Origin of the sequence: Desulfonatronum lacustre DSM 10312, assembly GCF_000519265.1 — a bacterium.
Taxonomy (GTDB): Bacteria; Desulfobacterota; Desulfovibrionia; order Desulfovibrionales; family Desulfonatronaceae; genus Desulfonatronum; species Desulfonatronum lacustre.
The window spans coordinates 2,595,085-2,652,755 of record NZ_KI912608.1; the positions used below are offsets into that span (position 1 = coordinate 2,595,085).

Genomic DNA, 57,671 nt, shown 5'->3' on the forward strand with positions numbered 1-57,671 from the left:
CGTTGTCCAGATAGAGGCGGCTGAGGGCCAGAAACTTCAGGTACTCGACGGAAGAGGCTTCTGGGACGTCGATCTGGGTGTTGCGGGGCTGAAAGGTCCAGGGAATGAACGCGGTGAACCCGCCGGTTTGGTCTTGCAGGTCGCGCAGCTTATCCAAGTGTTCCAGCCGGTCTTCGATCCTTTCCCCGTGTCCGAACATCATGGTCGCCGTGGTCTTCAGGCCTTGACGGTGGGCGCATTCCATGACCTCCAGCCACTTGGCGGCGGAGCATTTATGGGGCGAGATCCGGGTGCGGACGTGGTCCACCAGAATTTCCGCCCCTCCGCCGGGAATGGAATCCAGGCCCGCCGCGGCAAGGCGGGTCACCACCTCGGCCACGCTCAGGCCGGAAGCCTCGGACAAAAATACGATCTCCGGGGGGGAGAAGCCGTGTACGGCCACTTCCGGAAATTCCCGCTTCAGAAACGTGAGCATGATCCGGTAGAAATCCAGACTCAATTCCGGGTTCATTCCGCCCTGAAGCAGGATTTGTCGCCCGCCGAGGGCCATGGTTTCCCGGACCTTCTCGCCCAATTCGTCCAACGCCAGAACATATCCTTCGGCATGGCCCGGCGGTCGGAAGAAGGCGCAAAAACGGCACCCGGACACGCAGATGTTGGTGTAGTTGATGTTTCTGTCCACGATATACGTGACCACGGCCTGGGGATGCATGGCCACCCTTTCGGCATGGGCCAGGGCCCCGATTTCGATGACGTTCAAATCGTTCCAGAGCCCCAGGGCATCCGCCGCGCTGATGCGTTGTTCCGCCATTTCAATTCCCGCCCTTGTGTCGCTGATTCGCAACAACCGTAACTGTTTACTTGCCCAAAATCGTGGGGTAGACCTCTTTCGGTTCAACGCCGCCCAGCGGCTTGTCCCCCTAACTGAGTGCAGAAAAAGTCCTTATCCACAGTCCGTTCAAAAACAGCCAAGTGCAAGGAGCAAAAAAAGTTCAAGGTCGAAGCGTATTTATTCATACGTGAGAGTTTGAACTTTTTGCAGCGACGCAGCAATTGGGAGTTTTTCAACGGACTGTCAAGGAGTCCGAACATGCTCAATCTCGCTGAGCTAGCCGCCCGTCTGGCTCAGGTCAAGACCATCGCCGTGCTCGGGGCCAAGGACGTCCCCGGACGTCCCGTGGACCGCGTCGGCCGGTACCTGATCAACAGCGGTTTCACCATTTTCCCCGTTCACCCGGTTCGCAAAGACGTCTGGGGATTGCCCACCTATGCCCGGCTCCGGGATATTCCCGAACCCATCGATCTCGTGGACGTTTTTCGCGCTCCCCAGTTCTGCGCGGATCATGCCCGGGAATGCCTGGAACTGGCTCCTCTGCCCGGAATATTCTGGATGCAGACCGGCATAGCCAACCACGAAGCCCGGGAGTTGCTTCAGGCGGCCGGCGTGCATGTGATTGAGGACCTTTGTCTGATGATTGAACATCAACGCCTTGCCGACCATGGATAACCCAAAGGAAAACACCGCGTTCACCTGTCTGCGCTGCGGCGGCTGCTGCCAGGGCGAAGGTGGCATCGTGCTCACCGAAGCCGACGTGGTTCGTCTTTGCGGCCACTTGGGCATGGAACGCCCGGCCTTTGCCGCCGCCTATGTGGAAACGGTCAGCGGCAAAAATCGGTTGCGGACCGACGTCAAAGGATGGTGCATCTTCTTCGCCGAAGGCTGCACCGTGCATCCGGCCAAACCCACGATCTGCCGGGCCTGGCCTTTTTTTCGGGGCAACATGGTGGACGCGACCAGTTGGGAAATGGCCCAGGACGCCTGTCCGGGCATCAATCCCGAGCCGGGCCATCTCGAATTCATCGCCCAGGGAGAGACATACCTGCGAAGCCTGGAGGTGGAGCCGTCCTCGGATGTCGGCCCGAATGCCCTGCGTAGTGGAAAGGGTGCGCAAAACGCCCCCTGATCGCATGATCTGAAGTCATTCTTTCCGGACCGGTTCAGCCATGTCCTTGAATCGCAGCTTCAAAATCCTGGGCGTCGCGCCCGGCGCCCCCCTGGAAGACGTCAAAAAGGCCTTCCGCAAGCTGGCCTTCGCCTACCATCCGGACCTGCATCCGGACATGCCCGACGCATCCCGCCGCTTTCAGGAACTGAACGAGGCCTACATCAGGGTTTCCCGCCATCTGGAAACCCAATCCGAAGCCGCTGGTCAACCGCCTCCGGGACCGAAAAGCGGACGTCCTCAAGCCGACGGCAAGCGACCCAAAGACGCTCAAGAAACGCCGAGCGGCGCTTCGCCAGGTGCTTCGACGGGCGCCTCGGAAAGCGAATGGTCCTCCAGTTCCCGCTACGCCAAGACGGCCCACTCCCGCTATCGTCGCCAGGCGGCCTACCAGCGGGAGGATCTGCTTAAGGATCTGCTCAAGGACCCCTTCGCCCGCCAGGTCTATGAAGACATCTACAGTCAGGTTCGAGGAACGGGACGCGAACGGACCGCGGCGTCCGCCGAGGAACATGCCAAGAAGGTGCTGCGCGTGGAATGGGGGGATCGCAAGCTGGAGCTGGACTTCTCTCGAAGCCTCAAGGACCGCGTTGGAAGCTGGCTGCGCCGCCAGCTGGACGACGAACAGACGGTCTCCTTTCCCCGCCGCCAACTTTTCCCCGGCAAACACGTTCGCATCCAGATTCAACAAGGCTGGCGCGGCCCCGCCACCACCCTGGACGTGGCCCTGCCGACGGACTTTATCCCCGGCCAACCCGTCCGACTCAAGGGCAAAGGCCGCAAGATCGGCCCCTGGCAAGGCGACCTCTACCTGCGCATCCTGCCGAAGTAAGGGCCGGGTTTCAAACCCGTCCCCTACTTGCCGGCGACCTTGGTGACGAATTTTTTGGGGTCGATGCCGTATTTCTTGATCTTGTAGTTCACGATCCGGTAGCTGATCCGCAGTTCGCGGGCCGCCTGGAGCATATTGCCCCGGGCCTTTTTCAGGGCGTCGACCAGGATTTCCTGCTCGAATTTGGCCACGGCCTCGCCGAAGGACAGGTCCGTGTCCGTGGCCGAACTTTCGGCGGTCTGGAGGGTCGGCGGGAGGTGGTAGGTGCGGATGACCTCCTCGGTGCACAGCAGCACGGCCCGTTCCAGGCAGTTGCGCAACTCCCGTGCGTTGCCGGGCCAGTGGTACTGAGTCAGCAGATCCACGGCCGGGGTGGAGATGCGTTTGATCTGTTTGCCGTATTCTTTGGCAAAGGCATGCAGGAAGTGTTCGGCCATGGGCAGGATGTCCTCCCGGCGTTCCCGCAGGGGCTGGACGTAGATGGGAAAGACGTTGATCCGGTAGAACAGGTCCTCACGGAATTGCCCGGCGGCGATCAGGTCTTCCAGGGGCCGGTTGGTGGCGCAGACCAACCGGGTGTCCACGATGATGGTCTGTTCGCTGCCCAACCGCTGGATTTCCTTTTCCTGGATGGCCCGGAGCACCTTGGCCTGGGCGTCCAGGCTGAGTTCCCCGATTTCGTCCAGGAACAGGGTCCCCTGATGGGCCAGTTCAAAGCGGCCCTTCTTGCTCTGCACCGCCCCGGTGAAGGCCCCCTTTTCGTGGCCGAACAGCTCGCTCTCCACCAGTTCCGCGGGCAGGGCCGCGCAGTTCAGCCGGATCAAGGGCTGACCGGCCCGAGGGCTGGCCGTGTGAATGGCTTCGGCCAGGAGTTCCTTGCCCGTGCCGGATTCGCCGCGCAGCAGGACCGTGGCCCGGCTGGGGGCCACCTGGGAAATCTGCTGCAAGACCAAGCGCATGCTTTTGGAGGCATGGACGATGTTCTTCGGGGAAAAACCGGGGTCGTAGACGGCCAAGCCCTGTTCCATCAGATGCTGTTGTCTGGCCATGTCCTCCTGAAGTCGGGCCACCCGGTGGGCGATAATCCGGGCCACCACCTCCAAGAAACGGCAGTGGGTCCGTAGGACCTCCATCGACGCCGTGGGCAGATCCACGCTGAGCACGCCGAGAATCTCCTTTCCCTTGTCCTCGCGCTCCCCCTGCACCACCGGGACGCAGACAAAGGACAGCGCATCCATCTCCTCCTTTCCCCGGCCAAAGGCCCAGTTCAGAAAATCAGGGTGTTCGCTGATCACCGGAACGATGATCGCCTCCCCCTTGGCCAGCACCTGACCGGTGACGCCCTGGCCTTCCCCGTAGGACACCTGGGACGGCTTCTGGGGCCCGTGGGTCAGGCTTAGCTTCAGACTGCGGGTTTCGGAGTCGTAAATGGCCAAAAAATTGCGCACGTACCCCAGGTTGTGGGACAGAACCTGGAGCACGGCCTTCAGGCTGGTTTCCAGGTGCACGTCCGGCTGCATCTGGTCCAGTATTTCCTTGAGGGTATCCAGGCACAGGGAGAGATTGTCCAGTGTAACGGCTCGGGAAGGCATGGGGTCCTTGTTCGACGAGGGGTCGGTTTCGATGAAAAGAACAAAGGCGCGGCGGCCGCGTGAGACGAACCGCCGCGCCTTCAAGAGGTTTTCAGGTGATCAGGCCACGGCCGCGGCGCCGAGACGCAGGGCCTTGACGTTGGCGTCCACCAGTTTGGGGGCCAGGGAAGCCGCGATGGTCTTCTCCATGCGCTCCAGGCCGAAGGGCAGGCGGTTCAGAGCGCAGAGCGCTCCCAGCAAGGCCAGGTTGCCGGCCGGCAACGCCCCGGCCTCCAGGCCCAGGCGCTGGCAGGGCAGGAAGTGCACGTGCGGAGTGCATTCCCGGACCATGCGCTCCATCTCCTCCAAGGGCGGTGACTGCTCCCGTCCGCAACAGACGCTGACCGGGGGCATCTGCTCACTGCTGCTCAGAATCAGGCCCTCCGGGGCGAGATAGGGCAGGGCGCGCAGGGTCTCCAACGGTTCGAATCCCAGCAATACGTCGGCCTCGCCCGGGCTGATCCGGGGATTGACGTACCCGCCCATGAGTACCGTGGATTCCACGATGCCGCCGCGTTGGGCCATGCCGTGAACTTCCCCGGCAACCACTGGAATGCCTTCATCCAAAGCGGCCTGAGCCAGCAGGCGGGTCGCCGTGACCGTGCCTTGTCCGCCCACGCCGGTGAAAAAAATTCGCAAACGGGACATGGTCAGCTCCTTTTCCGGGGTTTGATGTGTTCGCAAAGCTGTACGCAGAACATGCAGCCGTTGCACTGGTCAGGGTTGATGACCATTTTCCCGTCCTGAGTGAAAAAGGCCGGACAGGCGAGGTGATCCATGCACTCGTTGCACCCGTCGCATCCCTCTTCCACCACGGCCGTGGCCGGGCGCTTTCGGCCCATGACCCGGCGGGCGAAGAGCGGGCAGGGCTCCTCGGCGATGAGCACCCGGACCCCGGACAGGGCCTTGAGCTCCTCCAGGACCTCCTTAGTGGCCTTCATGTTCAGCGGATTCTGGACCCGGACATGCTCCACTCCGCAGGCCTTGACCAGGGCCAGAATGTCCACCCGGGCCGTGTTCGGCCCCTTGGAGGTGTGTTCCACCCCGGGATGGGGCTGCTGGCCGGTCATGGCCGTGGTCTTGTTGTCCAGAATGACCACCAGCAGATCGTGGTGATTGAAGACGGCGTTGGCCAGTCCGGTGATTCCGGAGTGGAAGAAGGTGGAGTCCCCGATATAGGCCACCACGGTGCGCCCGCTGACCTTGGCCAGCCCGGAGCCCGTGGAGATGGAGGCTCCCATGCACACGCAGGTGTCCGCGGCCCGCAGCGGCGGCAGAACGCCCAGGGTGTAGCAACCGATGTCCGAGGAATAGAGGGCCTCGTCGCCGAAGACCTGGCGCACGCTGTAAAACGCGGCCCGGTGCGGACAACCGGGACACATGTTCGGCGGACGCATGGGCAGGCCTTGCGGCGCGGGACAGGGCTTTGCCGTCGCTTGAGGCAATCCCAGGGCCGCGCTCAAACCTTGCTTGACGATCAGCGAGGAATATTCGTCGAAATGGGGCAGATGCTCGCTCTTGCCGTGGATTTCCACGTTGACGCCCAGGCGCTGGGCCAGGGCGCGGATCTCGGTTTCCAGGATCGGCTCGCCCTCTTCCACGATGATCACCTTGGACAACCCCCGCAAAAAGCCCTCGATCATTTTTTCCGGCAGCGGGTAGGAAAAGCCCAGTTCCAGCACCCGAACCTTGTCCAGCAGGTCCAGATCCGTCAGGGCGTCCTTGAGGTAAACCCGGCTGATGCCCGAGCTGATGCAGCCCACATCGCCCTGGCCGGAAATTTTGTTCAGCGGGGATTTTTCCGCCTCCTCCCGCAATTCTTCCAACTTTTGCAGCAGGATTTTATGCCTGGCCCGGGCCACGGCCGGGATGATCACGAAGCGCCGAGGGTCGGAAACAAAAGGCGCTCCCTGCACCGGTGGCTGCATCGCGCCGAAGACCACTTCGCCACGCTGGTGGTTGACCCGGGTGCTGGTGCGCAACATGACCGGCTGCTCAAATTGCCGGGACAAGTCCATGGCCGCCTTGGTCATATCCTTCATTTCCTGCGCGCTGGAAGGCTCCAGGCAAGGCATGCCCGCCAACCGGGCATAGTAGCGGTTGTCTTGTTCGTTCTGGCTGGAATGGCAGCCGGGATCATCCGCGCTGAGCAGCACCAGTCCTCCGGGGGCTCCGAAATAGGCTACGCTCATCAGCGGGTCCGCGGCGACGTTCACGCCCACGTGCTTCATGGTCACCAGCGTCGACGCCCCGCCCAAGGTGGCCCCGATGCCGACTTCCAAAGCCACTTTTTCGTTGGTCGAGTACTCGAAACCGTAGCCGCCCTTGTCGCTAAGCCGAAAAAAAGTGTCCGGAACCTCGGACGACGGTGTGCCCGGATAGCAGGAGACGAAGCTGACCCCGGCCTCCAGCGCTCCGCGGACGATGGCCTCGTTGCCCAACAGCAGATGTTTCTCACCGGCTTGTCCTGAAAGAAGAATGTCCATACGTCGTGGTACCCCTATCAATATCGGTTGGTGTTGGCCGCGCGGCGAACCGCGCGGTCGAAATCAGATCCGAAACCCGTGCGTTACGGCTCCTATGAAGATTCCCCGGCCATGCGCTGCCGAATTTGACCCGCCTTGAAAGCCAGATAGTCCGACTGTTGACCGTCCTCCCGGGCTTGCAACTCTTCAAAGGTCCGCAGGGCCAGTTCCCAGTTTCCATCGGCCTCGGCGGCCTCGGCCAGTTGCAGCAGCACGAGGGGCAGGAACTCCTCGGACGCCCCGGCCCGCAGGGTCGTCAATTCCGTCACGGCCTCGGCGGCCTGGCCCAGGTGCAGCAGGGCCGTTGCCCGACCCACTCGGGCCAAGGCCTTCCAGTTATCCGGTCCGACCTCGACCAACAGCTTCCAATACTCCAGGGCCGTTGCCCAATCCCCGATATCCTGGGCCGCCTTGGCCGCTTCCAGATGGTGGCGCGGAAGCAAGGGCTCGGCCATCTCACCCCGAAGCCGCATCAACGCTTCCAGCCGCTCCGCTCCGTGGTATTCCAGCAGTGCGTGGCTCAAGGCCTGTTCACTGTTGGCCAGTTGGCGTTCCTGATAGGCGTTGAACCCGGCGTATCCGGCAATCAGGACCACGAACACCGCGGCCGCCGCGGCGAGCTTTTGCCAATGCTCCACGAGCTTATCGAAAAAGGCGCGGGACTGCGTGCCGATCTCCGCCTCGAACCGATCTCCAAAACCTTTTCCCTCCGGCGCTTCCTGCTCCGGAAGCGATTCGCGGGAATGCTTTTCTTTTGCCGACATCAACGACTCCCTTTGAAAAAATGAATAGTGTACAGAATTGTGACTGGACGTTCTGCTACACAGAAATGTAAAAAAGGTAAAGCTGAAAAAAGCCCTACAATGACGACAATTTGTATTATCTTGATATTGTAGGTCTTTTTGTCCACCGGAAGGCTTCGTGGAGGCCATGATCTTGTTTCATCAGCTCTTCTTTCTTAAAGAATTACCTTGTCTCCCTCTCTCAAACCGTCTTTCTGAACGTTTTTGTTCACCTCGCGACCTTTCATTTTGCAAAAGATGTTGTTATGAATTAATATGCGACAGGCGATCCCGAAGGGCCGTCCGTAAGGGCCATCCATCGCTCGTCGTTTTTTTCGAACGAAAAACCCCGTGCCATCAGCGAACCGATCCCAAAGCATCGCTTTGCGGCCCGCCCTTTTTAGATTCTCAAGCTTTTTTTTCGGAGCCACGCCATGTCCACCCCCCCCCGCCGTCCGACGGCACGTCTTTTTGTGTCCGGAGCGGCCTTCCTCCTGACGACCATGATCCTTTTCGCCACCGCGTCCACCTCTCGCGCAGGCGACGCCCAGGACTTTCCGGAGCCCGTGACCGCGGCCATGTCCGCGCTGGTCGAGCGCATCCAGGACCGTGGTCCCATCGAAACGCAGGATTTGCTTCCCCTTCTGCGCTTCGCCCGGGACACCGCCTTCACCCGGGACGATTGGGACATTCCCGGCTTGTTGAACGCCACCGGAGGCTACTACGGATACGCCGTTTCCTCTCCCGTGGATCGAATCGTGAAGTACATCTATCACCCCGAGTTGCCGTCCTCGCTGTTTCACCCTTCCGTGGTCCGTGCCGGCAAATGGTCGGAAGATCCGGGAGAGAACATTCCCGAACTCTGGAAAAATCTGGAAGAAGGGCGGATCGTCGTGGTCCGGGGGCAGGAACTCGAGGAGTGCACTCCGGATGTGAACACCGGAGGGTATTACACCTACCAGACGGATCGCATGATCGTGATGGTCAACCTTGAAGGGGAGAAGTACCTGCTGTCCGTCAGCAAGCAGCAGGATCAGTCCAGCGTGGGCCGCAAGGGCGTGGTGATCGGTGAGGACCGGGACTGGAACTATTTTTACACGGATGAAGAGGGGCTGACCACCGGCGGGCTGGGGTGGGTCAATTCGTACATGTTCGACTCCTTTTCAGTGACCGTGTTGTCGGCGGACCCGGCCGATCCGGGCCGCACCCGTCACGCCATGTTCAAATGGCTCCGGGCCGGCTGGTCCGGGATGAACATGGTCCGACCCAATCATGTGCGCAACGGATGTCAACGCTTTGCCCAGAGTCTGATCCGGCTGATGGAGTCGGACAATCTTCCGGAACCCGAGGACCTGGTGGCCATGAGCAAGCGCGTTCGAGCCATGGATGAACAGGAGGTTTTGCGGACCCTGCAACCGTATATCGAAAACCTCCGGAACGTCGGCTCCGAGGATGCCATCCTCTCCCGCCGAGCATTTCAACGCATTCTGAATCAGGACAATCCCCTGGAGCATTACACCCTCTACGCCAAGCAGAGCCTGGTCATGAAGGAATTCCTGAAAAACACGGTCGGGGTCCCGGCCTTGCTGTCCGTGAACCAGGACGACGTCCTGGTTTCGTTTCTACGCTGACTCCGCCCTTGCGGGTTTCAGTCCGCTCGCCCGGCGAGGGACCAATACGCATGCAAAACGGCCGGAGCGTCTTAAGACGCTCCGGCCGTTTGCATGTAGCGGGGAAAGCCCGCCTCTTGAGTCGAGTCGTGGTCTCTTTTTTTAGCTGACGCAGCGTTTGCGTTCCCCGTCCAGCATGCCCATCAGGGCGTCAGCGGGGTGTTTCAGACGGGAGAGCAGGATCATGGCGGCCACCACGTAGGGCTTGTAGCCGGCCTCCTTGTAGGTGTCGATCCGGTACCGCTCAAAGACCGAAGCCTGGACCTCGCCCTGGGCGCAACTGACCCCTGAGATGTCCGCGGGCAGGCAGTGCATGTACAGGGCGCTGGCGTCCTTGGTCAGCTTCATCATGTCTTCGGTGCATTCCCAGTCCACGAAACGCTTGTTGTTCTCCAGGCAGCGTTTTTCCAGATCTTTCAGACCTTCGGTATCGCGCTGGCTGAGCAGTTTGGTGCGCTCTTCCATCACGGCGAAGGGGGCCCAGCTCTTGGGATAGACGATGTCCGCGCCCGTGAAGGCCTCGGCCATGGAGTTGACCACCTGGAAAGAGCCGCCGGACTCGGCGGCCTGCTTGCGGGCCAACTCTTCCACCTCGGGCAGCACGGTGTAGCCTTCCGGATGGCCCAGGACCACGTCCATGCCCAGCCGGGTCATCAGGCCGACCACGCCCTGGGCCACGGACAGCGGCTTGCCGTAGGAGGGCGAATAGGCCCAGGTCATGGCGATCTTCTTGCCCCTGAGCTTGTTCAGGCCGCCGAAGTGATTGATCAGGTGCAGGGCGTCGGCCATGGTCTGAGTGGGATGGTCCAGGTCGCATTGCAGATTGACCACGCTGGGCCGGGTGGGCAGTACGCCCTGGCGAAAACCGTCATCCAGGGAAGCGGCCACTTCCCGCATGTAGGCGTTGCCCTGACCCAGAAAAATGTCGTCCCGGATGCCGATGGCCTCGGCCATGAAGGAGACCATGTTCGCGGTCTCGCGCACCGTCTCGCCGTGGGCGATCTGGGATTTTTCCTCGTCCATGTCCTGCACGGTCAGGCCCAAAAGGTTGGCCGCGGCGGCAAAGCTGAACCGGGTCCGGGTGGAGTTGTCCCGGAAGATGGAGATGGCCAGGCCGGAGTCGTAGAGTCTGGGTGAGACGTCCATGGCCCGCATGGCCCGCAGGATTTCGGCCACGTCGAACACCGCGGCCAGTTCCTCGGCCGTCTTTTCCCAGGTCAAGAGAAAGTCGCTGTGATACATGCCCTCGATCCGGCGGCCAGCCAGCCGCCGAATCGTTTCGCGAATGCCGGTTTTGTCCATGATGGGAGTTCCTTTTTTGATAATTGGAGGAAAGAATTCAGTCAGGATTCAGAAATTATTGATGTCACAGCAGTTGACGATAACCAGGCTTGCTCGGAACCTTCAACCTTGCGTCCGCTCCACGTACACCGCCGGAATCAAAGCGTACATAGCCGCGGCTTGGACCAGTTCGGATTTCCAGGTTTTCTCGTTCGGGGCGTGGGCCTGGTCTTCGTGGCCCGGGCCGAAGCCGACGCACGGGATGCCCAGGCGGCCCATGATGGAGACGCCGTTGGTGGAAAAGGTCCACTTGTCCACCAGCGGTTTTTCCCCGAACAACCGGGTATAGGTTTCCACCAGGGTTTCGCAGACCGGGTGGCTCTCTTCCAGCACCCAGGCCGGGAAATAGCATTCCGTGGGATAGACCAGACCGGTGTAGGACGGCTTGTCGTAGTTGTACATGGTCACTTCCGCCCCGGCGGCGCGCACCGCGGGCAGATTGCGGATCTGTTGCAGAGCCTCTTCCCAGGTTTCGCCCCAGGTCAGGCGACGGTCCACGGATATCCAGCACCCGTCGGCCACGGCGCAGCGCGAGGGCGAGCAGTGGCCGATCTCGGAGACCGTCAGGCTGCCCTTGCCAAGAAAGGGGTCGGTGCGCAGATTGGTGTGCAGGGCCTGGAGTTCATTGAGGACCGGCCCCATCTTGAAAATGGCGTTGTCCCCGCGCTCCGGGGCCGAGCCGTGGCAGCTCACGCCTTTGGTGCCCACCTGGATCTCCATCCGACCCCGCTGGCCGCGATAGACGTTGCAGGACGTGGGCTCGGTGGAGACCACGAACTCCGGACGCAGTTTGCCCTCGTTGACGATGTACAACCAGCACAGGCCGTCGCAGTCCTCTTCCTGGACCGTGCCAGCCATCATCAGGGTCACGTCCTTGGGCAGCAGGTCCAGATCCTTGATGATTTTTCCGGCATAGACCATGGAGGCCATGCCGCCTTCCTGGTCGCTGGCCCCGCGACCGGTGATGGTCTCCTCGTCCTCATGGCCGAGAAAGGGATCATGGCTCCACTGCGAGCGATCCCCCACGCCCACGGTGTCCACGTGCGCGTCCAGAGCGATCAGCCGGGGGCCGTTGCCGATGAACCCCAGGACGTTGCCCATGGGGTCGATCTCCACCCGGTCGAACCCGACCTTCTCCATCTCCTTCTTGATCAGGGCGCACACGGCCTCTTCCTGGCAGGACTCGCTGGGAATGGCGATCATCTCGCGCAAAAACCGGCTGATCTCCGGCTTGTAATATTCCGCGCGTTCCACGATTTTTTTCGGATCAATTGACATTACCGCCTCGCTTTAACTTCTGTTTTGAGTCATCCAAAAAAACAGGGCGCGCCCCGCATGGGGCGCACCCTAATGGCTTGCTTGATATCGACTCTACTTGCCGACCTGCTCAATAGCCTCCAGAAAAGCGTTCATCATGGCCACGCCTTCTTCACCGTGCTTGTCGGCGATGATCTGTTTCACCGCGGGCATGGCCTGGGCCTGGAATTCAGCTTTCTGCTCAGGGGTCAGAGCGTTGACTTCCATTTTCTTGGATAGGGCGGGCAGGCCGCGGTCCGAGGCTTCGATGATCCGGGAGATGCCGCGGCCAGCCACGATGGCGGAGGTGGCGGCGTTCTGGACGATGGTCTGTTCCTGCTCGGAGAGGGAGTTCCAGAAGTTCATGTTCACGGCCCAGACGTAGGGGGCGAAGAGGTGCCCGGTCAGGCTGAGGTACTTCTGCACTTCGTCGAACTTGGCAAAGGCGATGATCGGGACGGGGTTCATCTGGCCGTCGGCCACGCCGGTCTGCAAGGCGGTGTACAGTTCGGCCCAGGCGATGGGCGCGGGCTGTCCGCCCAGGGAGTTGATCAGCGCCTGGTGGGTGTCCAGGGTCATGGTCCGGATCTTCAGGCCCTGCATGTCCGCCGGAGTGGTGATGGGCCGACGGGAGTTGGAGAAGTGGAAAAAGCCGCCGGAGTCCCCGAAGCCCAGGATCTTCAACCCGGTCTTGGCTTCCATGTCTGCGGCGTACTTTTGACCGAAGGGGCCGTCGAAGACTTCGTACGTGGCGGCGATGTCCGGGAACGCAAAGGGCACGTCGATGATGCCCATCATCGGGTAAATGGAGGCAAACCCGCCCACGGAGTGAATACCCATCTCGATCACTCCGGCGCGAACCTGTTGGAGCACTTCGTTGTCCTTGCCCAACTGGCCGTTGGGGAAGGTCTGGACCGTGATCTCGCCGTTGGTCCCGGCCTCCACCAGGCTCTTGAACACCGTGGCCATGGCTCCGGTGGCGTTGTCCAGCGGGTCGTCGTTGTTCAGGTGGTGCAGCTTGATGGTTTTCTGGGCCTCGGCCTGGGGCGCGACGCCCAGGATCAACGCCAGGGCCAGGAAGGGGGCCAGTACGGCCATGAACAAATTTGTCCTCGTTTTCATCTCGTCTCCTCCATTCAGGTTAAAATATGGTTAAAGTTGTCTCACCAGCAACTCTCACTCACCAGCGTATCACCAAACATCAGCCAATATCCGCCATCCGACCTCATCCCCCCGATCCCGCCTCCTGACCTCTGAATTCTGAATTCTGACTTCTGAATTCTGGATACTGACTTCTCCCCTTCCCCCTACATGCCCAGGAGCAGCCGCGGAATGAACATGGTCAGCTTCTCAAAATAGGCCACGCAGAACAAGATCCCCACCTGCAAGAGCAGAAAAGGCCACAGGGCCATGGCGATCCGTTCGATCTTCTCACCGGTGATCGAGGAGAGCACGAACAGACACGCTCCAACGGGCGGGGTCATCAGGGAGATGTTCAGGGCCAGAATGATCATGATCCCGGCATGCACCGGGTGCATGCCGATGGCCTGGGTCAGCGGAACAAGGACCGGGGCCAGGATGATCAAGGCCGCGTTGATGTCCATGAACATCCCGATGACCAGGAGCATGCCCAGGATCATAGCGATGATCACGTACGGCTCCGAGGACACGGTCAGGAAGAAGGCGGCGATGGCCTGGGGGATCTGCATGAAGGTCATCCACCAGCTCAGGATCGAGGCCGAGGCGATGATCAGGAAGACCACGCCGGTGATCCGGGCCGTGCGGATGAGCATTTCCAAGATGTCCTGCAGGGACAGGGTGCGGTAGACGACGATGGCGATGAACAGGGCGTAGAACACGGCGATGGCCGCGGCCTCGGTGGGTGTGACGATCCCGCCCAGGATGCCGCCCAGGATGATGGCCGGCATGAGCAGGGCCAGGATGCTGTCCTTGAAGGCTCGCAGGATGTTCCACAGACTCGGCCCGCCCTCGCCCTTGGGCAGGTTCCAGCGTTTGCCCATGGCCGCGATCAGGGCCATGCACAGCAGGCAGATCAACAGGCCCGGCAGGATCCCGGCGGCGAACAGCCCGGCGATGGACACGCCCATCAGCGAGCCGTAGATGACCATCAGGTTGGACGGCGGGATGGTCGGCCCGATGATCGATCCGGCCACGGTCACGGCGCAGGCGAAAGGCCGCGTATAGCCTTTCTTGACCATGGCCGGAACCAGGGTGTTGCCGAAGGCGGCGGTGTCGGAAACGGCGGCCCCGGTCATCCCGGCGAAGAGCACGGACGCGACCATATTGGAATGGGCCAGCCCGCCGCGCAGATACCCCACTAGGGCGTCGGCAAAATGGGCCAGCCGCTCCGTGATCCCGGAGCGGTTCATGATCTCCCCGGCCAGGATGAAAAAAGGCATGGCCATGAAGGTGAACAGGTCCAATCCCTCGAAGAACCGCTTGGGCGCCATGGTCAGAAACGCCTCCCCGCCGATCTGGAGCAACCCGACCACCCCGGCGATGCCGAGGGTGAAGCCGATGGGCAGGCCCAGCAGGAGCAGACCGAAAAACACCGTGGCCACGAGAATCATGGCTTTTCCTCCGCAGCTATGTTCGGGGCGGACATGGAAAACAGCGGGGGCGGCAGATCAGCCAGTTCCCTGACCGTGGCCACCACGATCTGGACGCAGGTCAAGCCCGCGCTGACCGGGACCGAGGCAAAGGGAAAAAACATGGTCATCCCGAAGATCGTGGCGAACTGGGAGGCCCCGGCCTGGGCCATGCCGATGCCGTAGACGGTCAGGAACAGAAAAAAGCTGAAGCCCACCATGTCCAGCAGGACCCGGAAGGGCTTTTGCATTTTTCGCGGAAAAAAGCGGAACAGGATGTCCAGGCCGATGTGCTCCCGGCGGTAGGCCCCCACGGGCACGGCCAGCAGCGCGGCCCAGATCATCACGTAGCGGGACAGCTCCTCGGTCCAGATGCCGCCGGAGCCGATGAAGTACCGGGTAACCACCCCCCACCAGATGATCGCCACCATCACCGCCACCAACAGCGCGCAAACCCGCTCCGTAACCCAGTTCAACACGGCCCCGAAGCGATCAATGGCGATGGCGGTTTGATGGAACATGTTCAAAAAAAGTGACCTTCATTCAGCGCGAGGAAGGAAAGGAGTTCCCCCGTCCGTGACCATGGCGGTCATGACGGCAGGCAAATTTTCTTTGCCCGATTTGCGGGCTCGTTGCAATGGCGGCACATCGAAGGACGTCGTCACATCCATGCCGTTCCGGCTCCTTCGATGGGCATAGCACAGGCTTTTTGCATCAACGGTCACCGAAACGCCTTCGACATGGCCTTGATGATTGCACGGCACTCAAATATAGGTGCATGGCCGGGTTCACCGGGAAAATGCGCGGGGAGCGGCGAAGACGCCGCGAGGCTGCATTCAGATCACCAACGAGAACAACGCCAAGGAGCGATAAGCATGCAGGATGCGCGAGGACTTTACTATTACCCGGTGCCGGGCAACAAGAAGGAGCGGATGTACGTTCGCGAACGGGCAGGAAACGTGGAGTTTCGGTTGTGGAACCAGGAGCGGCCCCAGGTGTGGGAACAGCACGACTGGCTGCCGTACGAGGTCGTGGAGCAGGCCGCGGCCAAGTACGCGGGCAAGGGAGAGTCCCCGTTGGCCCTGTACGACCTGGACATCGCCCTGGCCCTGGTTCGCGAGGAGCGGTTGAAGAAGGCTCAGGCCGTGAACGCTCCGTCTTCATAGATTACGCGGCTGCCGCCGTCGGCCAGGGTGGCGGTGACCCGTTTTTGCTCGGTGTTCACCAGGTCCCAGTGCTGATTGGATTCGTTGAAGCCCAACTCCCGGCGCAGCGCATGCACGAAGTCCGCCGGGTTTCCGGCAAAGGCGTCCGGATGGCAGGAGCCCAGGGCGATATGGCAATTGCCTTCCGGGCCGCCGATGTTCTCATCGAACAGGGTGTTGGCCATATATTCCGGGATCCGAGAATGCTCCCGGCTGGTCAGGGAAAATTCGCCGACCCGCCAGGCCCCGTCGTCCAGGGCCAGAAAACGCCGCAACCGATCCGCGCCGCTTCGGGCCTTGACGCTGATCACCCTGCCCGCCTGAAACGCCAGGCGTACGCCTTCCACGGGAGTCCCGCCCACGTGGACCACCTGGTCGGAATGAAACACGCCCTCGGTGAACCGACAATCCGGAGATGTGTAGACTTCGTAGCTGGGCATGTTCCGTCCGGTCAGTCCCAGCCAGAGCCGGTGCTCCCCTAAGCGCAGCCGCAGATCCACCCGTGCCGACTGGACATGCAGCTGGCGGATGGAAAGTCCATTCAACCACTCCAGGGTCGTCGCCTGCTGCCGCGCGAATCGCTTCCAGTCCCGCACCGGGTCGTCGCTGCCCAGCATGCAGGCCGTGCGCACCCGGGCCGCGTACTCCTGAAGCGTCAGTCCCGCGGCGTCGGCCAGGGCCTGGGTGGGGTACATGGCCACGGTGCGCCCGATTTGTCCGCCAAGTTCTCGAAAATAGAGTACTTCCCGGAGCGGGTCCCGGGCCGAATCCCGTCGAACCTGAATTTCCGGGGTCACGGCTTCCAGGTGGGTCAGGCTCTCCGGGGCCAGAATCCGGATCAAACCGTTCACCCCGCCCTGGCGCTCCGGTTCTCCGGGGGCAACCATGTTCAGTCGCTTGTTGTTCGCGAAGCGCAGGTAGCTGAGCTCCATGGCCGGGGTGGCCCGCTGATGCTGCACCGGGACCAGGCCACGCTCCAGAATACGGGTGTAGAGCACCTCGACCAGCTCCCTGGCCAAGCCGTCGTATTCGATGAGCACGGTTTCCGAGTTCTTCAGCGGCCTGCCTCGGGAGCGCTCCACGGCCCAGAGCAGCACGTCGGCGTAGCGCTCCAGTTCCTCGTGGCGAAACAGTCGATCCGAAGCGTCCTGTCCGTTCTCTTGTTCGGGGGGCATCGCGTTTTTCTTTTGCATGCCGAAGAGTATAAACGCTTTGGCCACCGCCGCAAGGCCATGCTCCGCCTGTCAGGGATAATCTGTTCTCATCAAAATCCAAATCGCGATCGAAATCGAAATCGGTATTAAAAAATGCTGTGCATCATTCCGTGATTGCTTCATCTTCTTGGGCATGAGGTTCGATCACGATTTCGATTTCGATTTCGATTTCGATACCGATTCAGATTCCAGATGCGGACGAGGATCAAGGTCGAATCTGCCGCACTCCGCCTGTTTGCCCCGCCCCGCCTTCCGGGGTATTGAAAACGTCGCGGACGGCGGCGACTTCCTTTGAATCCGCGATTTTCAACCTATCCAGATCACGGGAGATGCAAGTATGAGCAACCAACAATCCTGGCGCATTCACCCCATCGTCGTGGGCAGCAAGGTTTTTGACCAAGGCATGATGACCTATCAGCACGCCCATGGCCAGCCCTACACCATCCCGATCTACGTCTGGTACCTGGAGCCCGTGGACGATTCGTCCCAGCCCAGGGTTCTGGTGGATACCGGGGAAATGAGTCCGGTCCAGTCCGCGGATCGGGAACAAGCCATCGGCGGGAAAATCCACACTTTTGAGGAAGGGCTGGCCCTGTACGGACTGAAGCCGGAGGACGTGGACGTGGTCATCCACACCCATCTGCACAACGACCACTGTGAAAACGACTTCAAGTGCGCCAACGCCGTTTTCTATGCCCACGCCAAGGAATTGGAGCGCATCCATGACCCGCATCCCTTGGACTTTCGCTACAACGAGGAATTTATCGAGGACATGGAGGATGCCGACAGGTTCCGGGTCGTCACCGAAGACCAGGAAATCCTGCCCGGCATTTCCGTGATCCACACCCCGGCCCACACCGAGGGCGGACTGACCGTACTGGTGGACACGCCATCCGGACGGGCGGCCATCACCGGGTTTTGCGTGATCGACGAAAACCTGAACCCACCCCAATCCGTGAAGGCCATGGAAATGGAGGTCATCCCTCCCGGCACGAACATCAACCCGTGCCTGGCCTATGACCAGATGGTCCGGGTCAAGGGCCTGGCCGACATCCTCCTGCCCCTGCACGAACCCAGGTTCGCCGCGATGTCCACGATTCCGTGACGTGTACCGGCTGCACGAAGGAGCGATTATGCCCACGATCAGCATGTTTTACGGCATCCTGGTATTGATGTACTATCGGGACAATCGACGTCATCATCTTCCGCATGTCCATGTCCGCTACCAAGGGGATGAGGCGGCTATCTCAATTGAAGAGGGCGTGATTATCGAAGGCGCTTTGCCGAACAAGCAGCTCCGAATGGTTCAAGCGTGGGTCGAGATCCACAAGGAAGCGTTGATGGTCAACTGGGAATTGGCCGTGAGCGGTGAGCAACCTTTTCGCATCCCCCCATTGCAGTGAGGTTCGCCATGCTTTTTGACGTCCTCTCCGTCATGCCCCGATCCGGGTATATTCTCGATTTGCAGTTCAGCAACGGCGAACGCCGCCGTTTCGACATGAGACCGCTGCTGACAATGAAGCCCTGGAATCGAATCGCTTCACCGGCTGTTTTCCGGCGTGTCCGCGTCGACTATGGCACTCTCGTCTGGCCAGGTGAAATCGATATCGCTCCGGAAACATTGTACGACGATTCGATTCCGCTGGATGAGAGTCGTGCGGACGAGTAACGTCCGACCTTGATGTGACCTCCTCCTCGCCCATTTCCACGTTCATCCAGGGCATTGAACATGCCCAGCGGCTGCCCGCCAATTGCCTGGTCCACCATGAGGTGCTGGCGGAGCGGGCGGGCCGGTTCGCGCCGTTGCCCGAGGACCTGCCGGAGGGGTTTTCGGACTGCCTGGCTTCCCTGGGCATCACCAGCCTTTACGCCCATCAGGCCGAGGCCGTGGGCCGGATCCGGGCCGGACGGGACGTGGTGGCGGCCACGCCCACGGCCAGCGGCAAGAGCCTGATCTACAACCTGCCGGTGCTGGAGGCTCTGTACCGCGACCCCGAGGCCCGGGCCTTGTACCTGTTTCCGCTCAAGGCCCTGGCCCAGGACCAACACGCCGGGCTACGAGAGATGATCGGCGGTTGGCCTCGGGAACGTCGGCCGACCCTGGCCGTGTACGACGGGGACACGGACAGCCAGGACCGCGCCCGGATCCGCCGGAAGCCGCCTCGGATTCTGATTACCAACCCGGATATGCTCCACCTGGGCCTGCTGGCCCACCATCATCTCTGGCGGGATCTGTTCCGGAACCTGCGTTTCGTGGTCATTGACGAGGTCCACGTCTACCGGGGGGTGATGGGCTCGCACATGGCCTGGGTGTTTCGCCGCCTGGAACGAATCTGCGCCCACTACGGGACCAGGCCGACCTATGTCTGCTGCTCCGCCACCATCCACAACCCCGTGGAGCTGACCCGTGAACTGACCGGACGGAATGCCGAGTTGATCGCCGCCAATTCCGCGCCCCAGGGCCGCAAGCACATGCTCTTCCTGGACGCGGCCCAGGGGCCGTCCCAAACCGCCTTGACGCTCCTGGAGCAGGCCTTGATTCAGGGCCTGCGAACCATCGTCTATACCGGATCGCGGAAAATGACCGAGCTGCTGGGTATCTGGTCGGCCCAGCGACTGAAGGAATTCCGGGACCGGATCGGCGTGTACCGGGCCGGGTTCCTGCCCAGGGAACGCCGCCGGATCGAGGCGGACCTGGCCTCGGGTCGGATTCTGGCGGTGATCTCCACCAGCGCCCTGGAATTGGGCATCGATATCGGGGATCTGGATCTGTGTCTGTTGGTGGGCTACCCCGGCTCGATCATGGCCACCTGGCAGCGGGCCGGGCGGGTGGGGCGCGGGGGGCAGGAATCCGCGGTGGCCCTGCTGGCCTACGAAAACCCCCTGGACAAGTTCTTCATCCGGCATCCGGAGGTTTTCTTCGCCAGTCCGCCGGAAGCCGCGGTGCTCAACCCGGCCAATCCGGCGATCATGGAACAGCATCTGCTCTGCGCCGCCGCGGACCTGCCCCTGGACCCGGACGAACCCCTGATGCGGGCGGAACACGTCCGCAAGCGCGTCGACGCCCTGGTCAACCGGGGGAAACTGCTGCGCACAGCGGACCGGCGCAGGCTGATCTGCCCGGACGAAAATCCGCACCGGGAGGTCGGTTTGCGCGGCAGCGGCCGGAGTCTGCTGATCTTTCACGGCGAGACCGGCGAGCAGATCGGGCTGATGGATTGGCACCGGGTCTGCACCGACGCCCACCCCGGCGCGGTCTACCTGCATCAGGGCAAGACCTGGCTGGTGGAGCGTCTGGACCTGGAAACCGGCGCGGTATTCGTGCTCCCGGCCAAGGTGAACTACTTCACCCGGGTCCGGGGCGAGAAGCGCACCCGCATTCTGGAGACCCAGGCCTCCAGGCCGCTTTGGAACACCACCATCCACCTGGGGCGACTGGAAATCACCCAGCGCTACCCGGCCTTCGAGCGCCGGGCCCTGCGGGGCCACAAACTGCTTGAAGTGGTGGACCTGGACCTGCCGGAGAATATTTTCGAGACCGAGGGCATCTGGCTGGTCATCCCGGAGGCCGTGCGCCGCTCCCTGGAAGACCGCCAGATGCACTTCATGGGCGGAATCCACGCCCTGGAGCACGCCTGCATCGGCATTTTGCCCCTGTTGATTCTCACGGACCGCAACGACCTGGGCGGAATTTCCACGCCCCTGCACGAAGACCTGGAACGGGCCGCGGTGTTCGTCTACGACGGGATTCCCGGCGGCATCGGCCTGACCCGGCAGGCCTACGCCCGAGCAGAAACCATGCTCCAGCGCACCCTGGAGGCCGTGGACGGCTGTTCCTGCGAAATCGGCTGCCCGGCCTGCGTCCATTCCCCGAAATGCGGCTCCGGCAATCGGCCCATCGATAAAGAGGCTGCCCTGGCCGTGCTGGAGGCTTTGGGCGGACGGGCAGGGCAGGGCTGGGGGACCGAGACGTGCGGACTTCGATCCGTACCCCTCGCTCGTACCGGCGAACCCGGTTCGGCCGGAGCCGGGCCGATCACAATTTCTGACGGAGCTCCAGACCCAGGTCCAGGTCTACTAGGTCCTGGCCCAGGTCGTCGGCCAGTCGTCGGCCCAGAACTCTCCCTGGCCGCTGAACCTCCCACGGAATATGGGGCAGGCGCCCACGTCCCCTTTTCCGACCCGGAGCAAGTAACGCGAACCGCTCCGGTCCCTCACTTCGCCGTGCTGGACGTGGAGACCCGCTATTCGGCCCAGGAGGTGGGCGGCTGGTGCCATACGGACCTGATGGGTGTGAGCTGCGCCGTGCTGTATGACTCCAGAGAGGATACCTTTCTGGACTATCTCCAGGAGGACATCCCCAAGCTGGCCGCGAAGCTGCGGGAATTCGACCTGGTGGTGGGCTTCAATATCCTGAATTTCGACTACAAAGTGCTCCGCGGGGTCCTGGATTTCGACTTCTGTTCCCTGCCCACCCTGGACATGCTCAAGGTGGTTCACGACCGCCTGTGCTACCGTCTGTCTTTGGATCATTTGGCCAAGCACACCCTGAACGCCCAAAAATCCGGCAACGGGCTGGATGCCCTGAAGTGGTGGAAAGAGGGCCGCATCGAACAAATCATCACCTACTGCCGCCGAGACGTGGCCATCACCCGGGATCTTTACCTGCATGGCCGGGACAAGGGCTACGTCCTGTTCCAGAACAAGGCCTGCAAACTGGTCCGGCTGCCGGTGAGTTGGTGACGCAAGATTTACTTTCGGGAATGAATTTGGCATATGATTACGGCGATCCCAAAAAAGGCTGGCCCGTTCTCACGCTTAAAAATGAGGCTTGCATGAAATTTCCTCTACGCATTTTCGGCGAAGTTCGCGGTATTGTCCCGGATAAACTGTCTCCCTTGCACGGCCGACTAAATGCGGACGTTTTTTTCCCTCTCGGCAACGACGGCCTGGAAGTGGAATACGAAGGCCCGTATCTGGACATCGAACCGGACCTGGATGAGATTGTCGCGGCCCTGGCGGATGGCGGCCAGGGGCATGTGGACTGCATTGACCACGAAAACTGGATGCTTCGGCGCTACAGCCTCGAGCCGGGCTCCTGGACCTGCAAGGAAGTGAACCCGGACGGCGCACTGGAACGCTATCACCATGAGTAGCATCCCTGAAACGAAACAAACGAGTACTTCATGACCTCAAATGGTGTGAATGATGTGATCGCCGAGCCGCGAACCGTGGCCGTGATCGGCGGCGGGCTGGCCGGATGCGAATGCGCGTGGCGACTGGCCCGCTTGGGCTTTGCCGTGCGCCTGTTCGAGATGAAGCCGGACCGCTTTTCCCCGGCCCACTCCAGCCCGGATCTGGCCGAGCTGGTCTGTTCCAACTCCCTGCGCTCCGATGAGCCGGAATCCGCGGTGGGGTTGCTCAAGCTGGAAATGACCGACTTGGACAGCCTGGTCATGGCCGCGGCCCGGGCCACCCGGGTTCCGGCGGGCAAGGCCCTGGCCGTGGACCGGGAGCTGTTCGCGGAGTGGATCACCCGGCGCATCCGGGACGAGCCGTTGATCACGCTGGTTCGGGAGGAAATCCGGACCCTGGATGATCCGAAGCTGAAGGACGCGGACGCCGTGGTCGTCGCCGCCGGTCCTTTGGCCGCGGAGGAACTGGCGGACGACCTGCGCCGGATTGTGGGGGCGGACCATCTTTATTTCTACGACGCCATCGCCCCCATCGTGGCGGCGGATTCCATCGATATGAACGTCGCTTTTTGGGGGTCGCGCTACAATCCCGAGGAGCACGATTATCTGAACTGCCCCATGGACGAGGAGACGTACCGCCGGTTTCACGCCGAACTGCTGACCGCGCGCAAGGTCGCGGCCCGGGACTTCGAAAAGGCCGTGCACTTCGAGGCCTGCCTGCCCATCGAGACCCTGGCCGAGCGCGGGGAGATGACCATGGCCTTCGGCCCGCTGAAGCCCGTGGGGCTGGTGGACCCGCGCACGGGAACCCAGGCCTTCGCCGTGGTCCAGCTCCGGGCCGAAAACCGGGACAAGACCGCCTTCAATCTGGTCGGGTTTCAGACCAAGCTGGCCTACCCGGAACAGGAGCGGGTCTTTCGCCTGATTCCCGGCCTGGAGCGGGCGGAATTCCTGCGCCTGGGCAGCATGCACCGCAACACATACGTCGAAGCCCCCTCGGCCCTGACCCCGGAACTGGAGCTGCGCTCCCGTCCGGGAATCTTCCTGGCCGGCCAGATCACCGGCGTGGAAGGCTATGTGGAATCCGCGGCCTGCGGCCTCTGGCTGGGCCATGCCCTGGCCGCCAGACTCCAGGGCCGCGTCCTGCCTCCGCCTCCGCCGGAAACCGCGCTGGGCGCGCTCCTGGGGCACTTGCGCACCCCGGCCAAAAACTTCCAGCCCTCCAACGTCAACTTCGGCCTGATGCCCGAACTCAAAGCCCGCGGCAAAAAAGCCCAACGCAAAGCCATCCGGGCCCAGCGGGCACGGGAAGCCTGGAACGCTTGGCGCGGCGCGGGGGGCGGATCAGGCACCGATCGGGTCAAGGCCGCCTTGCCGGAGTGAGCCACGTCGCCCGGCTCCAGAGTACACCCCATTGCAAACCATGCGTCGTCTCCCTGCATTGCTCCTGCTGACGCTGCTGGTCGTGCCGCTTTTTCCAGCAATCGGCATCCCGCAGGCCTCTGCTCCCGAGTACGAATTGACTCCTGAACTACGCGCCCATGGCACAGTGGTTCTGCTCATCGACCCGGAGACAGGGCGGATCGTGGACGCCAACGATTCAGCCGCTGATTTTTACGGGTATCCCTTGCAGCGTTTGCGCGGCAAGCGCATACAGGAGATCAACGCGCTCGTCCCCGAGGAAGTGGAAGCCGAATATCGGCGGGCTCGGGCCGAAGAGCGCGATTACTTCATTTTTCCGCATCGCCTGGCCACGGGCGAAGTCCGGACCGTGGAGGTGTACAGCTCGCCCTTCGCGGCTTCCGGCCGGCGGACCCTGCTGTTGTCCATCATCCATGACGCTACGGACAAATGGCAGGTGGAGCGGGAACTCCTTGATTACAAAAAGCAATTGGAGGAACTGGTCGCCGTCCGTACCCAGGAAGTGCTCGCGGCGCATCAACGCGGCGACCGGATCGTCATCATCGGGCTGATCCTGTTTTTTCTGTTGGCTTTGGTTCTGTGTCGCCGGCACCAGCGTGTCCTGTTTTTTCGCCGCCAACTGGAACACGAACAGGAACGCAAGGCCTTGCTGGAGCGCTTCGAATATTTAACCCGCCACGCCAATGACATCATCCTGTTGATCAACGAAAACGGGGAGATCGTCGAGGCCAACGAGAGGGCGGAAATCGCCTACGGCTACTCACGAGAGGAACTGCTGCGCATGAACATCCAGGCCCTTCGGGTCGCGGAGCAAAGCCCGCCCTACGAGGCGGTCCAGGAACGAGCTTACCGGGAAAACGGTTTTATTTATGAAGCCGTCAACCGGCGACGCGACGGCGAATTGTTTCCCGTGGAATCCAGCGTGCGCCTGATCCGGATCAAGGACAAGCCGTTCTTTCAACACATCACTCGCGACATCACCGAACGAAGACGCGCCGAAGAGGCCCGCCAGATTAGCGAACGGCAGTTCCGCCTGCTGGTGGACAACGCCCCGGAAGCCATTTTCATCCATGCCCACGGGCTGTTCGCCTACGTCAACAAAGCCTGCCTGGAACTGTACGGGGCACGGCACTCTTTCGAACTGCTCGGCAAGTCGGTGCTGACCATCGTCTCCCCGGACTTTCATCCACTGGTCCGGGAACGGATTCGGTTGCTGACCGAGGAACACCGTACCCTGCCGCCGATTGAGCAAAAACACCTGCGCCTGAACGGTTCGGCCATCGACGTGGAAGTCTCCGGCGTTCCATTGCGCTTCGAAGGCTACGACGGCGCTCTTATCTTCGTCAGAGACATCACGGAGCGAAAGCTGCGGGAGCTGCACCAGGAAGAGCTCATGCAAACGGACAAGATGGCCACGTTGGGCGTCCTGGTGGCCAGCGTGGCCCATGAGGTGAACAATCCGAACAACTTCATTCTGGTCAACGCCCTGCATCTGGAAACGGCCTGGAACGACGCGCTGTCCGTCCTGGATCGCCATTCCCAGGACGACCCGGACTTCGAGCTGGCCGGGCTGCCCTATCCGGAGATGCGCGCCCATGTGACGAGCATGCTTTCCGGGATTCGCGACGGAAGCCGACGGATCAAGCGGATCGTGGAGGAACTCGGGCGGTTCTCCCGCAAGGAGTCGCTGGACATCAGCGCAAAGGTGGACCTCAATGCCGTGGTCCAGGCCGCCCTGGGCATCCTCCAGCGGACCATCGCCCAGCATACCGACCGGCTCAGCCTGTTCCTGGCCGCGGATCCGCCCATGATCCGGGGCGACTTTCAGAAACTGGAACAGGTGGTGATCAACCTGCTGCTCAACGCCTGCCAGGCCTTGCCGGACAAACAGCGCGGCTTGTGCCTGGAGACGGTCCATCTTGCGGACCAGCGGTCCGTGGCCTTGCGGATCACGGACCATGGCGAAGGCATTGCGCCGGAACACGCCGAGCGGATCTGGGAACCCTTTTTCAGCACCCGGACCAAGCACGGCGGCACCGGCCTGGGTTTGTCCATCGTCGCCGCGATCATCACCAAACACCACGGCAGGATCAGCGTGGACTCCCTGCCCGGTGCGGGCACCACCGTAACCGTCCTCTTCAACGCGGAGAGCTGAAAGACCATGGCCGCGCCAACCTTGCCCATCTGCCTTATTGACGACGAACAGCAGTTGCTGGAGAGCTTTTTCATCTCGCTGCGTCTGGCCGGATACACCGACATCCACAAGATCCTTGGGGGACGCGCGGCTCTGGAGGCCCTGCCGAACCTGGACTGCGCCTTGATCCTGCTGGATCTGAACATGCCCGACGTGCCCGGCCTGGAAATTCTGGAATGGATGCAAAGCGAACGTCCCGACGTTCAGGTGGTGGTCGTCACCGGCGTGGACGACGCGGAAACCGCGGTCCGCTGCATGCGGGCCGGGGCCTTTGACTACCTGCTCAAGCCGGTGGAGCCGGAACGTCTGGCCACCACGGTTCAGAAGGCGCTCAACCATGCCGTGCTGTTGCGCCAAAACTTGGCCCTGCGTCGGAAATTGTTTTCCGGGGTCCTGGATCATCCCGAGGTCTTCGCGGACATCCTGACCATGGACCCCAAAATGACCGCGGTGTTCCAGTACCTGGAAGTCATCGCCCCGGCCTCGGATCCGGTGCTGATCACCGGCGAGACCGGGACCGGCAAGGACCTCATCGCCCGTGCCGTGCACCAGCTCAGCCGGAGAACGGGCGAATACGTCAGCCTCAACGCGGCCGGACTCGACGACATGATTTTCACGGACACCTTGTTCGGTCACGCCAAAGGGGCCTTCACCGGTGCCGCTGAAGCCCGCCGCGGGCTGCTGGGCCAGGCCAGGGACGGCACCCTGTTCCTGGATGAAATCGGCGATTTGACCCTGGCCTCGCAAATCAAGCTGCTCAAGGTGCTTCAGGACCGGTCCTACTATCCCCTGGGCGCGGACCAGCCGCGTCGCAGTCAGACCCGCTTTGTCGCGGCCACCAACCAGGACCTGAACGCGCGGCAAGCCGACGGCCAATTCCGCCGCGACCTGTTTTTCCGCTTGAACACCTACCACGTCCACCTGCCTCCGCTGCGCGAGCGCGGGGACGACGTCCTGCTGCTGGCCGAGCACTACCTTGAACAAGCCCGCGCGGAATTGAACCGTCCGGTGGAGCCGCTTGCCCCCAGCCTGATCAACCTCCTGCGGGCCTATGAATTCCCGGGAAACATCCGGGAACTGCGGGCCATGCTCTTCGATGCCGTGGCCCGCGGCGGACTGCATGTTCTCCACCAGCGCCTGGAAAAGCTGGTCACCACCGCCTCCGCTCCGCTATCAGGCGAACCGTGCCCGCCTCCTCGCCCAATCGCTACCCTATGGGGAACGACGCCCACATCCCTGCCGACCTTGGAACAGGCCGTGCAGGACCTGATTCAGGAAGCCCTGCGTTGTGCCCACGGCAACCAGTCCCAGGCCGCCCGCCTGCTCGGCATCTCCCGCCAAGCCCTGAGCAAACGCCTGCAACGAATGCGCGATCAAAGCACGGACCCGGAATAGTTTTCGCAAGGACAGCGCAACGAACATTGTCGCACTTGTCAACGTTTGCTGACAAGAATTTATCCACTTTGGATCCTTCCCTTTTTGCGCCCGTGTCAATGAATGTTGCGGCCCCCGCTCACCAAGCCTACTACCCCTCTCCACGAATACTCCTTTGATTTCAACGAAATAGAAAACTCACTCCTTCGGCATGGGTTTTGCCCTAGCCAAAGGTAGCGCGCAAGCCTGCCCGGCATGAGGACAAGCGAACAGCGCGGTCGCGGGGCTGGATCAAGGGGGAGCGATGAGCAGCACGGTTGTGGTCTATTCCAGGGATGAACATTTGTTGGAAGCCATTCAGGGCGATTATCAGTGGGATTGCCGCTTTTTGCGCAGGGACGCCCTGGACGAGCCCGCGGACGTTCGCGGGATCGACCAATTCATCCTGGACATCACGAACATGGACGCCGACAAGGCCCTGGCCTTTCTCGACGCCGTGAATTTTCAACGCGGCGTGGTCATGGTGGCTGAAGATTTTCCAGACGAGCTGATGGACGCGGCCATGACGCGAGGCGTTCGTCATTTCATTACCAAACCGGCTCTGTCCGGGCAGATGATCTGCACGGTCCGGGCGGCTCTCCGGGAAAACGCCGGACGAGCGGCCGGGTGTCGCCGCGACGAGGCAGAGAACGCTCCGAGCCTCGTCGTCGGGGTCTCATCCGCGATGCGCGAATTGCGAGATCAGGCTGCCACCCTGGCCAATTCGGATATTTCGGTGTTCATCACCGGGGAAAGCGGGGTGGGCAAGGAAGCCGCGGCCCGGGAATTCTTCCGGCAAAGCACGCGCCACAAGGCCCGCTTCGTGCCGGTCAACTGCGCCACCCTGGGCTCCCTGGCCGAAAGCGAACTGTTCGGTCATACGCGCGGGGCCTTCACCCATGCCGTACGCAGCACCCAGGGGTTTGTCGGCGCGGCGGACGGAGGAACCCTGCTCCTCGATGAGGTGGGCGAACTGGACGTTCGGGTGCAGAGCAAGTTGCTGCGTTTTCTGGATTCCGGCGAATACAACAAGGTCGGCGAATCCGACCTGCGCAAGGCCGATGCGCGGATCATCTCCTCCACCAACCAGGACCTGTGGGCCATGAGCCGGGAAGGAACGTTCCGCAAGGATCTGCTGTTCCGTCTGGCCGCGGCCGTGATCACCATACCTCCGCTGCGCGAGCGCCCGGAGGACATCCCGGTTTTAGCCGAGCACTTCCTGAGCGAGTTGAGACCGAGCAAGGACCGCCCCCGACGCATTTCCTCCCAGGCCTTGTCCTGCCTGCGGCAATACCATTGGCCCGGAAACGCCCGTCAACTCCGCCAGTTGCTTTATCTGACGTCGGAAAAGTGCGAAAAAAGGCCCATCGAGGCCGCGGACGTGGCCCGGGAACTCCGCGTCTGGGAAGCCGCGGACAACGACGTTCCTCCCGCCACGTACCAGGAGACCAAACAACAGGTTCTCCGCAAGTTCGACATGCAATACTTCTCCTCGATCCTGTCCCTGTCCAAGGGCAGCCTCAATCAATCCCTGAGCCTCACCGGGATGCACAAGAAGAACTTCTATACCAAGCTCCAGGAACTGGGCATGGATCGCAAAAGCGTCGCGGCCTGAGCCGGGGCGCTCTTGCTTCGTATGATCCAATTCCACGGAGGGGCAAGCAGATCCTTCGGAGAATAGTGTGTTCCGATGTCCAAGGCATCCTTCAGCGAAGTTGGACATGATGGAAACCGATGCCCGTCGGATTTGGTCGCGCAGACCGAAGTCACGGGCAAACGGTCCGTCATTGGTCAATGCATAGATTTCCTTGATTCGTTCTCGGGCCTTTCGCCAAGCTTCAATTTCCTCGAATCGCTGAACGCGCTCATTTCGCAAGCTTCTCTAGCAATTTCGTTCCTCTTGCCGTCAGCCGGTATTTCTGATTTTTACTCCGGGGTACATCCGGCAGAGTTTTTTCTAAAAAGTTCAGTGATTCCTCAAGGCGCAGCATCGCCTTTTTAAAATGGCCGGTCCTGCTCGTATACCCCAGGGTATTCAACAATTCCGGAGTGCCTTGGGGTGTGCTTCTGCAGGCATTCAGAATGGCCAATTCTGTTTCTGACAAGTCATGGGCCTCATCATGGGCCTCATCATGGGCCTCATCATGGGCCTTGACTTGCCGGGTTGATTGTTGGGCTCCTGGTACTTTCTTCTCGCTGAATTCTGGCACCTTGATAATCATCCTGAAGACATCTCCCTCCACCAGTTCGGGATCAGCACCACCGTAAGTCCTGCTGTACTTCATCATCTTGCGCATGCCGGAGCCCAGCTCATCAGCCCGGCCAATCTGGCGGAAAAACCGGGCAATTACCGGATTTTTCGGAAAAGGGGTGAAGTTTTCAGGGTCCAGACGGCCAAAGCCGTGGGGGCGGTTGCTGTTTTCGGTGCGGACCTGGCCGTACTCGATGATCAGCTTGGCGGGGAAGGCGTTGGTGTATTCCCGGTGAATCAGGATGTTTGATGCCACCTCCCGGAAGATGGCATCTCTGATGCTGATGCTGGTCGTGCCTTCCAGATAAAAAGGATCAGACAGGTGCTTGTGGATAAAGGCCATGATCCGCTCGTAACTCTCCACCAGATTGACATCCACGAAATCCCGGTCGTCGTAGCGGTCGAGATTGACCTTGCGCAGAATCAGGTCGGTGCGGTGGTGCGGCACGGCCTGCAATAACGGCAGCTGCTTTCCCAGAAGCAAGATACCGGCGCGGGTGACGCCGCTCTTCCCGCTTTCGGGATCGGCCTGGTATAGCTGGGCGCTTTGCAACAGTTCCAGATCGTCCAGGTCCTTCCATGGATGATCTTCCCAACGCAGGGTGGCGATCTTGCGGCATTTGGCTATCAGGTCGCGATCCAGGTCATCAAGACCAAGATGGGGAAACACCTTGTTCTCGCTGTAGGTGACCTGCTTGCGCTGGTAAAGCTGTGCCACCTGGGCGGTGTGATCGGTGATATCCAGATCGCCGTCTTCGTTGCGGTCGTAAATGCGACCATTGCAGCGATGCACCTGCGAGCTTTCCGGCACATAGACGCGGAGCAGTGGTTTGCCGTCAATCGTGACTTCATCGACCGCCAGATAGGTGGGCGGGGATATTTTCTGGGGATTGTTGATGGCCGTGACAAAGTCTTTCCGGATTTGCGCCGCCGTATCCGACTCGATGCCTTGAATAGCCCCGTTATCCTGAACACCGAGAAGCAAGGTGCCGCCATGCCGGTTCAAAAAGGCGCAAACCGTTTCGTAGACATCCCGGTTGAGCTGGTTTCGGCAGGTTTTAAATTCAAGATCGATTCCTTCACCCTTGCGGATCAGTTCTCTTATCTGCTGTTCGGTGACATCCATGCCAGGCTCCTATTCCAGCACAATCCTGACCTTGTTGAAATCTTTACCCCATGGTCAGACTGTCCACATAATCACTGATCGCCCGCTTCAGCTCTTCGGGTGCGTTAAAATTTAGGCCTCCTCCATCATAAAAACTCGAAATGCATGAATTCGAGGTGCCAGTCAAACGATTTCAAGCGATAAAACCCGATTCCGTTGGGTGGGCAGCTTATATGCATTGGTTAATAAACAGCGCTCTTCTGCCATGCCCCCTCGCGGAACGCTTCCGATCCTCCTGGCCAGGAGGTCGCCCCACCACCTGGGAGGTAAACCCGCCATCCGGCTTCGCTCCACCGGGAAAGCGGTGGCCTTCCTGGCCAAAGGCCCTTTCCAGGCCGCCTGCCCGCCTGGGACGGGAGGCATTTTCACCTCCCATCGGTCCCCCACCACGACCATTTTCAGCTGGACAAGTAACAACCAACACACTGCAATCAAACAAGAAACGTTGACAGAGTCGCCGCGGCACACCGTTTGCTTTTCTCTCCGCGATATCCAGCGCTAAGGAGACAGGCATGGCAAAGGTTTTGATCGCGGATGACGATCTCTTTTACCGGGAAATCATCTCTCGGTGCATCCAGTCCATGGGCCATGAATTGTATAGCGTCCGGGACGGTCGGGAGGCCTTGCGGCTTTTGACCAGGGAGCCGTTTGATCTGCTGATTCTGGACGTGTTCATGGACAAGATGAGCGGCCTGGATCTGCTCCTGGGATTGACCAACATTTCCGAGACCTCCGGCGCGTCACGCATTCCAACCATCATCGTGACCAGCGACGATTCGAAAGACACGGAACAGCAGGCTCGGGAGGCCAAAGCGACCTTTTTCCTGCTCAAGCCCTTTCACCCTGACACCCTGGCCACGGTGGTCGAGCAAGCCTTGCGCTCGAGCAACGCGCCGCGAGCTTCCATGCGGTCCACGGCTTCCGTTGCCGTCGGCTGATACGGCAAACGTCCAATCCGGACTATCCACGCCGGCTTGGCGGATCATCAACACAACCACATTCTTTTTGGAGAACGATCATGGCAAAACTGGCAGCCCCCCCGACCATGTCCCGGCAAAGGGAGTACATCCCCACGGAATCCGACCGAACGGCCAATGAACTCGCCGAAAAACGGCGCATCGCCAAGGAGCGGGCCGCCCAGCGCGCGACCGGCCGCACCGTGGCCAAGCGTCAGCAGGCCGCGGAGCGGATTGCTTCGGCCACGGAGGAATTAGCCAGCGGGATCGCCCAGGCCAATGCCGCGGCCGAGCAGATGAACAAGGCCATGGAGCAGATTTCCTCCGGGGCCACCGAGGCCAGCGCCGCGGCGCAGGAATCCCAGGCCGCGGCCGAACAACTGAACAAGGGCGCGCAAGTGGCCAGCAACACGGCCCAGTCGGCCATGGAAAAGACCGATACATTGCAGGAACTGGTCCGCCTGACCTCCTCGGACATCGAATCCATCATCACCAACGTCGGCCTGTCCGCGGAACGGAACATGGAGTCGGCCAGGATGATCTCCGAACTGGAGCGCCAGGCGGATGAAATCGGCCAGGTGGTCAGGACCGTGGCCGGGATTGCGGACCAGACCAACCTTTTGGCCCTGAACGCGGCCATTGAGGCGGCCCGAGCCGGAGAACACGGACGAGGGTTCGCCGTGGTCGCGGACGAAGTCCGCAATCTGGCCGAGGGCGCGGAAAAATCGGCCCGATCCATCCGGGAGCTGATCACCGATATCCAGAAAGAAGTGAAGGTGGTGGCCAAGGATGTGCAAGAAGCCGGGGTGACGGGCAAGGACGAGGTGGAAAAGGGCCGGGCCATCAACCAGCAGTTGCTGCGGATCGACAAAGAAATGCAGACCCTGAGCGGGGGCTGTTCGAGCATCAACGATTTGAGCACCAGCATCGCCGCGGCCATTGTCCAGTTTCTGAAGGGCGTGGAGATCATCGCCGCCGCGGCCGAGGAGTCGGCCAGCGCCGCGGCCGAGGCGTCGTCCTCCACCGCCGAGCAGATGAAGGCCATGAAGGACATCGAGATGGCCACCGAGGAATTGGCCCAGATGGCCGAAGACCTGAAGGTGAACACGGATTCGGAGAAGTCCAGCGAGCAGCTTGCGTCGACGGCCGAGCAGCTTTCCGCGACCATTTCCCAGGCCAACGCCGCTTCCCAACAAATCATGAGCGCCATCCGCCAGATCGCCAAGGGCGCGGAACAACAGGGTTCGGCCACCGAGGAATCCGCCGCGGCCATCAACCAGGTCAACAAGCAGAGCCAGGATATCGCGACCAAGGCCGCCGATGCCCTGGAACAGGTGAACAGCATGGTCCAGCTCCTGGAAGCCAACAAGGAAGCCGTGGACAAACTGATCGTCGGAATCAGCGAAAGCGCCAAGGCCAGCGCCACATCGGCCCAGAACGTGAAGAACCTGGAAACGCGGGTCCGTCAGATCGACAAAATCGTGGACGCCATTACCAGCGTGGCCATGCAGACGAACATGCTGGCCGTGAACGGGGCCATTGAGGCGGCCCGGGCCGGGGAATACGGCAAGGGCTTCGCCGTGGTGGCCTCGGACATCCGGACCCTGGCCAATGATTCGGAACAGAACGCCGAAAAGATCAAGGATCTGGTGCGCGGCATCCAGGATCAGGTTCTGGTGGTGTCCCGGGACATCCTGGACGTGGGCGCCCTGGCCGAACGGGAAATGCTCAATGCCAAGAAATCCAACGCGGACCTGCAGCGCATTGAAAAGGATATCTCGGAGGTTCATTCCGGGATCCAGAACATCCAGCGCAGCGCCGAAGAATCCGCCGTGGCCGTGGAACAGGCCCAGAAGGGCGTGGAACAGATCGCCTCCGCGGCCCAACAGTCTTCCAGCGCGGCCCAACAGGCCTCGGCCAGCGCCACCCAGCAGGCCAAGGGAATGCAGGAACTCAGCCAGGCCATTGAGGACATCTCGGCTCTCGCGGACGAACTGCAGACGGCCTAACCCCTCAGGGGACCAGGGAGAGCCATATGAGTACGGAAAATAGAAACATGGAATCCAGCGACGGGCAATTGGTGACCTTTTCCTTATCAGGTGAAGAGTTGGCCTTTCCCATCAGCCTGGTCCAGGAGATCGTCCGCCCGCCGGTGATGACCAGGGTGCCCAACGCCCCGGCCTACATGGAGGGCATCGCCAACCTGCGGGGCAACATCCTGCCCGTGATCAATCTGCGCGAACGCCTGGGGCTGGCCTTCCGGGAAGCCGACGACGCCACCCGCGTGGTGGTCCTGGACTGCGGCGGCACGTCCACGGGGGTGATCGTGGACGCCGTTTCCGAAGTCCTGCACATCGACGACGAGATCATTGAACAGCCGCCGTCCATCGTGGCCGGGATCGAGGGGCAGTATCTGCGGGGGGTGGCCAAGATCGGACAGGACAAGCGGCTGGTGATGATTCTGAACGCGGAAATGCTCATTCCCCACGCCAAGGGACTCAAAGCGGCCCTGGCCGGCGCGGAACGGACCCGGAGCACGCTCTTCGAAACCAAGGCGCTGGAGGAAGAGGAACTGCTCGTCACCTTCAAGCTGGTCGACGAGGAGTTCGCCATCGACATCATGCAGGTTCAGGAGATCATCCGGATCACGGAGATCACCAGCGTGCCCAAGGCGCCGCACTTCGTGAAGGGCGTGATGTCCCTGCGCAACCGCCTGCTGCCCATCGTGGACCTGCGGGCCCGGTTCGGCATGGCCGCGGAACAGGAAACCGCGGTCGAAACCGGGGATGACGACGACATCGACGCCCGGCGCATCGTGGTCCTGGATCTGCAAGGAGTGCTGACCGGCGTGCAGGTGGACTCGGTTTCCGAGGTCCTGCGCCTGCCCAAGTCCAGCATCGAGCAGCCGCCGTCGATCATCGAAGCCGAAGACGCTTCACGATTGAAGGGGGTGGGCAAGCTGAACAAGGGCGAACGGCTGCTGATGCTCCTGGACGCGGAGCGCCTGCTTTCGGACAAGGAGCGCAAGGAAGTCGCCGCCGCGGCCGGATGCGCGGCCCGCGAAACCCGCAAGGCCGCGACCCAGGAGAGCGAGGATGAAACCCAACTGGTCTGCTTCAAGGTGGCCCAGGAAGAGTACGGCATCCACATCATGCGCGTTCAGGAGATCATCCGGATCGAGGAGATCACCAGCGTGCCCAAGGCCCCGGCCTTCGTGGAGGGCATCGTCAATCTGCGGGGCAACGTCCTGCCGGTGATCGACATGCGCACCCGGTTCGGCCTGGCCCGTGATGAACGTACGGAACAGAACCGGATCGTGGTGGTCAACATCCAGGGCAAGACCACGGGGATTATCGTGGATTCCGTATCCGAGGTGCTGCGTATGGTCCGCACGCACATCGAACCGCCGCCCATGGTTTTGTCCGTTGAGACGGACCGGCGGTTCATCGAAGGGCTGGGCAAGCTGGACAACGGCAAGCGGATCATCATCCTGCTCAACGTGGACGCCATCCTCTCGGACCGGGAGGAGCGCGAGCTGCGCGGCATGACCGAAGAGCAGGGAATCGCGGCCAGCGAGGAAACGTCTCGGGAAGCGGAAGTCCTGGAGGACCGCGGGATCGAGGTCGTTGATGACGATGAGCCGGAGGAATCCGGAGAAACGATGGAAGAAGAGCCTCTTGAGGAAGAGGGTGCGGAGTCCTCACGGACGACGTCGCCCCAGGACGGGGCACGAACCAGGAAGGTTCGGACCCCGAAAAAAGCATGACCCAGGGGGTTGCGGTCTCTCGCCGAGGCGGCGCATGGGCCGCCTCGGCGGAAGAGAGAGGAGCGCCAGTGCCGACGTATAAAGAAGTCGAGGTCAAAACAGGGGAATTTCGGGTGGCCCGGGGCAACGGTCGATTGCTTACCCGGGGCGTGGGCTCCTGCGTCGTGGTCTGCGTTTGGGATCATGCCCGAACCATGGGTGGAATGGCCCATATTCCCATGCCCAGTTCCGTCGCGGGAACCCGGGATGAAGCGCTTCGCGCACCAGGACTGTTCGCGGACACGGCTCTGCCTGAGTTGATCCGATTGATGGAACGCGAGGGTGCGTGTCGGCCAAACCTCTCCGTCCGCCTCATCGGAGCAGGGAATATGTTCGCCGACGGCCAAGGCGACTTCATGAACGCCATCCCTCGCGACCTGCTGCACGGCGCGACCCAGGTGGTTCAGGCTTTGGGGCTGCACGTCGCGGCCCAATCCGTGGGCGGCGCGTTCGGACGCAGCGTCAGTTTCAACGTGCGCAGCGGCTTGATCAATATCAATCTGACCAATGGCGACGTTGTCGCCTTGTAGGCTCCAGAGGACCGGCCCATGAAAAAAATCACCGTGCTGATCGCCGACGACTCGGCCCTGATGCGCCGGGAAATCAAGAAAATCCTGGAAAGCGCCGGGGACATCGAGGTGGTGGCCGCGGCCCGGGACGGACGGGAAGCCGTGGACAAGACCAAGGAAACCGACCCGGACGTGGTGGCCCTGGACATCAACATGCCGGTGATGGATGGGCTGACCGCCCTGCAGTACATCATGATGGAATCTCCCAGACCCGTGGTCATGGTCAGTTCCCTGACCCAGGAAGGTGCCCTGACCACCTACGAAGCCCTGGAACTGGGGGCCGTGGATTTCGTGGCCAAGCCCGGCGGAACCATCTCCCGGAACATCAGCCAGGTGGGCGACGACCTGATCGCCACGATCCGAGCCGCGGCCAAGGCCAACCGATCCAGGCTGGGCCTGGATCGCCGCCGCAAGAAAGCGACCCAGACTCCAACCCAGAGAACCGCGACCATGGTGGGACGCAAATCCGGCCCGGCCGGATCAAGGCCGGGAGAGAAAATCGTGGTCATCGGCCTGTCAACGGGCGGCCCCAAGACGATCATGGACATCCTGCCCTATCTGTCGGAGGACCTGGGCGTGCCGGTGGTGATCATCCAACACATGCCCGGCCACTTCACCCCCTCCTTTGCCCAGCGCCTGAACGACAACTGCCTTTTGTCCATCAAGGAAGCGGACCATGCGGACGTGATCGAGTCCGGGCGGGGCTATCTGGCGCCCGGAGACAAGCACATGACCCTGGCCCCCCGGGGGGCCGGCAAGCCCGGCTACCTCATCCGCCTTTCCGATTATCCCATGGACACCCTGCACAAGCCGTCCGTGGACGTGACCATGTTTTCAATCCTGGAGTGCTACGGGGGGCCCAATGTGATCGGCGTGTTGATGACCGGGATGGGCGCGGACGGGGCCAAAGCCATGGCCGCCATTCGCCAGGCCGGCGGCCGGACCATCGCCGAATCCGAGGAAACCGCGGTGGTCTACGGCATGCCCGCGGAAGCCGCCCGCCTGGGCGGCGCGGAATTCATCCTGCCCTCGTACAGCGTGGCGGAAATAATCGTGAAGCTGGTCAAGGGCGGATGAACCGACTTCCGGCCTCTGACTTCTGATTACCGACTCTGATTTCTCACTTCTGACCCTACAAAGCGGCGGCCATGGACCAACAAGACCAACTCATCGCGGCATTGCAAGACCAGGACGAAACCGAACGGCGTTACGCGGCCGAAGACCTGGGCCTGCTCGGCGACCGGCGTGCCGTCCCGGCCCTGATCGCGGCTCTGGACGACCCGGTCATCGCCGTGCGCGAGGCCGCGGCGGACGCCCTGGCCGCCATCGGCGGCGGCGAAACCGCGGAACAGGTTGCGGGCCTGTTGGCCTCGGAAGACGTGGTCCTGCGCAACCTGGCCCCGGAGATCCTCAAATCCCTGGGCCAGGACGCCATTCCCGTCTTGAAGGGGTGCTGCGCCTCGTCTTCCCCGGACATCAGAAAGTTCTCCGCGGACATTTTGGGCAAAATCGGCGAGATTACGACGATCAACGCCACGCCCCTGCTGATCGGCCTGCTGGACGATCCCGACGCCAACGTGGCCGGAGCGGCCGCCGAAGCCCTGGGCCGACTGGGCGATCGGACAATCATGCCGGAGCTGCTGGCCCGCATGAACCGGGAGGCCTGGGTGCAATGCAACATTCTGGACGCCATGGCCCGCATCCCCGGCGAAGAGACCCTCGCGGCCCTGAACGCCATGGATGTTGAGGACTTCGCCCCGAACGTGCTGTTTTATCACCGCAAGGCCGTGCAACAGCTTGCGAGAATTTAAGGATGCGCTCATGTCCGAACTGATTTCCAACGCCGATCTGGAGCGAATCCGCGCCCTGCTGTACAAGGAAACGGGCATCTATTTCGAGGCCAAGAAGGACTATTTTCTGAAGAGCAGGTTGCAGCAACGGATGCAGGCCCAGTGCTGCGCCACCTTTCAGAATTATTACAAAGAACTGCTGTTCACGGACCGGGAAGCGGAACTGGCCTTTCTGATCGAAGAAGTGACCGTCAATGAAACGTATCTGTTTCGTGACTTTCCCCAACTGCGTGGTTTTGCCGAAGACGTCCTGCCGTCCTATCTCCAGGCAAAGCGCACGAAAGGGAACTACAGCCTGAACGTCTGGTCCGCGGCCTGTTCCACCGGTGAAGAGCCGTATACCCTGGCCATCATCCTGCGGGAAATGATCGACGACTATGACCGCTGGAACACCAATATCCTGGCCACGGACATCGATCGCAGGGTGCTCCGCCAGGCCCGGATCGGCCTGTACGACGAACGGGCGATCAAGGAAACGCCCACTCCCTACAAGCAGAAATACTTCCGACGGACCCCGGACGGCTGGCAGGTCAAACCGGACATCCAGGAACCCGTGGCGTTTGAACAGCTCAACCTGATGGACCGCCCGGGCATGCGCCGCAAGCGGGCATTTGATTTCATTTTTTGCCGCAACGTCCTGATCTATTTTAGCGACGATTCCCGCAAACAGGTTCTTTCTGCCCTGTACGACGCCCTGGTGCCCGGAGGATACGTTTTTCTGGGCCATTCCGAGTCCGTGGGCCGGATTACGGCGTCGTTCACTCTGGAACGGATCGGCGACTTCCTGTGCTACAAAAAACCGGGCGCAGTCCTCCCGCGCCCAGGGAGCCCATCATGAAACCCAAAATCCTGATCGTCGACGATTCCAACATCGTCCTGAACATGCACGCCTATATCCTGGAAGGCTCGGGATACAGCTGCGCCATGGCTGAAAACGGATATGTCGCCCTGGAACTGCTGTTCCGGGAACCATTCCAGCTCATCGTCACGGACGTGAACATGCCCAAGATGGACGGCTACGAGCTGACCCGCCGTATCCGGTCCAGCGAACAGTATCGGGACACTCCGGTGATCATGATCTCCACGGAACGGGAGGCCGCGGACAAGATCAGGGGCATGGAAGCCGGAGCCAACGTCTACATGGTCAAGCCGACCCAGCCAGAGGCCCTGGTGACCAAGGTCAACATGTTGCTGGCGTAATCAGGAGAAAGACGTGGCCGCTTCACGCACGATGGAACCTTTGAACGCTTCGCCGCACGACACCGTGACCGGTCGCGACGATATGGAGTTGCGCCTGTTGCGGGATTTCCAACTTGAAGCGTCGGAAAACCTGGACGAAGCCGAGCAGGCCCTGCTGGCCATCGACCAGAACAGCGGCGATCGGAAGGCTCTGGAGGAATTGTGCCGACGCATCCACTCCATCAAGGGTACGGCATCCTATGTCGGACTGCACGCCATTTCCGACCTGGCCCATGCCCTGGAAGCCATCCTGGAAACCACGAAGCACCAGGCCGGGTTCAGCATGCCGGGGTCCCTGCTGGACGCCTGCTTTGAGACCGTGGACGCCCTGCGCCGGATGGTCGACCAGCCGGAGGATCATCAGCCGCCGCAAAGCGTGCTGCGCCGCCTGGAGGAGGAACGGACGGCTCTGGGCCTGACATCGGGCGCCACCGCCCCCGCGCCTTTGGCCGCGGTGGATCCGACGTCCATTTTTATCGATTCGGCCGGTCAGCATGTGGAGAGCATGCGGGTCTGTCTGGAACGGATGAACACGGGGCAGGGCGAGGACAAAACCACCTTGGATATGTTTTTTCGTGCCGCCCATTCCTTGAAAAGCAGCGCCTGCTACATGGGGTTTAAAGATATCGAGGTGAACGCCGAGCGGATTGAAAATGTTCTGTGCGCCGTGCGCCAGGGCGAAATAGTCTGTTCCGAGCCGCTGTTGAACGTCTTGGCCGAACATCTGGCCGGGGTGACGCTGCATTTCGGACAAGTAGTGCGCGAATCCGGGGAGAACTCGAAACAAAACACCGTCATGTCTCCCGCCGGTTCGGATTTTGCCGCGCCGAACTCGACGACGTCCTCTTTTGCCGTTGCAGGTGCGTCCATGCCGGACGGGGGCGGGCCCACCCCGGGCCGGACCATGCGCATTGATCAGAACCTGTTGGACGGGTTCATGAATCTGGTGGGCGAACTGATCGTGGCCCGCAACGTCCTGGGCCACGTCCAAAAGCGGCTGGACCGCGAGGCCGATGCCTCCCTGCCCGGGCTGCGCGAACTGCGGGGGGCCTGCCAACTGGTCTCCCGGATTTCCGACGCCATGCAGCGCAACATCATGGCCTTGCGCATGGTTCCGGTCAAAACCGTGTTCCAGAAGCTGCCCCGGATTATCCGGGACGTCACCCAAAAGAACGGCAAAAAGATCGACCTGGTTCTGCACGGCGAGGAAACGGAAATCGACAAGGGCATTGCCGAGGAGATCAGCGATCCATTGGTGCACATCATTCGCAACGCCGCTGACCATGGGATTGAACTTCCGGATCTGCGTCGGGAACGAGGCAAGCCCGAACGCGGGACCGTGGCCATCAAGGCCGGTCAAGAGGGCAACAGCTTCGTGATCGAAATTCTGGACGACGGTGCGGGCATCGACACGGACCTGGTTCTGGAGAAGGCTCTGGAACGGGGCCTGATTCAGCCGGACCAGGCCGACCGGATCAGCCGGGAGGAAATCATCCAGCTCATTTTTGCACCGGGATTCAGCACGGCTCGCGAGGTGTCCTCCATTTCCGGCCGGGGCGTGGGCATGGACGTGGTGCTGACCAACATCCGCAAGGTCAAGGGAGCGGTGAAGATCGACTCCCAGCAGGGTCAGGGAACCCGGATCCGGCTGGAACTGCCTCTGACCCTGGCCGTGGTGGAAACCTTGCTGGTCGGGGTGGGTCGGGAGACCTTCGCCATTCCGGTTGAAGCGGTCCGCGAAACCGTCAAGTTGAAGCGCTCCGCGATCAAGTCGATGATGAAACGGCGGGCCATGACTTTGCGTGGAGAGGTGATCGGCCTGGAAACCCTGGCTGAAATCCTGGGCATGAACAGAGACCACGGGCTGCCCCGGATGGTGGACGCCGCACGTGACGAGGACGACGACATTCCGGTGCTGATCCTCCAGAACGGCGACGAGCTGCTCGGCGTGGCCGTGGACAAGCTGCAGCGTCAGGAAGAAATCGTGATCAAGCCCCTGGTCGGTTATCTGGCCGATCTGCCCGGCTTGGCCGGAGCCTCGATCCTGGGGGATGGACGCGCCTTGTTGGTCTTGGACCCCTTGGAATTGATGCAGGCAGCCTCGCGAGGAGTGCTGCCATGACCACGGCCATGACCACGACTGCCCGACAATCCGATGATCGGTCCCACTGCGTCGCTCAGAACTCCGAAAACCAGGGTCGGCTGTTGTGTTTTCTCGCCGCGGGACGGGAATATGCCGTGGCCATGGAGCACGTCCAGCGGATCATTTCCCGCAAACCCTTGATCACTCCGCCGGACACGGTCCCCGGACTGCTCGGCCTGACCTCGCACCAGGACCAAAGCCTTGCGGTATTCGAGTTGGACGGGCTGCTGGGCCGGTCCGCGGCCGACGCCGCGCCTTCTCCGGGCGACCCTCAAGACTGGCGCTACATCCTGATTCTGGAGCACGGTGCGACCCGCCTGGGTCTGGCCATCCACGCCCCCCGGGACATCCTTGCCGCGGAAGCCGCCGCGCTCAGCCAGACCGAGGACGACGCGGATGAATCTGAAATCGCCGGCGTGCTGCGTCTGGATAACGGCCGGCGCATCGTCTTCGTGCTGCGCCTCTCCCGCCTTGTGGGCCACGATGCCCGGAACCACGCGGATTTTGCGGCCCAGGCCGCGGGGTCCGGCGAGTATTCCCCGGACCGCGCATCGGAGTGCGGCCCCAAGACCGAAGACCCGTCCGATGACCGCCGTCATGTCTGCTTCGAGCTGGCCGGCACCCTGTTCGCCGCACCCATGAACAGGGTCCGCGAGGTGACCCGCCTCGGCCAGATCACGCCTGTGCCCCAGGCCCGCCCGTATTACGCCGGTCTGATCAACCTGCGCGGGGAGATCATGCCCGCCCTGGATCTGCGTTTGCGCTTGGGCCTGCCCCAAGCCCAGGCCACGGAGGAGACCCGGATTCTCGTGGTGGGAGGACGGAACAAGCATGGTCTGATCGTCGATCGGATCGCCGATCCCGTGGATCTGGACCAGACCGCCCTGGAGCCCTTGCCCGATGCCTGTCGCGACAATCCGGCCAAAGGCTTCGTCCATGCCGTGGCCAAGTTGAATCAACGGAACCGCGCGGATCATTTGAATCAGGGCAAGCCGATCCTGCTTCTGGATCTGGACGCGGTGACGCGGAAGACGGATGAATGAAGTACAAAGCGGCGGATGGCGTGCCGGAAATCAGCGCTGAAGACCGGCCCGCCCCCCGATAAACCCGAGGAAGCCATGCGAATAGATACGGACGCCGGAACCTTGCGTGTTGTTTTGCCGGAAGATTGCCTGATTTTCGAAGTCGAAGCGCATGCCCAATTGTTGGCCGAGGCCCAATGGGACGCCGCGAGCATCAATCAGGTGGTCGTGGACCTGGGCGCGGTTCAGTCCATGGACACGGCGTATTATCAATTGGTGCTGTGCATCGAACGGACGGCCCGGGACATGAACGTCCCCTGTTTGCTGGAGAATGTCGGCCCGGCCTTCCGGGAACTCCAGGAGTTGTACGGCCTGCGGTTGTCCGTGGACCAGGACCAAGCCGACGGCCCCAATCTTCAAGAGCAAGGAGAACACCCATGAAATCTGTTTTGATCGTTGATGACGCGGTTTCCATGCGCGGGCTGGTAGCCATGACCCTGCGCGGAGCCGGATACGAGGTTGCTGAGGCTTCGGACGGCAAGGAGGCCCTGAATGTTCTCGGCGGCGGCAAGAAGTTCGACATGATCCTGACCGACCTGAACATGCCCAACATGGACGGCATCAGCCTGATCAAGGCCGTCAAGGCCATGCCCAAGCATAAGTTTTTGCCCATCGTGATGCTGACCACGGAGAGCGAGGACGGCAAGAAGCAGGAAGGCCAACAAGCTGGGGCCAAGGCCTGGATCGTCAAGCCCTTCAAGCCGGACACCCTGCTGGCCGTTGTCAAAAAAATTATTGGCTGAGCATGTCCTACCGAATTGAATCAGCTTTGCTTTCAAAAAGATACTATTGGGTCACTTAGCGTTGTTGTCAGTATCGAAATCGCAATCGAAATCGAAATCGGTATCGCAATAGTTTCATGATCTATTTATTTTTTCGATTTCGACCCCGAGCATGCACTGCTTCGCCTTAAATTGAACGTAAACCGGACTGAATCAATGGGACGTGCCCCGAGCACCCCCTCGAACACCCTCGAACCCTCGCACCCGGACCCTGCCATGGACAATAAGAAAGACCATTACCGCCAGCAGTTTATCATCGAGGTGGGCGACATCCTGGACACGGTCACGGAAAGCCTGCTCAAGGCCGAAGCTGATCCCGCGAATCTGGAATTGTTGCACTCCATCTTCCGTGGCGTGCACACCATCAAGGGCAGTTCGGCGATGTTCGACATGGACGAACTGGGCGCTTTCGCCCACCACCTGGAAGGGGTACTCAACGGCCTGCGTGGGAAAAGCATGGTTCTGACCGGTGAGCTGGTTGATCTGCTGTTCCAGGGACTGGATACCCTGCGGGAAATCATGGCCGCGACACTGCGCGGCGAAGCCGTCATCCCGCCGGATGACTTGGTCCGGCGCTACGCGGAGCTGATTCAGGCCGCCGGCGGCAAAACCGTTCAGCACGATCAATACGCCGCCACCAGCGAGGCAGCGGTGGTCCCGCCGCGGCTGCCCCTGGACGAGGTGAACGGCCGGGCGCTCTGGAGTTCCTTCAACGATCCGGACCACCCCCAGCGCCATGTCTATTATATCGAGCCCATGTTCGACTCGGAGCATCTGGCCAACGGCTTTGATCCTCTGGTCTTTCTGCGCAACCTCAAAGAAAACTGCTCCTTTTATCTGGCGGATTGCCGCTGTCTGATTCCGGGGATCCGGGAATACCGACCACTGGATATCTATCTGCGGGCCACCCTGATCGTGATCACGGACCTCTCTGCGGCGGAAATCCGGGACCTGGCTTATGACCCGGAGCTGATCCACGTCACGGAACTGGAACCGGACGAGAGTCAGGACAGGACCACCCGGCCCGAGGTATCGCCCACCTGGAAGCCGTTGGGCAAAATTCTGCTGGAAGAGCGCAAGATCACCGAGGAAGACCTGGATCAGGCCCTTGCCAGACAGCGCGGCGAGCGCGGCGCGAATGCCGCCGCCCCAAGCGCCCAAGGGGAGCTGAAGGTGATGCGCGTGGAGGAGTCCAAGATCGACGACTTCGGCAACACCGTGGGCGAACTGATCATCGCCCGGAATGCCTATGACTTTCTGGTGGACCGGCTGGACCAGGCTCAGAGTCTGGAGTCCGCGGACATCAAGGCCCTCAAGGACAACCTGCGCCTGTTCGCCCGGATCACCAACGAACTGCAGTACGGCGTGATGAACCTGCGCATGACCCCGATCCGCGGAATTTTTCAGAAATTCAGCCGGGTGGTCCGGGATATCTCCAGCAAGCAGGGCAAGCTGATTGACATGACCATCGAAGGCGGGGAGACGGAAATCGATAAGAAGGTCGCCGATATTCTTGCCGATCCGCTGATTCACATGATCCGCAACGCCTGCGACCACGGCCTGGAGCCTCCCCAGGAGCGGATCGCGGCGGGCAAGCCGGAACGCGGTGGGCTGATGCTCAAGGCCGCGCACGAAGGCAGCAATCTGGCCCTGACCATCACCGACGACGGCCGGGGCATTGACCGGCAACGGGTCTTCGCGAAGGCCTCGCGCAACGGCCTGCCCGTGAACGGCCCCGATGATCCGGACATTCTGGACGTCATTTTTGAGCCTGGTTTTTCCATGAAGGAAGAGGTGTCGGACATCTCCGGCCGGGGCGTGGGCATGGACGTGGTCCGCTCCACCTTGCGCGAGCTGGGGGGCACGGTGCACATCGACAGCGTCCTAGGGCAAGGCTCCACCTTCAGTCTGACCATCCCCATGAGCATGGGCGTGACCACGGCCTTGCACGTGGCCGCCGGAACGGGGGAATACGCCCTGCCCATGGACGGCGTCCTGGAGACCGTCAAGGTCGCGGCCTCGGCGATTCATGACCTTGGGGCAAGCCGGGGCATGCACTACCGGGGCGGGATGCTGCCCGTGGCCCACTTGGCCGACCTCTTCCCCGGCAGCCGACGGAACTGGTCCGATGACGAGGATCTGCTGGTGGTGGCCCTGAACGATGCCAGGGGCCGCTACGGATTGATCATCGACAAGCTGCTGCGCAACTGTGAAATCGCCGTGAAGCCCGTTCCCGATGCGTTTTCCGAACTCTCCTTCCTGGGCGGAGTGACCATCCTTGGAGATGGCCGGGTTCTGCTGGTGCTCAACCCGGAACTTCTCGGCCAAGCCCTGCGCCATAACCATGACGAGTTGCTGTATGACCTTACTTGACCGCCTTGAAGAACCCGGCAACCGCCGCCTGTTGCTCCTCGGACTTGCCGCGGGACTGATCCTGGCCGCGATCTGGACCGTGCTGCTGACGATTTACGGCCCGACCTGGTTTGCCGGACAAAGCCCGTTTGCAACCATCCCCGCGACCGTGGGCGGCCTTGTGGCGGCCTTGCTCCTGCCCCTGGCTGCGGCTGTGGCGCGGTTCGCGCCGGCCACCAGCCGCCGACACATCCAGGAACAACACGCCGTTGGGCTGGCGGAGCAGGAAGACCGGTGGCAACGGCGTTTGGCCCAGGAACAGGAACGGCTCCTGGACTTGGAAGTCCGCTTCCAGGCCAGTCAGGCTGAGGCGGCTGAGACCCAAGCCCATATGGAACCGTTGGCCGAAACCATGATGTCCCTGCAACGCCGGATTCACATCGCCAAACAGGTTCTGGCCGTGGCCGTGGGCCAACTCAACCATTCCACCTCCAGCATCGAAACCGCCACGGTCCAGGTTCTCGGGCAGCTCAACGAGCTGGTGGGCAGCATGGACCGGAGCATTACCGCCAATAACCAACTGATGACCAACATCAGGCAGCGGCTGGCCCAGCACATTTCCGCGGATCAGCGCGGCACGCACAAAGACTTCGCCTTTATCCGCGACCGCTACCTGGAAACCATCAAGAAAGTGGCGTCCGAACTGAGCCTGATCGTGGAGGGCAAGGCCGAATACGCCCGGATGCTGGATCAGATGCAAAAAATCCTGGAGGAAGTGCTCCCTTTTTCCGACGACATCGCCTTTATCGCGGACCAGACCAACCTCTTGTCCTTGAACGCGGCCATTGAGGCGGCTCGGGCCGGGGACGCCGGACGCGGCTTCTCCGTGGTCGCGGACGAGGTGCGCAAGCTGGCCCACAAATCCGCCGGATCCGCCGACAACATTCGGGAAGGGCTGGAGCGGGCCCACGCGCATATTCAGGAATCCACCCAGGCCGTGAGAGAGGCCATTTCCGTGGAAAACGCCTACGTCCACTCCACCAGCGCCCTGATGGAGGGGCTGTTTGTCTCCCTGCTGGACATTTCCACGGAAATGGAAGGCATCATGGGCCAGACCATCGGCGAAACCTCGTCCATCCGGGACCGGATCAACTCCATGATCTTCAGTTTGCAGTTCGAGGACATCATCAAGCAGGTGGTCAGCCATGTCATCAAAGCCCTGGAGGATATGAGCGAGGACTTTGCAGGCGTTCAGAGCAAAGAAGTCTTGGAGTCCGAACTGCTCCATCTGGGCCTGCGCGAAGAGATTCTCGGCCGGCTGTCCGCCATGTACACCATGGAAACGGAGCGCACATTGGCCCACTCCATCCTTGATTTGAAGCCGGAGAAGGCGGAGCGCAAGTCGGTGAAGGTGAAGGCCAAGCCCAAGGCCGTCCAGGCCGCTTCGGAGCCGGAGGACGACGTGACGTTTTTCTGATCCGGGATCACGGTCCCTGGACGAGTCAAGCAGGAACATCAACCAACCATCAGCCCGCCTCCGATGAACACCAAGGAGAACCCATGACGGCCGCCGCAACCACGACTTTGGAAATATCCATCAGCAGCTACGAAGACATCCTGGTCGCCCGACAACACGCCCGAACCGAGGCCCAGCGCATGGGCTTCGGGATGATCAACCAGACCAAGATCGTCACCGCGGTTTCGGAGCTGGCCAGAAACATCGTCGTCCATGCCGGCAAGGGCCGGATGCGCCTCAGTCCGACGCCCAACAACAGCGGCCTGACCCTGGAATTCACGGACCACGGTCCGGGCTTCAAGGACGTGGACCAAGCCATGAGCCGGAGCGTCAGCACCACCAATTCCCTGGGCTTGGGCCTGAGCGGGGCCCGCTCTCTGAGCGACGCCTTTGACATTCGGTCCACGCCTGGCAAGGGCACGACCGTGACCATCACCAAATATCTGAAAAAATGATTGGCGCGGGGGGCGGGAAATGCGAACTTTGATCGTTGACGACAGTACCGCGCGGTTCCTGCTCCAGGAGATGATCGCGCATCTGGGGAGCAACGAGGTGGCGGCCAACGGAGAGGAGGGACTGCGGGCTTTTCTTCGCGCCCATGTCGAGGGCGCTCCCTACGACTTGATTCTTCTTGATGTGATGATGCCGATCATGGATGGACTGACTGCATTGCAGGAAATCCGCAACCAAGAGGAGGCCATGGGGATCAACCCAATGAGTCGGGTCAGGATCATCATGGTCACGGCCTCGAACAGCCCGGAAACAGTCCGGGCGGCCTATAGCAAGAACCATCACGCGGACGGATATCTGGTCAAGCCCGTGGATAAATTCCTCGTCATGGAAGTCATTCGGAGCGTTATGAGCAATTCCAGAGATCAACGCGGCTGAACGACTTCTCCAGCGAAAACGCCCTCAGTTCCCCAGGCTCTGCAACGGTGCCGGAACCCGGCCGCCCAGGTTGATGAAGCGGTCCGAGCCGCCGGAGCCGGGGACGGGGATGATCACGGCTTCGCCCAGCAGGCCGCCGAAAAAGGCTTTTTCTCCGGCTTTTTTGCCGGGAACCGGGATCAGCCGGGCCGCGGTGGTCTTGCGGTTGATCACGCCGATGGCCATCTCGTCGGCGATGATCGCGGCCAGGGTTTCGGCCGAGGTGTCGCCGGGCAGGGCGACCATGTCCAGGCCCACGGAGCAGACGCTGGTCAGGGCCTCCAGCTTGGGCAGGGTCAGGTGGCCCTCGGCCGCGGCCTGGGCGATGTTCAGGTCTTCACTGACCGGGATGAAGGCCCCGCTGAATCCGCCCACCGAGGAGCTGGCAAAGGCCCCGCCCTTTTTCACCGCGTCGTTGAGCATGGCCAGGGCCGCGGTGGAACCGGGAGCCCCGATGTGGGCCAGGCCGAGCACCTGAAAGATTTCCCCGACGGAATCCCCGACGTTGGGCGTAGGAGCCAGGGACAGGTCCACCACGCCGAAGGGCACGTTCAGGCGCTTGGCCACCTCCCGGCCGATGAGTTCGCCGATCCGGGTCACCTTGAAGGCCGTGCGCTTGATGACCTCGGAAATCTCGTCCAGGGCCAGGTGGTCGTCGGCCTCCATGGCCCGCTCCAAGGCCCGCTTGACCACGCCCGGCCCGCTCACGCCCACGTTGATCACGGCATTGGGTTCGCCCACGCCCAGATAGGCCCCGGCCATGAAGGGCACGTCCTGGGGAATGTTCGCGAAGACCCCCAGCTTGGCGCAGGCCAGGCCGTCCTGGTCCGCGGTCCTGGCCGCCGCGGCCTTGATGGTCTTGGCCAGCAAGAGCACGGCGTCCATGTTGATCCCCGCGGCGGTGGTGGCCACGTTGAAGGAGGCGCAGAGCCGGGACGTGGCGGTCAGGGCTTCCGGGACCGCCTCAATCAGACTCAGGTCGCCCCGGGCCAACCCTTTCTCCACCAGGGCGCTGAACCCGCCGATGAAATCCACGCCCACTTCCTGGGCCGCCTGGTCCAGGGTCATGGCCGTCTGGACCAGTTCCCGGGAGGAGAACGGCGCACCGACCACGGCCATGGGGCTGACGGAAATGCGCTTGTTGACCACCGGAATCCCGTAAATATCCCCCACCTCGTCGCACACGTCCACAAGCGAAGCGGCCATTCCGGTGATCCGGGACAGCAACCGATCCTGAAACCGGCCGACATCGTGGGTGGCCAGATCGAAAAGACTCAGGCCCAAGGTCACCGTGCGCACGTCCAGATGTTCGTTGCGCAGCATTTCCAACGTGGTCAAAACTTCTTTTTCCGTCAGCATATCTTGGTATCTCCTGGTATTGGCAAATAACGCGGAGACCGCGCTCCATCCTCGGGCTTGGTCGAAAAAAACGTATGCGAATTAAGATGAGCTATGACATCAAACCCGATGCACCGTTTCAAAAATGTCCCGGTGTTGGAGGCTGAGGCGTTGGTCGAGTTCCTGGGCCTTGCCGTGGAGCGCTTCCCTGAACTGCTGCCGATCCACTGATTTGGGCACGTCCACTTCGTAGATCATGACCCACTGAGAAACATCCTCGGTTTTGACGTTGGCCCGCAAGGCCGTGATGTTCACGCCGAACCGGGCCAGGACTCCGGTCACTCCGGCCACCAGGCCAAGCTGGTCCGGGCCGATGGTGGTGAGTACGAACGGGTCCGTCGCACCCTGGGCTGGTTTGGGCGGCGCCGCTTCTTCCATGGGCGACAACCAGAAGGTCAGTTCCTCGCCTTGAAAGCCATCCTCAAGCGCCCGCAGAACCTGTTCCCGGGCCAGGCTCTCCTGAACCGGCTGGACCACGAACATTCCGGCAAACCGGTCATGCAGGATGGTTTGCGTGGCGTCTTCGATATTGCAGCCCATTTCGGCCAACAACCCGGAAACCCGGGCCACGATCCCCGGACGGTCCTGGCCGAAAACGGCGATCATCATTTTTTTCGTATGATTGGACATTATTCATCCCACCCATTCATCGTCGCCGGCTATGGGTGCGAACCCTCGGCGCATGGTGTTTTCGGTGACCACTCGCGGGTCCAGGAATTGGATCAGATAGTCCGGTCCGCCGGCCTTGGAGCCCACGCCGGACATCTTGAAGCCCCCGAAGGGCTGGCGAAAGACCAGAGCGCCGGTGTTGTTCCGGTTCAGGTACAGGTTGCCCACGCGGAATTCGCGTTTGGCCTGTTCCAACCGTTTCGGGCTGCGGGAGAACACGCCGCCGGTCAGGGCGAAGCGGGAGTTGTTGGCCATGTCCAGGGCTTCGGTGAAGTCTTTGGCCCGCATCACGGCCAGCACCGGCCCGAAAATCTCTTCCTGGGCCGTGCGGTGTTCGGGTCGGATGCCCTCGACAATGGTCAGGGGCACGAAGCAGCCCTTTTCCGGGACCTCGCGCTGGACCACGATCCGGCCTTCCTGTTTGGCCGTTTCGATGGCCGCCCAAACATTTTTCTGCTGCCCCGTATCCACCACCGCGCCCATGAAGTTGCCGGGATGCTCGCTGGGGCCGATCTTTACGGCCAGGGCCGCTTCGCGCAGCCGGGTCATGAACCGGTCGTAGATGGCGTCCAGGACGATGACCCGGGAGCAGGCCGAACACTTCTGGCCCTGGAATCCGAAGGCCGAGTAGATTACCTGGGGCACGGCCTCGTCCAGGTCCGCGTCGTCGTCGATGATGATGGCGTTCTTGCCGCCCATCTCGGCGATGACCCGCTTGCACTGGTCCTGGCCCGGATGGACTTTGGCCGCCTTTTCGATGATTCGCAGGCCCACTTCCACGGAACCGGTGAAGGCGATGACGCTGATATCCGGATGCTCCACCAGGTAGTCGCCCATCACCCGGCTGCGGCCCGGGCAGTAGTTGAAGACGCCCTCCGGCAGGCCGATCTCCTGGAAGACCTCCACCAAGCCGTAGCCCACCAGGGAGGAGAGGGAAGAGGGCTTGTAGATCACCGGGTTGCCGGCGACGATGGCCGCGGAGACCATGCCCATGGAAATGGCAAAGGGGAAGTTCCACGGCGCGATGACCGCGGCGATGCCCTTGGGCTGATAAAACAATTCGTTGACCTCGCCCGGGGCGTTGCCCATCCTGCGGGGCACGCCCAGACGGATCATCTCCCGGGCGTAGTATTCCAGAAAGTCCACGGCCTCGGCCACGTCGTTGTAGGCCTGGTCCCACTGCTTGCCCACCTCCAGGACCTGCCAGGCGGACAGCTCATAGACCCTGCGACGGCAGACGTCCGCGGCCTTGAACAGGTACGCGGCCCGCTCCTCGGGGGACGTGTCCCGCCAACCGGGCAGGGCCTTGCGGGCCGCATCCAGGGCCTGGTCCACTTCCTCCCGGCCGGCCTGGCAGACCTGGCCCAGGACTTCGTCCGGATCCGCCGGGTTATAGGAAGCGATGAGATCCTGGGTGAAGACCTCTTTGCCGCCGATGAACACCGGCCAGTTCTTGCCCTTTTGGGCGCGGACCTTGGCAATGGCCTCGGGGAAGGCGCTACGGGCCTCGGGCACGGTGAAGTCCACCAGAGGCATGTTCTTGAAGGCGGAAGCGCCCAGGGGGTTGCCGGTGGAGGTTTCCGGAGCAAAGGCCCTGGCCTTGTCCCGCTCCAGGGTCTTCAGAGGATTTTCCAGGAGCCGGTCCATGTCCGCCTGATCCGCGAAGCTCTGCTTCAGGAAAGACTCGTTGGCCGTGTTTTCCAGCAGCCTGCGTACCAGGTACGCCATGCCCGGCAGCAGCTCGCCGTAGGGGCAGTACAGCCGGACCCGGTCGGCCACGTTCTTCAGGCCTTTGCGCACGGGTTCGGCCATGCCGTAGAGCACCTGAAATTCGTAGCGCTCCGGGGGGACCCCGAGGTCCTTGGCCGTTTCCATAACCATGGAAATGGACCTGATGTTGTGGGAACCGCACTGAAAATAAATCAGGTTCTGTTGTTCCAGAATCATCCGGGCGTGGCGCTCAAAAGCCGCGTCGGTCTCCGGCTTTTTGGTCCAGACCGGGACGGGCCAGCCGTTCTGAACCGCGACGATGGTTTCCTGATCCCAGTAGGCCCCTTTGACCAGGCGGATGCCGATGGGCAGGTTTTGGGCCTTGGCCCAGTCGATCAGGTCTTTCAGGTCCTCGTCCGTGCAGCGCAGATAGGACTGGAGCACGATGCTCAGGTGCGGATAATCCCGGAACTCCGGCTCGGTGCGTAGCCGCTTGAACAGCTCCAGGGTGGCTTCCTTGAACTTGAGGGATTCCATGTCAATGCACAGCGCGCCGCCCAGTTCCTTGACCCGGGCGTAGATGGGCCGCAACCGGGAGAGGATGCCCCGCACCGTGTCCTCCACGTCCACGGCCTTGGCTTGGGAGTAGAGGGCCGAGGGCTTGATGGAGACGTTCAGCCGGGGCGTGTGGCCCCAGTCCAGATCCGCGGACGCGCCGCCGGAGGACGCGAGGGGCTTCCAGGAGGATTGGACCTTGGCCAGGGCGTCCAGCAGTTCCATGTACCCGTCCATGTAGGCCTGGGCCTCCTCCTCGCTGACCGTGGCCTCGCCCAGCAGGTCCACGGTGAAAGCAAAGCCGTCCTTGCGGATTTTTTGCAGACTGGAAACGGCTTCTTTGGTGTTCTGGCCGATGATGAACTGACGGGCCATGCCCTCGATGTTGGAACGGATGAGCTTGCCCATGGCCTTGGCCGCGAAGGCCCCGAACAAGCCACCGGACTTTTCCGCGCCCCATTTCAGGACCGCGGGAATGTCCCCGCTGCCCTGGCCGGAGAAATATTCCTCAATATGACGCTGCAAGGACTCGGACGTGTTCAGGTAGGGAAGCACGTCCACGAACCGGAACAACTGGACCTTGAAGTCCTCGTTCTGCATGGCCCAATCCATGACCTTGCCGGTCCAGAAGCCTTTGTTGAAGACGCTGGGCGCTTCGCCCTGAATGGAACCGAAAAACTGTCGCCCCCGGGTGACGACCCGAGCTTCAAAGTCCGCGTCATGCATTGTCTTTTGCCTCCGTGTTCGCGTTGTCTCACAACTGCCGCCGAGGAAAGTTTCCGAATCATTGCCGACTTGAAAAAGCGCAACCTAAGCCGGGTTCAGCCCTGGGTCAATTCCTTGCGCACGCCGGTACAGGGCCAATTTGTTCCCGATGGGCACATGTACCACGATCAAGTCACAATCGAAATCGTGATCGAAATCGAAATCGAAAAACATTACGCAGTAACTTCGCAGTTCCGCTATCATTATTGTTCGGCGCGGAGACAAACCGATGGTGGACAGACGAAGCACCATTTGATAACTTTCTTCTTTTGGGCTTGCTCAAATTTTAAAGGAAGCCGGGTGGCATAAGCGCTGCCAACTCCGTCAGGCCCGAGAGGGAGCAGCGGTAACAGTTGCTTGTGGGTGCCTGGCTTCCTTGAAAGCACGGATGGTCGCATCCGTGCTTTTTTTTCGTGCTTTTTTGTTTCCGCGGCCCAAGCCGCGCACTCCAAAACGAATACGGCAAAACGAACACGGACGGATACGATGAACGAAGCGCTTTGGTTGGGATTCGCCTTCCTGGATCTGGTCATGGTTGTGGTGGTCTTCCGCTTCTTCGGCAGGCAGGGCTTGTTCGCCATGATCGTCTTCAACCTGATCCTGTGCAACATCCAGGTGCTCAAGACCATCGAGCTGTTCGGCCTGACCACCACGCTGGGCAATATTCTGTATGCCAGCGTGTTTTTCTCCACGGACCTGCTGGGCGAGCACTACGGGCGGGAAGAGGCCAAAAAGGCCGTGCTGCTGGGCTTTTTGAGCCTGATCCTGGCCGTGACCTATATGCAGATCGCCCTGCTGTTCACCCCTGCCGTCTCGGACTTCGCCCAGCCCCACCTAGAGGCCATTTTCGGCGTTTTGCCCCGGGTCGTCCTGGCCAGCATGGTCGCCTACATCGTCTCCCAGTGGCACGACATCTGGGCCTTCCATTTCTGGAAGGCGCGCACCGGCGGCAGGCACCTCTGGCTGCGCAACAACGCCAGTACCCTGGTCAGCCAGCTTCTGGACACCGTGATCTTTTGCTCCATCGCCTTTCTGGGCATCTTTCCCATGGACGTCTGGATCCAGATCGTGATCAGCACGTATCTGATCAAACTGCTGGTCGGGCTTTTGGACACCCCGTTCATGTATCTGGCAGCCCGGTTTCGGCCCCGGGACGCGGTTCCGGCGTAGAATCGAGTCCGAGCACGGGTAGAATTTTTGAGCCGCTGCCAACTCAGGGAGTTGGCTGTCTACTCAATCACCGTTTTAGAATTGGGTAGTGCAGGCATCTTGCCTGCACGGACAGGCAGGATGCCTGTCCCACCATTGATAGCCATATCCCTAAGAGATGTTCACCGCTCCCGCCGCAGGGCCTCCACGACGATGTGGAACGTGTCCGAAGGACAGACCTTTTCATCGATGGCGCAATACTCCGGGGCTTCGGCTTCGGCGATACAGGTCAGGGCCTCGTAGAGGCAGACCAACAACCCCTCTCCATCCGGGCCGCATACCTCGCGGGCCAGGTCCAGCAATTCACGAGGAGCGTCTTCCGCGAGCGTGATCCGCATGCCCTCCCCGGTAAGTTCCAGCTCGAAATAGTCCAGGTATCCCAAAGCCTTTTCTTGCATTTCGCCCCTCTCCTCCTTTGCTTTGACGCGTGACGACTTCCTCTCGTCAACCCCGTTTCCGCTCCTGCTCGGCTGTAAAAGAGATTCCTCGCCCTTGTCCAGTTTTTTCAAGGCCGAGGGCTTTTCGCCCCATGCTCGTACGCCTGACTCCCCCTCGCACTTGCCCGGAGCATGGGACGTGGTTATAGATCAAGGCTTCGGGGGTGATGGTCGCCCCCTGTCCGAGTGTCGCAAATCCTGCAAGGAGCACCCCGCCCATGGCTTACCATATCGGCGTTGACGTCGGTTCCGTCAGCGTCAATTGCGTTGTTCTCGACGATTCTGAAACCCTTGTTCACGAAGCCCCGTACCGCCGCCATTTCGGCCTGGTTCTCGATGAAACGGCCAGGGTCCTGGAAGATGTTCTCGCCCGTTTTCCAGGTGAAAAAATTCAGTCGATTTCCTTCACCGGCAACCAGGGCCAAGCCATCAGCGAGCTGTTAGGCGCGCCCTTCGAGGTGGAGACCATCGCCCAGGTGCTCGGCGCGACCAAGGTTGCCCCGGGGGTGCGCAGCATCATCAGCATCGGCGGTCAGGACGCGGCCCTGTTCGAGCTGGATTACGATCAGCAGGGCCAGTGGCGCTTGGCCGCCTTCAACGTCAACGGGCCCTGCGCCTCGGGCACCGGCTCGTTCATCGACCAGCAGGCCGAGCGGCTGACCTTTGCCATGTACGGCGACCAGTTCGACATGAACCAGGAAAAGCTCCAAAAGGTTCTGGAGGACTTCATCGCCCTGGGCGCGACCAGCACCTATCCGGCCCCGGTGGCCTGCCGCTGCACCGTGTTCACCAAGTCGGACATGATCCACCTCCAGAACAAGGGCGAGACCCTGCCGAACATCATCGCCGGACTGCATCACGGCACCGCGGCCAACTACATGAGCACCATCGTGGCCAACCGGGAGTTGGTGGAACCGGTGATCTTCATCGGCGGGATGGCTTCCAATCAGCTTCAGGTGGAGGCTTTCCGCAAATATTACCCCAATCTGACGGTTCCGGAGCACCACGCCTCCCTGGGCGCTCTGGGTACGGCCCTGCAATCCCTGCGCGGCAAGGTTCGAAGCAGTATTGATCTGGACCTGCTCCGCTCCCCGGCGGCCTCCAAGGTGGACGCCATCGGCCGGGCCCAGCCGCTGTCCCTGGAATACACGGTCTTTGATCCGGACAACACCCTGCCGCCCCTATCGGAAGACGGGGGGGTCATCGACGCCTATCTCGGCGTGGACATCGGCTCCACCTCCACCAAGTACGCCCTGATCGACGACCAGGGCCGGATCATCCACAAGCGCTACGTGCCCACCCAGGGCAAGCCCATCGAGGTGGCCCAGGGGCTGTTGCGCCATCTTCAGGCCGAGGTCGGCCCGCGCGTCCGGCTCAAGGCCGTGGCCACCACCGGCTCGGGCCGCAACGTGGTCGGGGATTTCATCAGCGCGGATCTGGTCATCGACGAAATCACGGCCCACGCCCGGGGCGCGGTGGCCGTGGATCCGGAAATCGACACCATTTTCGAGATCGGGGGCCAGGACTCCAAGTACATTGCCATCGACAAGACCCATCCCACGGACTTCATGATGAACAAGGTCTGCGCCGCGGGCACGGGCAGCTTTCTGCACGAGCTGGCCAACAAGATGAATATCAACATCATCGGCGAATTCCAGGAGGTGGCCCTGGCGTCCAAAAATCCGGTGAACCTGGCCGAGCGCTGCACCGTGTTCATGGAGTCCGACCTGACCGCCTATGCCCAGAAGGGCGCGGGCCGGGAGGACCTCATCGCCGGGCTGTGCTACGCCATTGTCCGCAACTACCTGCACCGGGTGGTGGAGAACCGGCGCATTGGGCAGCGGATCATGTTTCTGGGCGGACCGTCGCTGAACAAGGGCATTGTCGCGGCTTTTGAAAAGGTGGCGGGCAAGCCCATCCTGGTGCCCAAGCACCGGGAGGTCATGGGGGCCTTTGGCGCGGCCCTGGCCGTTCGCGAACTGGCCCAGGCCGGCAAGGTGGAGGAAAAGCAGCGCGATTTGGAGCACCTGGCCGGGCTGGAAGTGGCCTTCAAGGAGAGCATCTGTCGGGCGGACAAGAACTGCCACAACGAGTGTAAGCTGAAGATCTACAATTTCGGAGGGCGCAAGAGCGTCTGGGGCGGGGATTGCGGCCGGTACGAAACCGCCCAGACCGCGGTGCGCAAGGAGACGGACTACTTTCAGTTGCGCTGGAATCTGTTTCGGGACGCCGTCCAGGCGACCGGGGCGCATCTTGGAGAAGGGCGGCCCCAAAAGGACGACCGCCCCTTGATCGGCGTGCCCTTGAGCCTGCATTCCCTGGACTGGGGGGTGTTTTGGGCCCATTTATTGACAGGCATGGGCCTGCGCCCGGTCTTCAGCCCGCCCACCACCCAGGCCATGGCCATGGCCGGGGTGGAGAGCATGACCGCGGAAATGTGCTTTCCGGTCAAGGTATTCCACGGCCATGTGCATCACCTTCTGGAACACGCGGACTATCTCTTCCTGCCCAACGTGATCAACATGGCCACCGCGGACCCAGAGGAAAAAGGCCAGTTCTGCCCCCTGGTGGAAAGCTCTCAGTACCTGGTCCGGGCCGCCCTGCGCATCGACAACCAGCGGATCATCCGGCCCACCCTGTTCCTCAAGGATGGCCCGGAAATGCTGGTGGACGCGGTCTACGACAGCCTGCCTCCCTCTCTGCGCCCGGCCAAGCCGGTGGTGGCCCGTGCCCTGCACCGGGCCTGGGACGAACAGCACAGGTTCAAGGCCGACCTGCGCCGCCGGGGCCGGGAAATCCTCAGCCAGGTCAACGGCGACGAGGCCGTCTGGATCGTCACCGGTCGGCCCTACAACCTGTACGACGAGCGGCTGAACCTGCAGATGGGCCGGCAGATGGCCAAGCTGGGCATCAAGGCCCTGCCCCTGGACTTCCTGGACGTGGACGACGAGTCCCTGGA

49 protein-coding genes, 1 other RNA gene and 1 pseudogene (2 of these 51 only partly in view) are annotated in these 57,671 nt (G+C 61.6%); 33 read left to right on the forward strand and 18 right to left on the reverse strand.

Going from position 1 to position 57,671, the window contains the following annotated elements:
• Positions 1-811, reverse strand: partial view of a cyclic dehypoxanthinyl futalosine synthase gene (gene mqnC, locus DESLA_RS0112285; RefSeq protein WP_035261793.1) — the 5' portion only. It extends 218 nt beyond the left edge of the window; only the first 811 of its 1,029 coding nucleotides appear in the window; it begins with the start codon at positions 809-811; its stop codon lies off the left edge, out of view.
• A gap of 279 nt (positions 812-1,090) precedes the next feature.
• On the opposite strand from mqnC, the gene DESLA_RS0112290 reads away from it, so the two are divergent.
• From DESLA_RS0112290 to DESLA_RS0112300, 3 genes are read left to right on the forward strand one after another with little or no spacing between them, the layout of a single operon-like run.
• Positions 1,091-1,507 (forward strand): CoA-binding protein, encoded by a 417-nt coding sequence (locus DESLA_RS0112290; protein WP_028572679.1) that lies wholly within the window; start codon positions 1,091-1,093, stop codon positions 1,505-1,507.
• On the forward strand, positions 1,500-1,964 hold the full coding sequence (locus tag DESLA_RS0112295) for a YkgJ family cysteine cluster protein (protein WP_028572680.1): 465 nt from the start codon (positions 1,500-1,502) through the stop codon (positions 1,962-1,964). The genes DESLA_RS0112290 and DESLA_RS0112295 overlap by 8 nt, the downstream gene beginning before the upstream one ends.
• A gap of 40 nt (positions 1,965-2,004) precedes the next feature.
• Positions 2,005-2,835, forward strand: coding sequence for a J domain-containing protein (locus DESLA_RS0112300; RefSeq protein ID WP_028572681.1), 831 nt, complete (start codon positions 2,005-2,007; stop codon positions 2,833-2,835).
• 23 nt (positions 2,836-2,858) lie between these two features.
• On the opposite strand, the gene DESLA_RS0112305 is transcribed toward DESLA_RS0112300, so the two are convergent.
• From DESLA_RS0112305 to DESLA_RS0112320, 4 genes are all read right to left on the reverse strand, one after another.
• Positions 2,859-4,427: a sigma-54-dependent Fis family transcriptional regulator gene (locus DESLA_RS0112305; protein WP_028572682.1), complete on the reverse strand. Its 1,569-nt coding sequence runs from the start codon at positions 4,425-4,427 to the stop codon at positions 2,859-2,861.
• A gap of 99 nt (positions 4,428-4,526) precedes the next feature.
• The gene (locus DESLA_RS0112310; protein ID WP_028572683.1) at positions 4,527-5,114 is read right to left on the reverse strand and encodes an indolepyruvate oxidoreductase subunit beta; all 588 of its coding nucleotides are present in this window, start codon (positions 5,112-5,114) and stop codon (positions 4,527-4,529) included.
• Between the two features lie 2 nt (positions 5,115-5,116).
• A complete protein-coding gene (gene iorA / locus DESLA_RS0112315) occupies positions 5,117-6,952 on the reverse strand; it encodes an indolepyruvate ferredoxin oxidoreductase subunit alpha (RefSeq protein ID WP_028572684.1) in 1,836 nt (611 codons plus the stop codon).
• 92 nt (positions 6,953-7,044) lie between these two features.
• A complete protein-coding gene (locus DESLA_RS0112320; protein ID WP_028572685.1) occupies positions 7,045-7,755 on the reverse strand; it encodes a tetratricopeptide repeat protein in 711 nt (236 codons plus the stop codon).
• Between the two features lie 452 nt (positions 7,756-8,207).
• Between DESLA_RS0112320 and DESLA_RS0112330 the strand changes: the two genes are divergently transcribed.
• A complete protein-coding gene (locus tag DESLA_RS0112330; protein WP_028572687.1) occupies positions 8,208-9,404 on the forward strand; it encodes a hypothetical protein in 1,197 nt (398 codons plus the stop codon).
• 141 nt (positions 9,405-9,545) lie between these two features.
• On the opposite strand, the gene ygeW is transcribed toward DESLA_RS0112330, so the two are convergent.
• The 6 genes from ygeW to DESLA_RS23550 all read right to left on the reverse strand — a co-directional run bounded on the left by ygeW (position 9,546) and on the right by DESLA_RS23550 (position 15,360).
• A complete protein-coding gene (gene ygeW, locus DESLA_RS0112335) occupies positions 9,546-10,745 on the reverse strand; it encodes a knotted carbamoyltransferase YgeW (protein ID WP_028572688.1) in 1,200 nt (399 codons plus the stop codon).
• Between the two features lie 102 nt (positions 10,746-10,847).
• The gene (locus tag DESLA_RS0112340) at positions 10,848-12,062 is read right to left on the reverse strand and encodes a YgeY family selenium metabolism-linked hydrolase (protein WP_028572689.1); all 1,215 of its coding nucleotides are present in this window, start codon (positions 12,060-12,062) and stop codon (positions 10,848-10,850) included.
• 93 nt (positions 12,063-12,155) lie between these two features.
• Positions 12,156-13,202 (reverse strand): TRAP transporter substrate-binding protein, encoded by a 1,047-nt coding sequence (locus DESLA_RS0112345; RefSeq protein ID WP_035261795.1) that lies wholly within the window; start codon positions 13,200-13,202, stop codon positions 12,156-12,158.
• 185 nt (positions 13,203-13,387) lie between these two features.
• On the reverse strand, positions 13,388-14,671 hold the full coding sequence (locus tag DESLA_RS0112350) for a TRAP transporter large permease (RefSeq protein ID WP_211239054.1): 1,284 nt from the start codon (positions 14,669-14,671) through the stop codon (positions 13,388-13,390).
• Positions 14,668-15,210: a TRAP transporter small permease gene (locus tag DESLA_RS20295; RefSeq protein WP_051434642.1), complete on the reverse strand. Its 543-nt coding sequence runs from the start codon at positions 15,208-15,210 to the stop codon at positions 14,668-14,670. Before DESLA_RS20295 ends, DESLA_RS0112350 begins: the two co-directional genes overlap by 4 nt.
• 18 nt (positions 15,211-15,228) lie before the next feature.
• Complete coding sequence (locus DESLA_RS23550) at positions 15,229-15,360, reverse strand: hypothetical protein (protein WP_281172411.1); 132 nt, start codon at positions 15,358-15,360, stop codon at positions 15,229-15,231.
• A 204-nt stretch (positions 15,361-15,564) separates the two neighbouring features.
• Between DESLA_RS23550 and DESLA_RS20300 the strand changes: the two genes are divergently transcribed.
• Complete coding sequence (locus DESLA_RS20300; protein ID WP_051434643.1) at positions 15,565-15,855, forward strand: hypothetical protein; 291 nt, start codon at positions 15,565-15,567, stop codon at positions 15,853-15,855.
• Here the strand turns inward: DESLA_RS20300 and DESLA_RS0112370 are convergent.
• Positions 15,828-17,069, reverse strand: a complete 1,242-nt coding sequence (locus DESLA_RS0112370) for an aminopeptidase (protein ID WP_169732628.1) — start codon at positions 17,067-17,069, stop codon at positions 15,828-15,830. The two genes, DESLA_RS20300 and DESLA_RS0112370, sit on opposite strands and share 28 nt — an antisense overlap.
• Before the next feature lie 376 nt (positions 17,070-17,445).
• On the opposite strand from DESLA_RS0112370, the gene DESLA_RS0112375 reads away from it, so the two are divergent.
• From DESLA_RS0112375 to DESLA_RS20320, 9 genes are all read left to right on the forward strand, one after another.
• A complete protein-coding gene (locus DESLA_RS0112375; RefSeq protein WP_028572693.1) occupies positions 17,446-18,213 on the forward strand; it encodes an N-acyl homoserine lactonase family protein in 768 nt (255 codons plus the stop codon).
• Positions 18,214-18,241: 28 nt separating this feature from the next.
• Positions 18,242-18,511: a DUF4160 domain-containing protein gene (locus DESLA_RS0112380; RefSeq protein ID WP_028572694.1), complete on the forward strand. Its 270-nt coding sequence runs from the start codon at positions 18,242-18,244 to the stop codon at positions 18,509-18,511.
• A gap of 8 nt (positions 18,512-18,519) precedes the next feature.
• On the forward strand, positions 18,520-18,777 hold the full coding sequence (locus DESLA_RS0112385) for a DUF2442 domain-containing protein (RefSeq protein ID WP_028572695.1): 258 nt from the start codon (positions 18,520-18,522) through the stop codon (positions 18,775-18,777).
• Between the two features lie 14 nt (positions 18,778-18,791).
• On the forward strand, positions 18,792-21,851 hold the full coding sequence (locus DESLA_RS0112390; RefSeq protein ID WP_028572696.1) for a DEAD/DEAH box helicase: 3,060 nt from the start codon (positions 18,792-18,794) through the stop codon (positions 21,849-21,851).
• A 92-nt stretch (positions 21,852-21,943) separates the two neighbouring features.
• Positions 21,944-22,264, forward strand: coding sequence for a hypothetical protein (locus DESLA_RS21835; protein WP_051434645.1), 321 nt, complete (start codon positions 21,944-21,946; stop codon positions 22,262-22,264).
• Positions 22,265-22,294: 30 nt separating this feature from the next.
• Positions 22,295-23,686 (forward strand): methylenetetrahydrofolate--tRNA-(uracil(54)-C(5))-methyltransferase (FADH(2)-oxidizing) TrmFO, encoded by a 1,392-nt coding sequence (gene trmFO / locus DESLA_RS20310; protein WP_051434646.1) that lies wholly within the window; start codon positions 22,295-22,297, stop codon positions 23,684-23,686.
• Between the two features lie 40 nt (positions 23,687-23,726).
• Positions 23,727-25,880 (forward strand): PAS domain S-box protein, encoded by a 2,154-nt coding sequence (locus DESLA_RS21840; RefSeq protein ID WP_156932954.1) that lies wholly within the window; start codon positions 23,727-23,729, stop codon positions 25,878-25,880.
• Positions 25,881-25,886: 6 nt separating this feature from the next.
• Complete coding sequence (locus DESLA_RS0112410) at positions 25,887-27,314, forward strand: sigma-54-dependent transcriptional regulator (RefSeq protein WP_028572697.1); 1,428 nt, start codon at positions 25,887-25,889, stop codon at positions 27,312-27,314.
• A gap of 283 nt (positions 27,315-27,597) precedes the next feature.
• On the forward strand, positions 27,598-28,947 hold the full coding sequence (locus DESLA_RS20320) for a sigma-54-dependent transcriptional regulator (protein WP_051434648.1): 1,350 nt from the start codon (positions 27,598-27,600) through the stop codon (positions 28,945-28,947).
• A gap of 84 nt (positions 28,948-29,031) precedes the next feature.
• Here DESLA_RS20320 and DESLA_RS23700 read toward each other — a convergent pair.
• Together DESLA_RS23700 and DESLA_RS0112420 are read right to left on the reverse strand one after the other, a co-directional pair.
• A pseudogene (locus DESLA_RS23700) lies at positions 29,032-29,208 on the reverse strand (four helix bundle protein); the annotation flags it as partial.
• The gene (locus DESLA_RS0112420) at positions 29,198-30,709 is read right to left on the reverse strand and encodes an RNA/DNA-binding domain-containing protein (protein ID WP_028572698.1); all 1,512 of its coding nucleotides are present in this window, start codon (positions 30,707-30,709) and stop codon (positions 29,198-29,200) included. The gene DESLA_RS0112420 and the pseudogene DESLA_RS23700, both read right to left, overlap by 11 nt.
• Positions 30,710-31,260: 551 nt before the next feature.
• On the opposite strand from DESLA_RS0112420, the gene DESLA_RS20325 reads away from it, so the two are divergent.
• The 16 genes from DESLA_RS20325 to DESLA_RS0112500 all read left to right on the forward strand — a co-directional run bounded on the left by DESLA_RS20325 (position 31,261) and on the right by DESLA_RS0112500 (position 47,930).
• Entirely contained in the window at positions 31,261-31,686 is a 426-nt protein-coding gene (locus tag DESLA_RS20325) for a response regulator (RefSeq protein ID WP_028572699.1), read from the forward strand.
• Between the two features lie 80 nt (positions 31,687-31,766).
• Positions 31,767-33,713 carry a methyl-accepting chemotaxis protein gene (locus tag DESLA_RS0112430; protein WP_051434649.1) on the forward strand — a complete coding sequence of 649 codons (1,947 nt, stop codon included), beginning with the start codon at positions 31,767-31,769 and terminating at the stop codon, positions 33,711-33,713.
• Positions 33,714-33,739: 26 nt separating this feature from the next.
• Positions 33,740-35,470: a chemotaxis protein CheW gene (locus tag DESLA_RS23595; protein ID WP_084032047.1), complete on the forward strand. Its 1,731-nt coding sequence runs from the start codon at positions 33,740-33,742 to the stop codon at positions 35,468-35,470.
• Positions 35,471-35,538: 68 nt separating this feature from the next.
• Entirely contained in the window at positions 35,539-36,039 is a 501-nt protein-coding gene (locus DESLA_RS0112440; RefSeq protein ID WP_028572701.1) for a chemotaxis protein CheD, read from the forward strand.
• Positions 36,040-36,057: 18 nt separating this feature from the next.
• Positions 36,058-37,155 (forward strand): protein-glutamate methylesterase/protein-glutamine glutaminase, encoded by a 1,098-nt coding sequence (locus DESLA_RS0112445; RefSeq protein ID WP_028572702.1) that lies wholly within the window; start codon positions 36,058-36,060, stop codon positions 37,153-37,155.
• A 71-nt stretch (positions 37,156-37,226) separates the two neighbouring features.
• Complete coding sequence (locus DESLA_RS0112450) at positions 37,227-37,889, forward strand: HEAT repeat domain-containing protein (RefSeq protein ID WP_028572703.1); 663 nt, start codon at positions 37,227-37,229, stop codon at positions 37,887-37,889.
• Positions 37,890-37,899: 10 nt separating this feature from the next.
• Positions 37,900-38,766, forward strand: a complete 867-nt coding sequence (locus DESLA_RS20335) for a CheR family methyltransferase (RefSeq protein ID WP_051434651.1) — start codon at positions 37,900-37,902, stop codon at positions 38,764-38,766.
• The gene (locus DESLA_RS0112460) at positions 38,763-39,128 is read left to right on the forward strand and encodes a response regulator (protein WP_028572704.1); all 366 of its coding nucleotides are present in this window, start codon (positions 38,763-38,765) and stop codon (positions 39,126-39,128) included. The genes DESLA_RS20335 and DESLA_RS0112460 overlap by 4 nt, the downstream gene beginning before the upstream one ends.
• A 13-nt stretch (positions 39,129-39,141) precedes the next feature.
• Positions 39,142-41,289 carry a chemotaxis protein CheA gene (locus tag DESLA_RS20340; RefSeq protein ID WP_156932955.1) on the forward strand — a complete coding sequence of 716 codons (2,148 nt, stop codon included), beginning with the start codon at positions 39,142-39,144 and terminating at the stop codon, positions 41,287-41,289.
• A complete protein-coding gene (locus DESLA_RS21845) occupies positions 41,286-42,353 on the forward strand; it encodes a chemotaxis protein CheW (RefSeq protein WP_028572705.1) in 1,068 nt (355 codons plus the stop codon). Before DESLA_RS20340 ends, DESLA_RS21845 begins: the two co-directional genes overlap by 4 nt.
• Positions 42,354-42,428: 75 nt before the next feature.
• Positions 42,429-42,773 carry an STAS domain-containing protein gene (locus tag DESLA_RS0112475; RefSeq protein ID WP_169732629.1) on the forward strand — a complete coding sequence of 115 codons (345 nt, stop codon included), beginning with the start codon at positions 42,429-42,431 and terminating at the stop codon, positions 42,771-42,773.
• Positions 42,770-43,135, forward strand: coding sequence for a response regulator (locus DESLA_RS0112480; protein ID WP_028572707.1), 366 nt, complete (start codon positions 42,770-42,772; stop codon positions 43,133-43,135). The genes DESLA_RS0112475 and DESLA_RS0112480 overlap by 4 nt, the downstream gene beginning before the upstream one ends.
• Positions 43,136-43,390: 255 nt before the next feature.
• Positions 43,391-45,547: a chemotaxis protein CheA gene (locus tag DESLA_RS0112485; protein ID WP_028572708.1), complete on the forward strand. Its 2,157-nt coding sequence runs from the start codon at positions 43,391-43,393 to the stop codon at positions 45,545-45,547.
• Complete coding sequence (locus DESLA_RS23555; RefSeq protein ID WP_028572709.1) at positions 45,534-47,003, forward strand: methyl-accepting chemotaxis protein; 1,470 nt, start codon at positions 45,534-45,536, stop codon at positions 47,001-47,003. The genes DESLA_RS0112485 and DESLA_RS23555 overlap by 14 nt, the downstream gene beginning before the upstream one ends.
• Positions 47,004-47,086: 83 nt before the next feature.
• The gene (locus DESLA_RS0112495) at positions 47,087-47,497 is read left to right on the forward strand and encodes an anti-sigma regulatory factor (RefSeq protein ID WP_028572710.1); all 411 of its coding nucleotides are present in this window, start codon (positions 47,087-47,089) and stop codon (positions 47,495-47,497) included.
• A 19-nt stretch (positions 47,498-47,516) separates the two neighbouring features.
• On the forward strand, positions 47,517-47,930 hold the full coding sequence (locus tag DESLA_RS0112500) for a response regulator (RefSeq protein ID WP_028572711.1): 414 nt from the start codon (positions 47,517-47,519) through the stop codon (positions 47,928-47,930).
• A 24-nt stretch (positions 47,931-47,954) separates the two neighbouring features.
• Here DESLA_RS0112500 and DESLA_RS0112505 read toward each other — a convergent pair whose 3' ends face one another.
• From DESLA_RS0112505 to pruA, 3 genes are all read right to left on the reverse strand, one after another.
• Positions 47,955-49,328: a PFL family protein gene (locus tag DESLA_RS0112505; RefSeq protein ID WP_028572712.1), complete on the reverse strand. Its 1,374-nt coding sequence runs from the start codon at positions 49,326-49,328 to the stop codon at positions 47,955-47,957.
• 99 nt (positions 49,329-49,427) lie between these two features.
• Positions 49,428-49,997 carry a glycine cleavage system transcriptional repressor gene (locus tag DESLA_RS0112510; RefSeq protein WP_035261796.1) on the reverse strand — a complete coding sequence of 190 codons (570 nt, stop codon included), beginning with the start codon at positions 49,995-49,997 and terminating at the stop codon, positions 49,428-49,430.
• A 3-nt stretch (positions 49,998-50,000) separates the two neighbouring features.
• Positions 50,001-53,027, reverse strand: a complete 3,027-nt coding sequence (gene pruA, locus DESLA_RS0112515; protein WP_028572714.1) for an L-glutamate gamma-semialdehyde dehydrogenase — start codon at positions 53,025-53,027, stop codon at positions 50,001-50,003.
• A 326-nt stretch (positions 53,028-53,353) separates the two neighbouring features.
• Between pruA and ffs the strand changes: the two genes are divergently transcribed.
• Together ffs and DESLA_RS0112525 are read left to right on the forward strand one after the other, a co-directional pair.
• Positions 53,354-53,449: signal recognition particle sRNA small type (ffs, locus tag DESLA_RS22485), an RNA gene on the forward strand.
• 103 nt (positions 53,450-53,552) lie between these two features.
• Entirely contained in the window at positions 53,553-54,236 is a 684-nt protein-coding gene (locus DESLA_RS0112525; RefSeq protein ID WP_028572715.1) for a queuosine precursor transporter, read from the forward strand.
• 161 nt (positions 54,237-54,397) lie between these two features.
• On the opposite strand, the gene DESLA_RS20345 is transcribed toward DESLA_RS0112525, so the two are convergent.
• A complete protein-coding gene (locus tag DESLA_RS20345; RefSeq protein WP_035261798.1) occupies positions 54,398-54,673 on the reverse strand; it encodes a hypothetical protein in 276 nt (91 codons plus the stop codon).
• A 257-nt stretch (positions 54,674-54,930) separates the two neighbouring features.
• Here DESLA_RS20345 and DESLA_RS0112535 point away from each other — a divergent pair, with 257 nt between their 5' ends.
• Positions 54,931-57,671, forward strand: the 5' portion of a protein-coding gene (locus DESLA_RS0112535; protein WP_028572716.1) for an acyl-CoA dehydratase activase. 295 nt of this gene lie beyond the right edge of the window; 2,741 of the gene's 3,036 nt are visible here — the first part of the coding sequence; it begins with the start codon at positions 54,931-54,933; its stop codon lies off the right edge, out of view.

Coding starts and splice junctions, on each gene's coding strand:
- DESLA_RS0112420 (WP_028572698.1), bottom strand. CDS start 30,709: ATGGATGTCACCGAACAGCAGATAAGAGAACTGATCCGCAAGGGTGAA.
- DESLA_RS0112350 (WP_211239054.1), bottom strand. CDS start 14,671: ATGATTCTCGTGGCCACGGTGTTTTTCGGTCTGCTCCTGCTGGGCCTG.
- DESLA_RS20295 (WP_051434642.1), bottom strand. CDS start 15,210: ATGTTCCATCAAACCGCCATCGCCATTGATCGCTTCGGGGCCGTGTTG.
- DESLA_RS0112495 (WP_028572710.1), top strand. CDS start 47,087: ATGACGGCCGCCGCAACCACGACTTTGGAAATATCCATCAGCAGCTAC.
- DESLA_RS0112410 (WP_028572697.1), top strand. CDS start 25,887: ATGGCCGCGCCAACCTTGCCCATCTGCCTTATTGACGACGAACAGCAG.
- DESLA_RS0112485 (WP_028572708.1), top strand. CDS start 43,391: ATGGACAATAAGAAAGACCATTACCGCCAGCAGTTTATCATCGAGGTG.
- pruA (WP_028572714.1), bottom strand. CDS start 53,027: ATGCATGACGCGGACTTTGAAGCTCGGGTCGTCACCCGGGGGCGACAG.
- DESLA_RS20300 (WP_051434643.1), top strand. CDS start 15,565: ATGCAGGATGCGCGAGGACTTTACTATTACCCGGTGCCGGGCAACAAG.
- DESLA_RS20325 (WP_028572699.1), top strand. CDS start 31,261: ATGGCAAAGGTTTTGATCGCGGATGACGATCTCTTTTACCGGGAAATC.
- DESLA_RS0112330 (WP_028572687.1), top strand. CDS start 8,208: ATGTCCACCCCCCCCCGCCGTCCGACGGCACGTCTTTTTGTGTCCGGA.
- DESLA_RS0112300 (WP_028572681.1), top strand. CDS start 2,005: ATGTCCTTGAATCGCAGCTTCAAAATCCTGGGCGTCGCGCCCGGCGCC.
- DESLA_RS0112380 (WP_028572694.1), top strand. CDS start 18,242: ATGCCCACGATCAGCATGTTTTACGGCATCCTGGTATTGATGTACTAT.
- DESLA_RS0112445 (WP_028572702.1), top strand. CDS start 36,058: ATGAAAAAAATCACCGTGCTGATCGCCGACGACTCGGCCCTGATGCGC.
- DESLA_RS23595 (WP_084032047.1), top strand. CDS start 33,740: ATGAGTACGGAAAATAGAAACATGGAATCCAGCGACGGGCAATTGGTG.
- DESLA_RS0112320 (WP_028572685.1), bottom strand. CDS start 7,755: ATGTCGGCAAAAGAAAAGCATTCCCGCGAATCGCTTCCGGAGCAGGAA.
- DESLA_RS21835 (WP_051434645.1), top strand. CDS start 21,944: ATGAAATTTCCTCTACGCATTTTCGGCGAAGTTCGCGGTATTGTCCCG.
- DESLA_RS0112460 (WP_028572704.1), top strand. CDS start 38,763: ATGAAACCCAAAATCCTGATCGTCGACGATTCCAACATCGTCCTGAAC.
- DESLA_RS0112370 (WP_169732628.1), bottom strand. CDS start 17,069: ATGCCCCCCGAACAAGAGAACGGACAGGACGCTTCGGATCGACTGTTT.
- DESLA_RS20335 (WP_051434651.1), top strand. CDS start 37,900: ATGTCCGAACTGATTTCCAACGCCGATCTGGAGCGAATCCGCGCCCTG.
- trmFO (WP_051434646.1), top strand. CDS start 22,295: ATGACCTCAAATGGTGTGAATGATGTGATCGCCGAGCCGCGAACCGTG.
- DESLA_RS0112375 (WP_028572693.1), top strand. CDS start 17,446: ATGAGCAACCAACAATCCTGGCGCATTCACCCCATCGTCGTGGGCAGC.
- DESLA_RS0112450 (WP_028572703.1), top strand. CDS start 37,227: ATGGACCAACAAGACCAACTCATCGCGGCATTGCAAGACCAGGACGAA.
- DESLA_RS0112385 (WP_028572695.1), top strand. CDS start 18,520: ATGCTTTTTGACGTCCTCTCCGTCATGCCCCGATCCGGGTATATTCTC.
- DESLA_RS0112475 (WP_169732629.1), top strand. CDS start 42,429: ATGCGAATAGATACGGACGCCGGAACCTTGCGTGTTGTTTTGCCGGAA.
- DESLA_RS20320 (WP_051434648.1), top strand. CDS start 27,598: ATGAGCAGCACGGTTGTGGTCTATTCCAGGGATGAACATTTGTTGGAA.
- DESLA_RS20345 (WP_035261798.1), bottom strand. CDS start 54,673: ATGCAAGAAAAGGCTTTGGGATACCTGGACTATTTCGAGCTGGAACTT.
- DESLA_RS0112525 (WP_028572715.1), top strand. CDS start 53,553: ATGAACGAAGCGCTTTGGTTGGGATTCGCCTTCCTGGATCTGGTCATG.
- DESLA_RS0112345 (WP_035261795.1), bottom strand. CDS start 13,202: ATGAAAACGAGGACAAATTTGTTCATGGCCGTACTGGCCCCCTTCCTG.
- DESLA_RS0112290 (WP_028572679.1), top strand. CDS start 1,091: ATGCTCAATCTCGCTGAGCTAGCCGCCCGTCTGGCTCAGGTCAAGACC.
- ygeW (WP_028572688.1), bottom strand. CDS start 10,745: ATGGACAAAACCGGCATTCGCGAAACGATTCGGCGGCTGGCTGGCCGC.
- DESLA_RS0112510 (WP_035261796.1), bottom strand. CDS start 49,997: ATGTCCAATCATACGAAAAAAATGATGATCGCCGTTTTCGGCCAGGAC.
- DESLA_RS0112480 (WP_028572707.1), top strand. CDS start 42,770: ATGAAATCTGTTTTGATCGTTGATGACGCGGTTTCCATGCGCGGGCTG.
- DESLA_RS0112340 (WP_028572689.1), bottom strand. CDS start 12,062: ATGTCAATTGATCCGAAAAAAATCGTGGAACGCGCGGAATATTACAAG.
- DESLA_RS21840 (WP_156932954.1), top strand. CDS start 23,727: ATGCGTCGTCTCCCTGCATTGCTCCTGCTGACGCTGCTGGTCGTGCCG.
- DESLA_RS23550 (WP_281172411.1), bottom strand. CDS start 15,360: ATGGATGTGACGACGTCCTTCGATGTGCCGCCATTGCAACGAGCCCGC.
- DESLA_RS0112310 (WP_028572683.1), bottom strand. CDS start 5,114: ATGTCCCGTTTGCGAATTTTTTTCACCGGCGTGGGCGGACAAGGCACG.
- DESLA_RS0112305 (WP_028572682.1), bottom strand. CDS start 4,427: ATGCCTTCCCGAGCCGTTACACTGGACAATCTCTCCCTGTGCCTGGAT.
- DESLA_RS21845 (WP_028572705.1), top strand. CDS start 41,286: ATGACCACGGCCATGACCACGACTGCCCGACAATCCGATGATCGGTCC.
- DESLA_RS0112505 (WP_028572712.1), bottom strand. CDS start 49,328: ATGCTGACGGAAAAAGAAGTTTTGACCACGTTGGAAATGCTGCGCAAC.
- DESLA_RS0112500 (WP_028572711.1), top strand. CDS start 47,517: ATGCGAACTTTGATCGTTGACGACAGTACCGCGCGGTTCCTGCTCCAG.
- iorA (WP_028572684.1), bottom strand. CDS start 6,952: ATGGACATTCTTCTTTCAGGACAAGCCGGTGAGAAACATCTGCTGTTG.
- DESLA_RS0112430 (WP_051434649.1), top strand. CDS start 31,767: ATGGCAAAACTGGCAGCCCCCCCGACCATGTCCCGGCAAAGGGAGTAC.
- DESLA_RS0112295 (WP_028572680.1), top strand. CDS start 1,500: ATGGATAACCCAAAGGAAAACACCGCGTTCACCTGTCTGCGCTGCGGC.
- DESLA_RS23555 (WP_028572709.1), top strand. CDS start 45,534: ATGACCTTACTTGACCGCCTTGAAGAACCCGGCAACCGCCGCCTGTTG.